Consider the following 57671-nt stretch of genomic DNA (forward strand, 5'->3'; position numbering starts at 1 on the left):
TTCTCTGATAACTTTTCCATAAAGAATTTGTGCCGAGACCATATCTTCAAAAGATTGGGCAGTCTCAGCCACTTCAATGGCCTGCACCAAGACCTGCTCTGCCTCTCTGTTTCGTTTCAACCCATACAGAGAACTTCCTATTTTACGTAGTGTTTCCGAATGGTAGGGTCCGCCTTCTTCTGCCGGCAGCATTTTTTCAAAGATGGCAAGTGCCGCTTCATACTCTTCCTTGTAGAGGGCGAACTCTCCCTGGTAGGCCTGATAATTCAAACTCCAATCTTCCTGCCCTTCAAAACCTGTATCCAGGTACGCTTTTGCCTGTTTAAAATATTCTTCGGCCTTTTCCGGTTGCTTCATTTTATTGAAATAGAAGGCTGCCAGGTTCAGGGTAGCACTCATTATGCGTACCGTATCTTTGAGTTGCTCACTTTTTTGAATGGAAGGAATGATATAATCAATGGCCAAGGCGCTGCCTATGTCTACATAAAACGCTCCGATATTAGATTCCATATTAGCCATACCCAGGGTGTCACCCAGCTTGCGATACAGGTCTAATGCTTGCTTTGAGTAATTAATGGCATTGTAACGATCATCCTGATAGCTTGAAATGATACCCAGTATTTTTAGTGCTTCGGCTTCCCCTGCCGGGTATTCCACCTGTTTAGCAAGCTTCAAGGCTTGATCAACTGTTGCTTTTCCCTGTTCAAGATCTCCTGAGGTAGTATACAGAAATGCAAGGTCATTGTACAGATCAGTTTTTATACTGTCGTTCTTTGCAGTCGCAATATTCTTTTGCAGCTCCTCCACGGACGCTTCCTGAGCAAACCCCATACCCGGCAAAATGCACAGGAGGCAAACCAAAAGAATTTTATAAATTTTATTTTTCAACTGCATTGATTGGAAGTTTAATCCTTTACAATTTTTAAATTCTTTTTCCCGTCAGAAGTAATTATTTCCATAAAATACATTCCCTTCGTAAGGGTTGCCATAGGAATATCGAGAGGTACAGAACCCTCCGTATCGGGAACTACTTTTTGGTACATCAACTTCCCTGTAATATCATACAGGAGGACTGAGCGTAATGCTCCCTTGCCTGGATCAACGTATAGCACATCTTTTACCGGATTCGGAAATGCTCTTATTTCTTCTGATTCAATGATTTCTTCGGTCAGTTCAATACTCTTTCCTGCTAATGTTTTACCCGAATCAGAAAACAGGGAAGTCTCAATATCCTCTATTTGTCTGGCCGTACATCGGTTTGACTCCAATGTAGCATCGGTGGTCACCGAAGAAGGATTACAGCTGCCAAAGGTACAGAGGGTCCAGGTGAGCCTTTGTCCGTCAAAGGGTATTCGAACGAAATGTTCCCCCGGTAAAAACTCCACCGGGAGTGAGTTTAAGAATTGCCCGTCGGCCTCAATAAAATTATTTTCTCCGGTGGCATAAAGGGTAAAATCATTATCGTTCTCATACCTGAAGTTCGCTATAAAAGGATAGCGGTCGCTATCGGCCCCGGTATTGAGCTGCACACAGTCAAAAAAGGCCCGGATCTTTTTACCTTCGGTCGGATTGATATATAATTTACCCGGGGCTGTATTTTCAATGAGATAGTTCTCAGGTGCTTCTATATTGATCTCAAAACAGCCTGTATCTCCTGTTTGAAACGCCATACCGTTTTCATCCAGCAGCGTAAACTGAACCCCTTCAGGAAACACGTCTGTTTCCGTTTCATTATAGACAAAACCGTCTATGGTATAATCAATAGCCGTCTCCCCGATCAGTTGGCCTTGCTCCAGGAAAACATCACCTGTAGTTACCGTAAGTACCGAGGGAAGAATATTTAAGGCACCCTGAGTGTAACTCACATTGAAATTAACCCTGTTAGGGGCCAGCAAGGGTCCGGGTAAGGTAACCTGCGGTCCGGATTCAGGAGTGGTTACGTCTAAACCGGAAATGAAATTGGCGGAAAAGAATTCTGTGACCGCTTCAGTTTCGGCATCTTCTTCATCGAGAATGGCGTATACCTCCGTATAATCTTCTTCATCTTCCTCTCCACCTATGCTGCTCTCATTGACAATGGTCCGGAGTCTGTTTTGAAAATTGATCTCAACCCTTCCTTCAAAGAGATCCTTTGCATTAACGATGGTTCTCAGACGATTTATGATCGTTCTTAACCTATTGGTTTCAGGATCATAATTGTTAAAATAATCCTCAAATAATTCCGGTTCCAGATCGATCACATTAAAGCCGTTCACGATGGTACGGAGTCTGTTTTTAAACACGTTCTCTGAGGCCATCCATGAGGTGTTCTCCAAAAAGTCTTTAATCTCTCCGGTATTCACAATGGTTCTAAGCCTGTTGATCAATATATAATTATTGCCCTCAAAATATCTGGACTCATGTGCCGTACGCAGGGTACTTATAAACAAGTCAAGATCACTTATTCCTGCGGGATCAATCTCATAGGTATTCATCAGCATAGGCACCTCTCCCCTGGTAATGGTAGCGTCTTCAATGCCAATGGTCAGGTCTGTTCGCTCAACGGTTAGCAAACCGGAAACGAAATTCACCTGGTATTTATCTAATTGCTCCTCTGTAGGTACTGTGGCAAAACCGGGAATCACAAGGTATTTATTGGCATCAGGATACGGCAAGAGATCAAGCGCTGCCGAGGTGAAAACGATCTCGGGTAAACCGGTACCCTCGTAAGTTTCATTAGCCGGCAACCCTGTAATAGTTGCTGTAAGATCAATATCCTGTCCGTATGATACTGCCAGGGAATCTGCAGCAATATTGATGGCAAATTTCCCTTCGTCGAGAACAAAAAGTGTATCGGTTACCACCTCTATCCCGGATTGAGATTTGGCGGCATTCTCTACGACAAGCGGCGGATTACCTACAAATTCGGGTATTATGAATGAAAGGGTGTTTTCTGTTCTTTGTAAAATGGGAAGCAGCTGACCGCCAAAACTAACCGTGGTAGAGTCATTAAGGTTTGTAACCACCAGGGTCGCCAGAAATTCTTCTGCACCGGGCTGCTCAGGAAGATCATCCTTTTGTAATTCGGCTACCGGAGCCCTGGCAGCAAGAAAATCAAAAGTACTCAGCGCATCAGGAGGTCCATCTCCAATTTGTAACAAATCTCCTGTTCCGGTTGCAAACTCCTGGTACAGTTCAACAACCCCGGGGTCTTCACCTAAGGGATCGCCATTTTCTAAAGCAGAGACTACGGTATCCCCGGAAGAAGTGGCTGTTAAAGCAGTTAAGAACGGATCTAAAAGCGCTATAAGGCCCGCGATATGTGGAACCGCTGCGGAAGTACCAAAAAAAGGTGAGAAGCCTTCAACAGAGGTGGCCACCCCATCGTAACCGGCCAGATCAGGAATAATATTAAAACTACTGCTGGTTACCCCACCAAAACTGGAGAAAGGCTGTGCTTTAGGACCACCGGCATCTGCCTGGTTCACGGCTCCCACAGTTACCACCGGTTCAATGGCAGCATGGCCTGAAGTGGTAGGCACATTACCCGAAGAAAAATTAAGTCCGGCCGCCCTGAAAGCAATGGCCCTGAAAGGCGTTCCGGCAAAATTTACTCCGTCTTCAACCAGTACCGACATAAAAGCTTCACCACTTTGAATGGCCTGAAATACAAATATCTCTACTGGGTCTTTACCCCCATTTTCAAAACGTGCTACAGCCTCAACAGAGCCACTGCTGTCGGTAATGACCAGGTCGAAATCTGAAATAGCTCCTTGAGCATTATTGAAAGAAGCAAACGATTCGTTCTGCTGAATAACCACCATAAATAAGCCCGGCCCATCTACCGTAAATGGAAGAAAGTAATTTTCAGAACCATCGTCGTTCACTCCAAAAACATGGGGTCGTACCCCTGGATTTACCGGGATCCCAAAATCAGGAAGAGTCACCCCGGGCTGAAAAATTCCCTGAAATCCTTTTCCTCCAAAATTTCCTGCCGACGAGCAATAATAACGTTCTCCTGAAGTAAGCATTAATTCAGAATCGGCCTGCGATTCGTTGCTAAGCGCACTTACTGATGGCTGGGCCAGAAACTCCTCAATAGCCGCTGTAACCACACTGTAAGTCCCCTCAAATGATTCTGTAGGGTAGGTAATATCATCAAATGCTACCGTGATATCAGGAGGTAATTCTTTTATGCCCTGGGCAAAATCTCTTAAAGATCTGGTTCCGGTCCTGAATCCGAGTTTGGCCCCGGGAGCCATGTCGTGAACGATCTCCAGCATAGCCCGTCCTTCATCAGAACCTCCGGGATCTCCTTCTTTAAAGACCACAACTTCTTGTGCGCGTCCGTATGGATTGCCCGACCCCGGAAGGTCTCCGTTAATGACGCTCACCTGGGCCTTTGATAATTCGCCGGTAAATTCTTCACGGTCAAAAGTGTCTGAAAAAGCACAAATACCTATTCCCTTTCCACTTACAAATTCAGCCCTCCCGTTTTGAACCACTCCAAATGAATTCCTTACAATATCCGCCTTATGGGCAGCCACCCCCTCAGAAATGGCGACCCCCGTTGGTTCATTGGTTAAGGTAAAAGGTGTAAGAATGACCTCAGCAAAATTTACCAGTTCAGAATCATTAAGTATAAGTAACTGCTCTCTGGTTAAAAAGCAATCTACCGCCCCGTAACCTTCAGACAGCACTATGCCCGGATCTACTATAAAATCGCCTGCTGAAAAACTTAACCCAAACTGAGACTGGAGAAACTGAATGAGATTGCCCATTTGGCCTGCAACAGGGATTACTTCAACTAATAACCGCCCGTTTTCGATCTGAAAAATAAAATCCAACGGGTCTTCCCCCTCTTCACCAAGTGCATATGCCAGGGCAAAATTACCCAGCTTTTCGGTGTTCTTATCATTCGACCCCACCACATTAAAAATAAACCCTCCATCATCTTCTAGACATTTGGAAGAGTTGGCAGAGGCGATTACTTCTTTCATGTTGCCACTGGGCGTCATGATCGTCCAGGAAACCGACTCCTTTTCACTAAAGGTTACCTTGAAAACCTTTTTATGAAGGCCGGGCTTAAATTTATGGGGGCCCTGAAACTCTCTTTGCTGGTTTTTCAGCTTGACCTTCGAGTTTTGTCTTTCGATCACCTGCTCCTTTTTCGAAGGGTTCTCATAGCTGAAGCTGGCAGAATACATACCATTACCCAGAGGTTGAACGCAGGTGCGAACAATGATCTCATTATTTTTCCCTCCTTTACTCTGACCGTAAAGTGCCGTATTTGAGAAAAAGAAGAGGATGGCTGCAAATAACAAGTAAAAAGAGGAATGGAGGGAACCTGCTCGGGGGATGACACCAAATGAGATGTCAAAGTAATTTTGATTCATAATAGTTGGTGTTTGCAAGGTTGTTAAGCACAGAAAGCAAACCACACAGTTAAGACCCGGGAGTAGTTATGAGGACACCACTAAAAACAACAGTTTATTCAAAAGGGAGAAATAAACCTATACTCACACAAGAGGTAAAGGTCAGATTTTGAGAAAGTTAAATATATAGTATTTAATCTAAAAAATGTACTCCTTAACAAAAAATAAGACCTCCTATCTTTTTTTCACGATAAAGTCAGATAGACATCAACAGATACTGTTATGGTCATCTGCATTTGATTGATTACATTTAAACCATGACCTGGGAAACAGCCTTAAATGATTACACCAACTACCTGCGCCTGGAACGGGGCTTATCTGACAATTCGATTCAGAGCTACCGATCAGACCTGCGTAAGCTGGAGGTATTTCTTTCTGAATCAAAATCTAACGAAACACCTTTAAAAATTAAGCCTGAGACCATTCAGGAATACCTTTACCGGGAGGCCAAAGAACTCAAACCACGCTCCCAGGCCAGGTTGGTCTCATCACTTAAGGGCTTTTTTGCTTACCTGCAGTTCGAGAATTATCGTGATGACAATCCTACATCGCTCCTGGAAAGTCCACGACTGGGGCGTAAATTACCCGACACCCTCAGCCTGGAGGAGATCATAAAAATGATCGATTTCATCAAGCAGAAAAGGCAAGACCTGGAGGTTTCCGGCAGGAGTCACCACCCCAATCATGCCCTTTTGATAAGAAATGAAGCCATCCTGGAAACCTTATACAGTTGCGGACTCCGGGTAAGTGAACTCACTCATTTAAAACTGTCTGATCTTTTCTTCGAAGAGGGCTTTATCAGGGTACACGGAAAGGGTAATAAACAGCGGTTTGTACCCATCACCGAGGTAGCCGTTCACTGCATTGAACTCTATATGACCTCGAGCCGTTCTCTTTTGGATATTGCCTCGGGTCATGAAGACATACTTTTTCTCAACCGCAGAGGCAAACAACTTACAAGGGCCATGATCTTCACCCTTATTCGCCAGGCTGCCTCCCTGGCTTCTGTAAAGAAAAAGATAAGTCCGCACACCTTTCGTCATTCCTTTGCCACCCACCTTTTACAGGGAGGCGCAGATCTGCGGGCGATCCAGCAAATGCTGGGCCATGAAAGCATCACTACCACAGAAGTTTATGTACATCTGGACCGGAGCGACCTTAAAAAAAGCATCCTGAAGCACCACCCCAGAAACTGAGCCCTTTTTTGGGAAGGCCATGTAATTTTAGTAATTTCATCACACCCGATCTTACCTAATTCACCATATCATGAAACACATTACACTCAACAATGGGCTGGACGTTCCGGCCATCGGCCTGGGCACCTGGAAATCGGCCCCGGGAGAAGTAGGCAAAGCCGTAAAAGAAGCGATCAGGATGGGCTACCGGCACATTGATTGTGCGGCTATTTACGGCAATGAAAAAGAAATCGGAGAAGCCTTTAAACAGGTCTTTGATGAAGGAGTGGTGAGCAGAGAAGACCTTTGGATCACTTCCAAGCTTTGGAATAATGCACACCAAAAAGACCGGGTGATCCCCGCCCTCGAACAAACCCTCAGCGATCTGCAATTAAATTACCTTGACCTATACCTTATACATTGGCCGGTAGCCTTTAAACCTGATGTGATCAACGCCACAAAGGCAGAAGACTTTCTTTCGCTGGAGGAAGTTCCCGTAAATGAAACCTGGAAAATGATGGAAACGGCCCAGGAAAAGGGGCTCACAAAAGGTATAGGAGTTTCTAATTTCAGTATTAAAAAATTGAAATCGCTGTTGGATTCCTGCCAAATAAAGCCGGTGATGAACCAGGTAGAAATGCACCCGTACCTCCCTCAAAACGCCTTGGTGAGCTTTTGCTTTGAAAACGAGATAGCCCTTACAGCCTATTCGCCCCTGGGCTCAGGAGACCGGCCGGCAGCCATGAAGAAAGATGATGAACCCGGGTTAATGGCCATTCCGGCCGTTAAAGAGATCGCCGCAAATCACCATTGTACTCCTGCTCAGGTGCTCATCAGCTGGCATGTTCATCGCGATTGTTGCGTTATACCAAAATCAACCAACCCTGAGCGATTAGAGCAAAACATTAAAAGTGCAACCATAGCTCTCAACAAGCATGACATGGAAACCCTTGCTGGCATAGAAAAAAGTTATCGCTTTGTAGATGGTTCCTTTTTTGAACTTGAAGGCAACGGATATACCAACGTATTTGATCTTTAACTAAACTCACCTTCATTCCTATGAAATACAATACCCCTCAAAAATGGTGGAAAGAAAGTGTGGTCTACCAGATCTACCCCAGGAGCTTTAACGACAGTAATGGCGACGGAGTTGGCGACCTCAGGGGAATTATAGAGAAATTAGATTATTTGGAAAGCCTTGGTATTGATGTGGTATGGCTAAACCCTGTATACCGTTCTCCGAATGATGATAATGGATACGACATCAGTGATTACCGAAGCATCATGGAGGAGTTTGGCACTATGACAGATTTCGATGAATTACTGCAAGGACTACATCAAAGAGAGATCAAACTCATTATGGACCTGGTAGTCAATCACAGCAGTGATGAACATCAATGGTTCCGGGAATCCCGCAGTTCCAGAGACAACCCCTTCAGGAATTATTATCACTGGTGGCCGGCAGAAAATGGTACCCCACCAAAGCGATGGAGCTATTTTGACCTGGAAGACAATGCCTGGAAATACGACGGGCAAACCAATGCCTGGTACCTTCATTATTTTTCACCAAAGCAACCCGACCTCAATTGGGAAAACCCAACCCTGAGAAGGGAGGTCTATGACATGATGCATTTCTGGTTTAAAAAGGGCATCGACGGGTTTAGAATGGATGTGATCCCATTTATTTCTAAAGATACTGATTTCCCCGAATTGCCATCTGAATATAAGGGCGATTTCATTGCCTATTATGCCAATGGCCCGCATCTGCACGCATATTTACAGGAAATGAACCGGGAGGTATTGTCAAAGTATGACGTAATGACCGTGGGGGAAGCCCCGGGGGTGACCCTTGACCAGGCTTTGAATTTTGTAGATGAAGACCGGAAAGAACTGGATATGTTCTTTCACTTTGATCTTTTAGCCCTTGACAGAGCGCCGGGAGAAGTATTTAAAATGCGATCAGATCCCTGGAAATTAACCGAATTCAAAGAAATTCACAGTAAATGGGATGCTGTATTTGCTGAAAAAGGATGGGGTAGTATCTTTTTATGCAATCACGACTTTCCGAGAAGTGTGAGTCGCTGGGGCAATGACGATAAGGCCTATTGGAGAAACAGTGCCACTATGCTCCAAACCTTTAGCCTGAGCATGCGGGGTACACCCTATATCTACCAGGGAGAAGAGATCGGAATGACCAATATAAGGTTTGATTCTATAGAAGACTACCGTGATATCAATACGCTGAACGCCTATCATAAGGCAGCCCACAATTGTGACGACCTCCATGCCTTCCTGGAGAATGAGAAAGATGCAAGTCGAGATAATGCCCGAACACCTGTTCAATGGGATAATACCCGGCACGCCGGATTTACCCAGGGTGAACCCTGGATCAAAGTCAATCCAAATTATAAGACCGGATTAAACGTAGCAGCTCAGGAAGCTGATCCTGATTCAGTCTTGAATTATTTTCGGAAAATGATCAAGGTGCGAAAAACCCATAAAACCCTCACTTATGGTAAGTACAAGCTTGTGGAAAAAGATCACGAGCAGGTGTATGCCTACACTCGCAGTCATCAAAACGAACAATATCTTGTGCTGTTGAACTTTTCAACAAATGAGGTGGAATTTCCTGTTTCCTCCCTTGATTTTAAAAAGGGAGTCCTCCTTATAAGCAATGATATAGCTCCCGAGGCCTTACCTTCCGGGTACATCAGGCTACACCCCTATCAGGCATGCATTTACAAACTGAATCGGTGATAGAACTTACTGTTTTTTCAGGAATTCGTGCCAAAAACATGGGACTCCAGTGCTCTCCATACAAAATAGTGAAACGCAGTTCCGGCGCCTAGTAAAAGGATAAAGAAAACAATGTTTACGGGTGCAAAAAAATCGAGATCGTGTTTAAGAAAGAGGTACAAAACGCAGGTAAATGGTACCAGGATCGATTCTAAGATTCTAGACTTCATAGTTAAGTATTTGGTTTTCAGGGCTTGTTGACCTTGTTTCCGCGAGTTTGGGCTTCACAGACTTCTGTTCAACAATAAAATTTGGTTAATTGGGACTACCAATATTAATCCAAAACTCTTATTCTACCAAAAAATAATCTTATACTTTCGACTTAATTCATAAAATTCCGGTTGTAATTACAGAATTTTTTTACTAAATAGCGGGAACTTTTAGGCTCGTTTTGAACGATGTCATCTTGTTCAGGGCTGCAAGGATACAATATTATTTTCATAGTACCATTTAAAAACCAAGGCCTTCCTGATCGTATTTTTTGGTGATAAACCAAGCTACTTTATGAAGAGAACCGTTACGAACAATTCGAAGGGATCACCGGATAAAGACCGTATTAGCAAATCACTGTTTCCCTTTATATATGGGCTCATTGTACTTTTTGATCTGATCGTATTAAGCATACCTGAGTGGATGGAGATCAGAGAGATCTCTAAGCCTCTTATTGTAGGTTCTCTCATGGTATGGCTGGTTTACAAACGTTTTCCATTACCCGGAAAAAGAGATCGCATTTTTTTCCTGGCCCTTTTCTTTTCCTTTTTAGGTGATGGCTTTCTCAATTACGAAGGGTATTTTCTGCCCGGTTTACTATCTTTTTTTATAGCTCACATATGTTATTGCGTGATATTTTTAAAGTGGAACGGGATCTCCACCGCGCTGCATTACAAAAGATCAGCACCACTTCTGCTTTATGCTGTAGGAGTATTTTTATTTATTCAAAACGACCTCGGACCACTAAAAGCCTATGTTATTTTATACATGATCATATTGTTGCTCATGGTGATCAGTGTTTTATCGCGAAAAGGGTTAACAACTAAGACTGCATTTACCCTTGGCGTTAGCGGCGCCTTGCTTTTTTTATTTTCTGACTCCCTCCTGGCAATTAACAAATTCACCTATGCAATACCCTATGCATCTCAAATGATCATGTTCTCTTATGCTTTGGCTCAATTCTTTCTTATCAGGAGCTTTTTTGAGGAGGATGCTGTTCAAGCGTAAAAAGGGCCGGTACGCCTTGTGTATTAAGGATTAGCATAACTCAGCCATTGAAAGACTTTTCTTTAAAAGCATTGATTGTCTTGGATTCAACTTGCTTATTATCAATGTTTTAAGTAATTTCATACTTTACGTCATTGCCGAACGCCTATGGGATCACTTACTTTCTACTTTGTATACTTTGGCCTTTTATTGGCAGATCTTATTTTGATAAACGCCCAACCCTCCCCCTTCCTTCGTCCGGTTATAGAACCCTTAATGATCGTTTTATTACTCCTTCATTTCAGGCAGGAATACAGTAAAGACAACACCTGCGACCCCCGGTTAATACATATTGCCCTGGGTGCCATTTTATTGGGGGGCGTATTTTTGATGTATGAATCGCCGGTCTATAAGTTTTTGGTTGGATTTTGTTTTTTTCTGGTTGCCAACATTGCCTATACCATTTTGTTTTACCGATGCGCCGACCTGCAAGTCAAAAGAGCTTTTCCGTTTATCATTGTTGCATCTGTGGTGGCCATGACCTTACTTTATATTTTCTATGAGTATGTTGGCGATTATTTTATTCCGGCCTCCGTATTTCTTTTTGTTCTCCTGAATTGTGCCCAGGCAGCCTACCTGAGATATACCCTGGTAAATGCCCAGAGCTACTATTTTGTATTTGGAGGCGTTATACTGTTTTTTATCAGCCAGGTTTCAGCCGCCGTCTTTCATTTTATCAACCGGGCAGAATGGCTCGGTATGCTTATCATTACCACCTTTTTTATTTCCCAATTTCTGATCATTAAAGGAGTATTGAAAAATAAAACAGTTATGACCGTTGCCGCCAAAGGCCCTGTACTCACGGATACTGCTGATGAATAGGCAATGAGCAGTATGCAGTTGGCAGTTGACAAACTATCGTCTTCGCGAACCCTGCCTTAAGCAGGGTGTGGCGATCTCCCCATCACATCACTGAAACTCGTTCCTCAAACTGAAACTCGCCCCTGATTCTAGGAGATTGCCACGCTTTATTTCATAAAGCTACCACTGACGGATTTAGATATTCTTTTGAAAAAGTAAAAAATGTGGCTCCCCACCCTAGACAGGGAGGGGTGGCAGCGATAAAATCGCTGACGAGGCGGGTTGATTCAGATTGTCCTCTCCTACAACCCCTTCCGACCCCGCATAAAGCGGAGCCACCTTCCCCTGACCAGGGGAAGGTGCCCACTATTAAGTTTACTATTATTCGTCATTAATCTCGTTCCTGTTTCAGGAGATTGCCACAACCTGCTTTGCAGGTTTCGCAAAGACGATTTAACTCAAACCTCTCCCTCTATTTTTATTCTCTAAACCATTGAATGTCATATCCAATACCGTAGACAGGGGTTGCAAACTCATCTGTTATATAAAAATTTTCTTTCATACATGTAACAATTTGGTATTTTGTGCTACCAACAGGAAACCATCAACCAACATTTTAAGTGAAGAGTGAACTTGAGAAAAAATTTGTGAACGACCTGGAGAAAAACCAGAACATCGTTCACAAAATATGCAGGATTTATACCCATGACCAACATGCGCATAACGACCTGTTTCAGGAGATCACCATACAGTTATGGAAGGCCTACCCGAAGTTTAGAGGGGACGCTAAATTCAGTACCTGGATGTACAGGGTTGGTTTGAATACAGCGATCACACTTTACAGAAAAAAGAAGCGAAGACCGCAAACGACCGATATTGAAGCCATTGCCTTTCGTATACGCTCAGAAGATTACGACGACACAGAAGAACAGCAGTTACGACTTATCTATGAAGCGATCAAACAACTGAATGACATTGAAAAAGCGTTGGTTTTTCTCTATCTGGAAGACAAAAATTATGCGGAGATCTCCGAAACCCTTGGTATTTCAGAAGTAAATGCCCGGGTAAAAATGAACCGCATTAAAACCAAACTACGAACTATTTTGAATCCTTAATATGGACGAACTCGATATTTTCAAAAAGCAATGGAAGGAGGAAGAAAAGAATCTTCCTCACCTGGAGTACGATCAGATCTACCAGATGATCCTCAAAAAATCATCTTCCGCTGTAAAATGGATCTTTATTATCAGCATCCTTGAACTTGTTCTCGGGTTGTTGTTTTCGGTATTCTACCACCCTGCCTTTGAGCAGGACGTAGAGGTACCTGCTTTTGTTGAATGGCTCTCATGGGGAGTATACCCGGTACTTATTTATTTTATATACCAGTTTTTCAGAAACTACAATAAGATCAACACCACCTCTTCTGTCAAAGAGCTGTTGAACAACATCATGAAATCAAGAAGAACGGTTCGTCTTTATATCATGATCAACCTGATCCTTGGCGGATTTATTGCCATGGTCATTTTGGTAAACACCATTATAAATGTTAAAGGAGGGTGGGATAAATTCGTTGGTACCACTGAGCCTATGGAATACCTGATCCTTTTTGGGCTCAGCCTGTTAATGACGGCACTCATCATAGGGGTGTTTCTGATCTTCTATCTGCTTTTATACGGCTTTTTAATGAGACGTCTGAATCGCAATTATAAAGAGCTCAAGAAGATGGAGGTTTGATCAAAACTCAAGACTCATCAAAGCAAACAGTAATAGAAAATAAAGCAAAGAAGGAAACCGGTTTTTAGGTTGCCGTTGAATGAATTTATATAAAATTCAACCCATTATCTCCCGGAACAAGTGTCTTATTAAGGTCTGTTAGACCATCTGCGGGCCTCATTAAGCTCTTCCATTTCGGTAAGTGCATCTTCCGGGATAACCTTTAAGAATGACGGATGTTGTTCTATGGCGTATTCGATCTTTTCAACGATCTCTTCTACAGTCTCATTATCGTAGTCGATCTGCAGGGGTTCTTTGATCACCATAGACTGAAGAATTCCCTTCTTCTTGATCCTAAGACCTTTTTTATCAAATGACCTTCTGAAGCCATCTATCACAATAGGTACCACCACGGGGCGGTATTGCTTAATAATGTGCGCTGTTCCTTTACGAATTGGCTTCCATGGTTTTGTAGTTCCCTGCGGAAAGGTAATCACCCAACCGTCTTCAAGTGCAATTCCAATATTTTCAGTATCGTTGAAATTAACCTCCCGCTGTATATCCTTCCCCTTTTCCCGCCAGGTACGCTCCACGGTAATAGCTCCCGCATAGGCCATGACCTTAGGTAAAAAGCCGCTTTTCATAGTTTCCTTAGCGGCAATATAGTATATATTAAGTTTCGGATTACGCAGATACCCTACATTTTTGATACTGTCTACTCTCCCACTCAGGCTGGCATTGAACACGTGAAACATGGCCACCACATCGGCAAAATAGGTTTGATGGTTAGAAACGAATAATACCCCTGTATCGGGCAGATCATTGAACAACTCAGATCCTTCAATTTGCAATTCGTTAAACCCCCTGTACCGTTGGTGGGTCATCAATCCCGCAAATTGAATGAGCCATTTTTTGAAAATGAGAATATGCCCGAAAGGGTTCTTTTTTAGCAGCCCCATGCCAGTTGTTAATTGAAATGAACTTCAAAATTACAAAATCTGGGAGGAATTCAGATTTTTAATGATCTCTTTAACTTCACTTAATATCATTGCCGTTGCTCCCCAAACCGTATACTGGTTCAATCGAAACGCAGGTACCTCAATATCATTGGCATAAGAGGTATCAAGACGTTGATAAAACATAGACTGATCTGAAAGAAACTCTTCCAGTCTCACCTCGATCAATCGTTCAACCTCACTTTCCTGCCTTACAAACCGCAGTTTTTCTTCTGCATACCCCATATACGGATACACCATAAAATTACTTGGGGGAATATATACCTCAGAAAGCGACCTGATGATAGTAACCTTTTCAGGGGCAACCCCTACCTCTTCATGGGTTTCTCTCAGGGCGGTATCTTCAAGATCTCGATCTTCGACCTCTACCTTACCGCCGGGAAATCCCACCTGGTTAGAATGCACACCCCGGTAGGTTTTACGCAAGATCAAAAGCATTCTGGCATCCTTATCCTCCCCAGGGTAGAAAAGATTGAGAACCGCTGCCTCCCGAGGTGTTTTCGAAGCATTTTCAGGCCTGCGTATGTTTCCAATCCTTTCCGGCGGAATCATTTTATGGTGTGATTCTATACCGGGCAAGGGCAGATTTTTTATTTTTGGGATCAAATTGCGAAATTCTTCAAAATTCATGAGTTACCGATTCTTACGTCCCTCTGCAATATTACTACTAATTCTTCTAACGGCCTGCGGGAATGGTCAAGGCGAAAAAAAAGGCGCTAAGGCTATTGAACAGCAACAGGTGGAAGACAGTCTGGAAACTGCCCGAAAAAAAGCAGAAATGGAAGAAGCCAGGAAAAAAAAGGAGGAAGAACAGTTTCGCCTCACTGAAGAGAATGCCGTTCCTTTTTTCTTTGAATACCAAAAAGAGCATCCTGAAGATAAAGTAAGGGTTTATACCAACAAGGGGAATTTTGATCTGGATCTCTACGAAGAGACCCCTTATCACAGGGCAAATTTTATTTACCTGACAAGAAAGCGCTATTTTGATGGCACCTATTTTCACAGGGTGGTACCCAAATTTATCATACAAGGTGGTAATTCAGACTTACGGTCTACCGCAGTAAAACGCGGTAAGATCGGCTCTTACTTATTGCCTCCTGACACCCGAAAAGGATTTAAACACCACAGAGGCACCATATCAATGCCCAGCAGTGATAATGTAAACAACCCCCATAAACTTGCATCGCCTTTTGAATTCTTCATTGTGGTTACCGATCCCGGGTCCTATCATCTTGACGGGAACTACACAGCCTTCGGAAAGGTCACTTCCGGAATGAACGTGGTAGACAAGATCAATAGTGTTCCTACCGATGACGGAGAATGGCCTATGCAAAATGTAGTTATTGACTCGGTGAGAATTCTTAATTAGGATCCTTCTCAGAACGATACACTGTGGGCAGCGATAATTTGAAGCGCACAGCCAGGAGCCTTATTACAATAACTACCAAAATAGGCAGGGCAAAAACCAGGTCTTTTTCGATCGGAAACGCCTTCAATACAAAATAAAACACTCCTCCCGCTATACAGGCTGTGGCATATACCTCTTTCCTGAAGATAATCGGGATCTCATTACAGAGAATGTCGCGTATAACTCCTCCAAAAGATGCTGTAATGGTACCCAGAGCCACACACATCACCGGGGTTAATCCGGCAGCCACTCCCTTTTCTACACCAACTACGGTATACAGGCCTATACCCAGTGTATCAAACAGGAATAATGATTTTCTAAGGTATTTGATCTTTTCCCGGAAGGCCACAGCAAAAACCACAGAGATCATGATCACATACATATAGGTGGTATCTACCAGCCAGGTTACCGGTCCGACTCCCAGCAACAGATCGCGCAGCGTACCCCCACCAAGCGCAGTTACGAAGGCCACAATAAAGATCCCGAAAGGATCAAGCCGCTTGTTCATGGCAGTAAGTACCCCGGAAATGGCAAAGGAAATGGTTCCTAATATTTCGATGGTAAAATAAAACATGTTCGCTTACCTTAATTGAGCATACTTTTAAGGATGGGTTTCAGACCGCTGAAGAAGAATTCAACGGCGATTACCATCACGATCAGTCCCATAAGTCGCATCATCACGTTAATCCCTGTTTGTCCGAGTATTTTTATGATCCTACTCGAACTGTAAAGAATAAGGTAGGTAATTATCATAACCACTAAAACCCCTATGATAAGTGACACTTTCATGCCCATGGTTTGGGCATCTTCCATAAGTACTATGGCATTGGTCAGGGCACCGGGACCGCAGATCATGGGAATCGCCAGGGGGGTTATAGAGATATCGTCAACATAGGCGTGCACCTCAGAATCTTTAACCTTTACCTTTCCCAGGCGAGCCTGGAGCATATCCATGCCCATCAGGAAAAAGATAACCCCTCCCACCATACGGAAACTATTTACCGAGATCCCGAAAAATTTGAATAACAGCTGTCCGGTAAAGGCAAAAATGACAATAGTAATAAAGGCCACCACGCTCGCCTTTTGAGCGGTACGAGTCCTGTCTTTGTTATTGAGATCGGCCGTCATGGTAAGGAAGATCGGCATTGTTCCCAGCGGATTAATAAGGGTGAAAAATGAGGTAAATGTCAACAACCAAAAACCAAATAGTTCATTCATATTACACAGTTTAGTATGCCATGAGCCCAGGGTATTTCAGGAAATTACTGCCGGGCCGTTATCTTTTTTAAATCCGGATGCAAGGTAAGGTCTTTATCGGGAATTCACTTACATTCTTACCTAATTATCGCTATAAAGTACAGAAACCTGACCTGTCTGCATGCCATTGAAATACCCGGATAATAAGAACTGCTAACCGAATATTTCCTTCTGACTTTCTTGTGTAAACACCATGCTTTTTAAAGGAAGGTATTCTATCTGCTTGGCCCGGTTGAGGCAGCATTTTCATGGTAAAAGTAGCTGACAAAGGGTTTCATTACAGTCCATCATTCAAAATCAACAGTTCAGTAACTATCATTATAAATCATGAGTAAGGCTTCGCATATTTGAACCATTCAATCACAAAAAAACAACATTATGATTCGATTCTTCATCACCGCAACCATCTTACTTTTTACAGGAATAAGCCATGCGCAGTCTGATGGATCTGTCGGAGAAACGGCACAGGTAAAAGTAACCCTGGAAAACATTATGAATGATCAGGGCTCCATTCTGATCGCCTTATACGATAAGACGGGGTTTATGTCAAAACCTGTGCTAAGTGCAAAATCAACCATTACCAATGGCATATCTGAATACACCTTTATGGCTGTACCTCCCGGACACTACGCTATTATAGCCCTTCACGATGCGAACAGTAACGGGAAAATGGATTTTGAACCCTCCGGTATGCCGAAGGAAGGCTGGGCCTGCTCTAATAATGATATGAGTATGGGGCCGCCCGATTTTGAGGCCTCCAAATTCGAAGTGACCGATCAAAACCTTGAGCTCACCCTGAAATTTTAAAACTCAATAGCCACTAGCCATCACTTAAAAACGCCCTTTTCGGGCGTTTTTACATTTCAGGTTCTTTGACATACAATTAGTTACCATTATAGAGTAGGGTTTTGGCATAAGGTTTCATGATAGTTTCTTAAATTTGAGGAACTTTTAACCCGAACCCAAGAAAATGACTATAACCCAATTGCAATATGTTCTCGCTGTGGCTGAGCACAAAAACTTCACCCTTGCTGCAGAAAAGAGTTTTGTCACGCAACCTACCCTGAGCATGCAAATTCAGAAACTGGAAGATGAGCTCGATATTCTGATCTTTGACAGAAGTAAGAAGCCTATTCAACTTACACAGGTAGGAGAAAAGATCGTAGACCAAGCCAGGAATATTGTTAATGAGTCATTCAGGATAAAGGATATCGTAGACCAGGAAAAAGGATATATCGGGGGCGAATACCGCCTGGGAATTATTCCGACCATCATGCCTACCCTGCTGCCACTATTCTTAAAGAACTTTGTAAAAAAATACCCTAAGATCAATCTTAAGGTCGAAGAACGCAATACCGATACCCTCATCGAAATGCTGGAAGAGGGGTACCTGGATGCTGCCATTGCAGCCACTCCCCTGGAAAATAGCAATATTAAAGAACGTCCGCTTTACTACGAACCTTTTGTGGCCTACGTGCCGGAAAGCCACCGGCTGTCTAATACAGCTAATCTCAAGGTGGAGGATCTCAACCTGGATGACATCTTACTGCTGGAAGACGGACATTGTTTTCGGGAAGGGGTTATAAATCTTTGCAAGTCTAACCACGAAGCCGGTGGTAAACCCTTCGAACTTGCCAGCGGGAGTTTTGAGACCATGTTAAAACTGGCTGATGAAGGCATGGGTATGACCCTTCTACCCTACCTGCATACGCTTGACCTCAAAGAAAAACAAAAAGCAAACCTCTACTACTTTGAAGATCCAAAGCCTGCCAGAGAAGTGAGTATCATCTATCATAAGAGCGAATTGAAAATGCACATCACGGAAGCCTTGAAAGAAACTATTTCAGGAATTGTAAGAGGGGCCATTGCATTTCAAAACGTACAGATCATAAGTCCACTCAACAAATAAAAAAGCCGCTATCGCGGCTTTCTTTTATTGAACGTAAATTAAACATTTTGAAAGTTCAGGCTTCCCCTGTATGTATTGGATCAACCAAATTTTAAGTTCGTCCAATTCGTGGGGTAACAGTCTTTTTACGGCCTTCTCCAACTCCTTCTTGAAGAGCTGAACATCAAAACTTACCTTTTGAAGGACCGTTTTGGTGTACTCAAACATAGCTCTCGGCATAATTATTAAGTATTTAGTTAGGTGGCGTGATCATTTCCATTGAAAAAATCACTTTGTAAATTTAATAATATTTTTCATTTAAAATGAGAAATACAAAATTTTGACTATGCTTTTTTGTGATATTCACAACAAGCATATTGCCTTTCATCATTACATTATTAATAACGCAGTTAAGTTCTATCATATTGTAAGAGATTAATTATATTCGATGTTAAATTATCCTTATCACCAACCTACCTTTATGAAATACCTTATAGCCTGCTGCAGTCTTTTATTTCTCCTATCCTGTGGCTCTAATCCACAAAAACAATTTTCCAAACATCTGCCCGTTCAACTCGAAAATGATTTCTTCGACAACCAATTTACCGGAGTCTTCATTTTTGATCCGGAAACGGGAGACACCCTTTTCAGGCATAATGCCGACAAGTATTTTACCCCTGCCAGCAACACAAAGATCTTTACCTTGTATACAGCCATGGAGCTCTTGCCGGAATTACTGCCACAACTGCAATTTCAAAACACGGGCGACACCCTTTATATAAGAGGAACGGGAGACCCCACCCTGCTGCACCCGGTTTTTAAGGAGCAGAAATCCTTAGACCTGATCAAAGGGTTCGACACTATTTACTGGGTAGCAAACAGGATGGACGATACGCCCCTTGGTCCCGGTTGGTCATGGGCCGATTATGATGCCTATTATTCTGCGGAAAGAAGTGAGCTTCCCTTATACGGTAATGTGGCCCTGGCAGGAAGGGTCACCAAGGACTCTGCCTGGATAACCCCCTCGGTATTCTCGACAGAGATCACCGAAGAGGGCCCTGATTATTACCGGGATCAGAACGCAAATCATTTCTACATCCATACCCGAAAAATGGAAGATACCCTTGAAATACCCTTTCATACCGACACCACTACCGTGAAGGCTTTACTTGAGCAAGCCTTAAATAAGAGCATCAGTATTAAAGACACCTTATTACCGGGTAAATGGCAAACCATTTACGGGGCTCCGGCCGATTCTGTTTACAAAAGAATGATGAAAAGAAGCGATAATTTTATCGCAGAACAATTGCTCATACAGGCTTCCGGTATGCTGGGAGACACTCTTGACCCTTCTAAAGCCATCAATTATATCCTGAAAGGCCCTTTAAAGGAATTGAAAACCATGCCGCGTTGGGTTGACGGCTCAGGACTGTCCCGATATAACCTGTTTACCCCTACCGCCATGGTACATGTACTCCATGAACTTTACAAATGTTATGGTACCGAGCGTCTTTTTACATTTTTCCCCGAAGGCGGAGTTTCGGGAACCCTGAAAAATTATTTCCCCGGAGAAGGCGGCCCCTATGTGCATGCCAAAACCGGTACCCTGGCCAATAATTATTGCCTGAGTGGTTACCTGGTCACCAATTCAGGAAAGACCCTCATTTTTAGCTTTATGAACAACCATTATATGGGGTCCAGCATACCTGTTAAACAACAAATGACCCCTATCCTGGAGTGGGTGAGAGATCATTATTAGTGATACCGTTATGCCGTTATGCGGTCTTGCCTAACGGCAGGTAGGAATGCGGTTATGCGGTTATGCGGTTATGCGGGTAAACGGGTAAACGGGTAAACGGGTAAACGGGTAAACGGGTAAACGGGTAAACGGGTAAACGGGTAAACGGGTAAACGGGTAAACGGGTAAACTGTGAAAGTTGTTTATAAAAGAAAGTTAGCAAACATATGAACAAATACGAATCTGAAACATTTGAAGTTTTTTGTTTTTTCTCGAAAACAAACCTTTCCTTGAAAACATCGAGAGACTTTTTCAATGTATTCTTATCGGACTTTATAGCGGAATATGATTTACACTTTAAACAAAAAGGATTTTATAAAAATCCAGACGTTTTGTTAGTCGAACCTGTAAGGCAAGCAAACCTTAAAAAGGAATTATTAAACCATACTTATAAAGAGATTAAGGAAATAAGCGAAAGTCAAACGTTCATATTTGACAAAAATTGGAATAAAGAAAATCCGCCAAAAATATTGATTGTAATTGCCGAATTAGAAGAACGATACAAAAAGCTCGGTCTGAACTCATTTTTCATTTCAGCAATTAATAATCAAATAAAAGGAAAGGAATATGAATTCTACAAGTCGAATTTTGACAAGCTTAACGGAATAAAAGGAGGAATTATAAAACAGACAAAATATAATATTGACAAAACCTATGTAGAATGGTCATATAGGAACTTTCCAATCGAAGTAGAAAGAAATGGAATTGAAAATTGGAATCCTGGATTTGACATAATATTTGAAATAAATACGTTTGCTAACAATGTATAACCGCAATTACGGCGGATTCGACTACGTCCGAATCCACTCGGAATTGCAAACGTCAGTGCCAAACCGAAAATTAACGCATATTAACCCGTAACTGACGGTTATACGAGACCGTTATGCAACATTTTTAAAAGCAAAAGCCCTGAATATTATGAAAAAGAGAATGTTAGTTCTGATCTTTGGAATACTCATATCGTCATGCTATTCTCAAGATAAAGATGAACTTAAAGAAAAACGATTTGAGCAGCAAATAGATACCATTGTCGAAGAACTAAAATTTAACTATGATTATGATCAGGCGTTAAGAGAATACATTGTTTACAAGACATTCAACAAAGCGATTACAGACAGTATTGAAAATCTGGAGAGCGAACAGGATCGCCTGAATTATATCTTTTCAACCAATTTTAAATCAGATATCGCACAAAAAATTTGGGAAGAATTTATTCACCCTTCTGATGACAAGTTTACCGAAAGACTAATTGCCATAACAGATAGTGTTGGTTATCCCAGTTTAAGTCGTATTAAGAAATATTATAAGCCGAACCTTCCGGAGGGATTTAACCCGACCATATTCTTTATTCATTCAAACAAGAAGTACTGGAGCAAAATTAATCAACTGGCAGAAAGAGAGTTTAAAAACGGAAATATGGGGAAGTGCGACTACGGTTATATTAAATGGCATACTTCCGAAAGAAAAGAGAATAAATATCTCGATGAAAATGGGATAGAGTACGCTACAAATTCGGATGGTAGAGCGGTATTTATAAGAACGTGTGAAGATTAAATAAATCTTCCACAACACAGGCTACAACCACCTGTCTGTCGGCAGACATGACTACATTTAATAACTAATGCTTGCTTATAACAGGAAATTGTAAACTACAGTCGAAAACCACCTAATCCCAAATAATTTGGAGAACAAACTCGCTTCTAAAGTTTTGAATGTAATTAAACAACTTGCAATTTGGTATCTATCAATTAAGATGATCTGCTTTGCCATTCCTAAGATCCTCTTTATGCAATTCAGGGTATTACATTATGAATCCTTTATACCCTTAGCTGAGTTAAGTAAATACCAGCATATGTGGTCCTTTTTTGGCCGGTCCTATAATTATAATTTGTTCATCGGTTTAATGGAGCTTCTAATAGGGATTTTAATTATTTTCAAAAGAACCAGATTAATAGCTCTTTTAATTTCTTTAGGAGTCTGTCTAAACATTTTCATTCTAAATATTGAATTTGATATTTATTTTGCAATTCAACACATAACCCTTGATTTACTTATCACCGTAATCCTTCTACTTGAATACAGAAAAGATTTATATAAATTTTTCATTGAATTAGGAGGGCGAATCCAATCTGTTGATATTTCAGAAAAGAATGTTTTAAATAAACTCAAGCTCCTATACATTTTAGTTCTGCCAGTGGGATATTTTATTTATGCCCAAAGTTTAAAAGAAAACTATAATAACCAACTAGTAGGTAGCTATGAGCTGAAAAAGTTTGAATTAAACCATACTAAAATAAACTATTCTAAAGGTAAGTACGGTTCCGATCCAATGCTTTTCCTGGAGCATAATAATCAAATTGGATTATCAATAAATGATAGTATTTACTTAGGCTGGTACAGTATAACAGACGACATTTTTAAAGCAGTATTTAATCCTCCCGCTAACGACTTTATAAGAAATATTACTGGTACAATTAGTAACAAATCAATTAATGGCGTATTTAATGACAGTCTTGAGGTGAAAATTGAATTTGAAAGACTTGATGAAGCTAAAGATTATCTAAACGTACTTTACACTGAATAAAAAGGAAGTAAATTAAAAGACTACAGTTTACAAAAGAATCTGTAAGCAAAATCTTACTTTTCTGCAAGAATTAGACTATTTACTTTATCTTGATCTTCAATACCGATAAAATTGGCGAACAACATCAACCCTGAACAAATATTATCATTCATACTAATAGGAACCTTTCTGATAGCCTGGGTTTGGTTGTTGAAAAGAGGTGCAATAGGTATAGTGTCTTCAGAAGCAGTTGAAGAGGACATAAAAAAGGATTTAATGAAAAAGGGAATGAAGCTGGTTGAAATAAAAACTCCCAAAGCATTTGATACCGGACCCTTTCCTAAATTTGGAATATCCATTGGGATTCAAACGAATATCGCAGGATTCCGCGGTGAAAAAACCCGATATAGAATAGTTAAATACAAAGACGGTAAAGATCAAATAAAAGAGTCTTGGGTTAAGTTAGAATTTGTGGCTTTCTCTTTAGTAAGCATAAAATGGTCTCCGGAAATTTAAAGGATTAAAATAAACCTCACACCCAATAAGCTGTACCCAACTAACTAACTTGAGCCGGGAGAGTATAGCCAGAATACCTCTCAAAATTTAAAAATAAGAGAATGGGATTATTTGACATATTTAAAAGAAGGAAAACTGACGCAACGTTCCCCGAAAATGAGCTGGAAAAAACCTTGATGGATGCAACTACGAATGTATCTGCAAGAACAGCGTTTTACGAAAAGTTACTTTTGAATGATTTCGTTGTTATAACCAATAATCATTACCCTTCTGAGGAAGAAGTCAGAATGTTGGAAAAAGACATGAAAGTTCAATTTGCAACTTTTGAAGATGGTAAAATACCTGTATTTACTTCCACTAACAGAATATTTGACAAAGGCTATATAAGAGAAAAATTGCCGTATTTAGCTCTTAAGGGTCAAAACTTACTTAGTATAACCAAAGGCTCAACACTCATCCTAAACCCGTATTCTGACTTTGGAAAAGAGTTAATTCCAAGTGAAATAGAAAGTTTGTTGAATGGCTCAATCTTTGACAAAACCAATGAAATTATAATTGAGCAAGATACTGAAGTTCAAATTGGACAACCTGCAAAGTATCCACATGAACTAGTCAGGGCTTTATCTGAACTATTTTATAAGAAGCAACATGTAAACGCTGCATATTTAGGTGCTATTAAAATGGATAAAACCGAAAAACTTCCCCATTTAATTATAGCGATCGAAATTGAAGGAAGTTTATCTTCAATTACAAGAGAAGCCGGACCACTAGCTGAAAAAATATTACCAAATGAAATAATCGATTTTATTCAAATTGATCTTGAAAATGGTATTTCTGATTATTTTTTAAATCAAACAGAACCCTTCTACAAAAAAGATTAAACTACGGGGAGGTTTAGGCTGCACGCCCCGGATTTCCTTCAGCGAGGTTTCTAAAACAGTGCATTTGCGAATATTATAAAAGTTACCTTAAGGATCTTGAACTCCTCCTTTATGGCATCATTCCGGTAATCATTAGCATCATCATCATTTTGATCTCATTTAAAACATTAGGAAAACTGCAGAAACCGATCTATTATCTTACAGGATTGAACATTCTGTTATTGAACGGACTAGCAATTTCAATGCAATTATAAATGATAAAGTGAGCCTGTTCAAGCTTTACACCGTCCATACTCACCTTTGTATCACTGATCTTATTATTCCTCTTAGTATTCAAAGAGAAAAAGGAGCAACAAATAAAATAGCACTTATAACCTCGTAACTCCGTAACCTCTTAACTTCGTAACCCGCCGGCTGCGCCGGCTATCAAAACCTGTTATCCCCATCAAGAAGGTCACCCAGGCCGCCAAGAACAGAGCCCTCTCCCCTTTGCTTGCCTCCCGTACGAGGTATGCTGGCCAATACTCTGCCTGCCAATCGGCTGAAGGGTAATGACTGTATGTACACCACACCGGGGCCGCGCAGGGTGGCGTAAAAAAGTCCTTCGCCGCCAAACACCGTATTCCTGATCCCGCCTACAAATTCAATATCGTAGTCAACATGTTGGGTAAAGCCTACAATACATCCGGTATCTACTTTCAGTACCTCTCCGGCCTGAAGTTCTTTTCTTGCCAGGGTACCTCCGGCATGTACAAAGGCCATCCCGTCTCCTTCCAGTTTTTGCATGATGAAACCTTCACCACCAAAAAGCCCTCTCCCGAGACGTTTTGAGAATTCTATACCCACAGAAACCCCCTTGGCTGCACACAAAAAGGCATCTTTCTGACAAATAAACTTCCCCCCGTAATTCGTGAGATCAATGGGAACGATCTTTCCCGGATAAGGAGACGCAAAGCTTACCTTGCGTTTGGCCGCATCATTATTCAGGTAGGCGGTCATGAACAAACTCTCTCCCGTTAGCAAACGTTTACCGGCAGAAAAGATCTTACCCAGTACACTACTGTCCTGATTGGAGCCGTCACCAAAAATAGTGTCCATTTTAAGCCCCTGCTCCATCATCATAAAACTGCCCGCTTCTGCCACTACAGCCTCCTGCGGATCAAGTTCGATCTCCACATATTGCATTTCTTCTCCATAAATTTGATAATCGATCTCGTGTGCATTCATTCTTATTAAAGTTTAAGTTGATTTACTCTATAAGTGAAGATTATGGGAAAATTGTTACACCCCCTCAACGATCTTTTCGCCTCAGGGTCCACTCAAATTCAAAAACAGAGACAACATCTCCGGCTTCATCTTTACCCACGGCACGCATCCAGCAGGTATGCCCCTCACCTGTTTCCAGCACCCGGGTCATTATGGCATCGAGTTTTTCACCGTCATCACAGGTAAAGCGAATGGTTCCTGTAGCCTTCTTAGAGAAGGTAGCCTTATTATTAAGTACCAGCATGCTTACCGGTTTCCCGGCAGCACGGATCTTTGACATGACCAACACCCCTGTTGCCAGCTCTGCCGCCATGCCCTGAACCGCCCAAAACATCGAATTAAACGGATTCTGATTGATCCATCGATGTTTTACCCGGGTAACAGCCTTATTGGCGTCAAACGATTCTACCCGCACCCCACTGATCCAGGCCGAAGGTAATTTAAACAAGGTGAAGGTGTTAAGTTTTGAAGGTGTCAATACGTATGTTTTTTTGGATGAGCTCCCTAAATTATTGATTATAAATCACACCCGAAAATCGATTAATTCTTAAATAAATGTTAAATTACAGTACTTTGTATTGCATAATACCTTCTTTTGGATATATATTTGTATAAGAAATTACATGGTAAAGTAAATTATCTGCCATAACATCAATCAAAAAACGAATCAGTATCATGGACACCACCATCAACAAACATCAAATGAACCTAGCCGCCATCATTCATATTTCGACCTTTTCGAAATATTTTATTCCATTTGGGAATTTTATTCTACCCCTTATTCTTTGGATTTCGAATAAGGACCGGTCTGAATTTATAGATGAGAACGGAAAGAATGCCTTAAATTTTCAGATCAGTATTTTATTATACAGCTTATTCCTGGGTATTATATGTATTCCCTTTGTGCTGTTCACGGCCTTTGATTTTATTCAACTGGCCAATATCCTGGAGCACAACACCCACGACATAGACCTTCCGGTACAAAGCCTGTACGATTTAAGTGTGGGCATGATCCCGGTAGGCATCGCAGGATTGCTCATCTTCGGTCTGTTCGTTCTGGACGTGCTGTGTACCATCATTGCAGGAATAAGAGCCAGCAAAGGCATATCCTATAATTATCCTATCACCATCAATTTCATAAAGTAGCAACCATGTAATCATCAATCAATCAACAATCAATCATCAATCAAAAAGCGAACAGTTTAACTTAAAGTATTATGTAACCATGAATATAGAAAACACAAAGGCGCAAATGAGGAAAGGGGTTTTGGAATACTGTATACTTTCTATCCTTGAAAGTGAAGACCAGTATGCATCTGAGATCCTTGACACCCTCAAAGACGCCAAGATGCTTGTGGTAGAGGGTACAATTTACCCTTTACTTACCAGGCTGAAAAATGCAGGGCTCCTCACCTACCGGTGGGAGGAATCGACTTCCGGGCCACCGCGTAAGTATTACGCCCTGACCGACGACGGCACCAATTTTCTCAAGGAGCTGGACGCTACCTGGGACGAACTGAGAAACGCAGTAAACCTAGTAACCCGATCTAAAAGCACTAACAATGAATAAGACAATCAACATAAATCTTGCAAACATCTTCTTTCACGTAGATGAAGATGCATACAGAAAGCTGCAGGGGTATCTTGAAGCGATCAAAAGATCATTTTCCGGCACCCCCGGCGGCGACGAGATCATGGCCGATATCGAGGCCAGGATCGCCGAACTCTTTAAAGAAAGGCAAAAAGACGACCGCCAGGTGATCACCGTTAAAGAGGTCGATGAGATCATTGCCATCATGGGACAACCCGAAGATTATATGGTAGATGAGGAAATTTTTTCTGATGAAGAGCCTGCCAAAGGAGCTTCCGAAGGGTATAAACAACCCAAGAAACTTTACCGTGATACCGAGAACCAATATGTTTCTGGGGTAAGTGCCGGACTGGGCCACTACCTGGGTATCGATGTGATCTGGATACGACTGCTTTTCATTGTGACCACCGTATTTTCCGGGTTTGGAATCGTGGCCTATGTGCTATTATGGATTCTGGTTCCTGAGGCTAAGACCACAGCAGAAAAGATCGCCATGACCGGCGAACCGGTAAATATTACCAATATTGAAAAAAAGATCAAAGAAGGCTTTGATACTGTTACCGAAAAGGTAAAAAACGTAGACTACGAAAAGGTGGGAAAGTCGGTAAAGGATGGTTCCAGAGGGTTTTTCGATACTCTTGGTAGTATATTTACCGCCCTGTTCAGAGTGGTGGGTAAATTTATAGGGATCATCCTGATCATCGTTGCAGCCGTGACCCTTATCGGGTTACTGGTAGCCCTATTTACTGCAGGTTCTGTAAATCTTTTTGGAGGACCACACTGGCAGGAACTGGTTATGATGAATGTCGATGCGCCGCTTTGGCTGATCAGTCTGATGACCTTCTTTGTCGTAGGAATACCATTCTTTATCCTGTTTTATTTAGGGTTAAAGATCCTTATTAACAACCTGAACTCATTAGGCAGGGTAGCACAATTCTCCCTGTTAGCCATATGGATCTTATCGCTTGCAGGGTTGATCTCACTGGGTATTCAGCAAACCTCCCTGAGGGCTATTTCAGGGAAGGCTTCTGAGACCATAACACTTGACGTGAAGCCAACAGACACCTTGTCTATCCATGTAAAATCTGATCCGAACTTTACCGGAAGGTTTTTTAACGACAGTGATTTCGATATAGTTTCTGTTGACGACGAGAAATATATCTACTCTGATGAAGTGGAATTTTGGATCAAAAGCTCTGATGAGAACAATTCGTATGTAGAGATACAGAAACGAGCCAAAGGTGCCACCTATGACGATGCGTTCGACCGGGCACAAAAGGTGGTGTACAACCTGGAGACTGAAGGTGATATGGTAAAAGTTGATGACTTCTGGACTACCGGGGTCGGTAACAAGTATCGCGAACAGGAAGTTATCGTAACGTTTTATTTAACACCCGGGACAAGGATAAAATTTAACGCTACCTCCAGCCTGTATTTCAGAGTAAAGGGCGACAAGGGGTATACCGATTATCTGCAGGGACGTACCCAGCATATATACGAGGTAACAGAACAAGACACGGTAAAATGCCTGGATTGCGAAAGCACCCTTTCATCTGAAGAAAATTCAGAAAGTGAAGCAACAGAGGTTCCGGAAGAGGTTAATGACTCTACCGACACTGAAAACATTGAACCTGAAACCATATAAATAAACAAACCATATCATCAATCAACCGGGCAACCGGAATCAAAATCAACAGTTATGAGTACGTTAGTAAAAGTTTTAACCGCCCTGATCCTTTCTTTAACCCTCTGTTCCTGCCAAATGGACTTTATTACCGGTGGGGAAAGAGGTAACGGGAACGTGGTTACTGCCGACCGGGTACTGGAAGGTAATTTTGACAGTGTAGAAGCCTCTGAAGGACTCGACATTATCATCAACCAAAGCAATGACCAAACCATTACGGTAGAAGCCGATGAGAACCTTCATGACCTCATTCTTACTGAAATTAAAGGCAATACCCTTAAGATTCATTGTAAGAAAAATATCGGAAGAGCCACCTCGAAAAAAGTTTTTGTCAACCTTCCCGATATTAAAAAGCTGGAGAGTAACAGTGGTGCCGATCTATGGAGCATGGGCGTGATCAAGGCCAACACCCTGCATTTAAAAACCTCGAGCGGGGCCGATATTGAAGTGGAGGTTGAAACCACCGACCTTTACCTGGAAACCTCCAGCGGTTCAGACATTGAGGTGACCGGAAAAACCACCAATGTAACGGCCCACGCCAGCAGTGGCAGCGATATTGATGCTGCGCAACTGGATGCTCAGAATGCCAGTGCTGAAGCCACCAGCGGAGCTGACATTACGGTATATTCCAGTGAAAAGATCGATATCCGATCAAATTCAGGAGGTGATGTAAGTTACCGTGGCAATCCGGCCATCGTACAAAAGCAGGGCAAGAACCTGAATTTAAACCTTGATTTCAAGGATTAACTTCCCCATCTAACCAACCAACCATTCCATGATAGAAAAAGCCGCCGGGTACGCCCGGGGGCTTTTTCATTTTATTGAATTCTAAGTGCATCCGATGTGTAACAGACGAACCACCCCGTGCACTGCGATAGCAGTGCACACCCCTCCTTACAAAGGAGGGGATTAATTCGAATACATGGTTGATTCTGTGGTGGACGTTTTCGAGCAGGATTGCGCTTAGTAGTACTTTCCTCTTCCCCCTTTTAAGGGGAAGGTGTCTTCAGCTTTGCTGAAGACGGAAGGGGTGCTCCCATTCACCTATCCAACTACCCACCTACCTGCTTACCCGTAAACCCCGTCCGACCACAAAAAAAGCCCCTTCATAAGAAGAGGCTTTTTCCTGCTGTTTAAAACACAGCTATATAAAAGGGTTGGTTAGTTCGCATCCCAAAATAATTTATCGGTCAGGGTAACCGTAGGTTGTTGTCCCGGGTTTCTCAGATATTCTGTATCCGGATAATCGAAACGGGCAATATACTCACTTCCTAACTCATTGTTGGTCGGTGGCGTAAAGTCAGCATAAGCGTGATTATATCTACGGGCATCTACCCATGCTTCAGGATGCAGGAACATAGCCACATACTTTTCCTTGAAAACCAGGTCAAGTGTCAGGCTTCCTGAACCAACACCTACAACCGGATCCGCCAGGTATGCATCACGATCTGCAGGGTCTACCCCGATCTTATCCATACTGGCAGTAATTCCTTCAATATAGGCGTCATAAGCTCTTGCGGCATCGCCGGCTCTTAAAGCCGCTTCAGCCTCAATAAACTTAACTTCAGCATAGGTTACCACAAAGAGAGGCGAATCACTTGATGAGAAGAAACCATCAGTAGTCAGAACAGATTCTTCAGGGGTGGTTCCATCTCCTATACGTCCTTCTCCGTTTACGGTACCTCTGTAGGTTACTCCGTCAGGAAGCGGGTCGGTAATGAGTGGTAATCTTGGATCGAATACTCCGAAGGTGGTACCATTCATGGCATCAACCACCTGCTCAGACAACCATCCACCAAGAACAAGTCCGGCATTGTTTACAGCCACCTGCCCCCATGGGTTACGCACCTGAAATTCTGAAATTTGAGCATCGTCATCATTGCTGGTATAGGCACCGTCTACGGCTGCAAGTACAGCGTTAGCATCATAACTTCCTAAACCGGATAAATGGTTCAGGTAACGCGCTTTTAAAGCATTAGCAGTTTTGGTCCAGGCCGCAATATCTCCTCCATGCAGAAAGTCGCTGTCGCCATCAACCGGCAAACCAAGGTTTTCGGTATTAAAATCAGCAATAGCCGCATCTAAAAGCGTTACGATCTCCTGGTACAAAGCTTCCTGCCCGTCATATGCCGGAGTTAAGCTCTGAAAGTTCAGGGCCTCAGAGTAAGGAATATCTCCCCAAACATCAACGGCCATACCCAGATTAAAAGCTGTGAGAGTCTTAGCGATCCCGGTATAGTGTACAGAGGATGTCTCCTCGGCAAACATTTGCAGATCAGAAATATTTGCAAGCATTCTGTAAATATTACTCCAGGCACCATCGGTATTTACACGCTCATAAATATCAATGGCACTGGCCTCGTTCGGAGAAGCCAGGTACTGGGTATAGAAAGACGTCGTAGCACCGATCCTGTAAACATTAAGACCGGAGTTATAGGTCGTATTGGCCAATAGTCCCTCCAGGGGTGGCTCAAGTGCAGCATTAGGATTTTCATTGATATCCAGGTAGTCATCACATCCTGTGAAGATCAATGCCGCAACAAAAAGGTAAAATATATTTTTCATCATAGTTCTCATATTAGAATGATAGTTTAAGAGTTGCTGCATAGGTCTTTAACCCGGGGTGAGCGGCCAAACCATTAAATCCGTTCGCATTGCCCGGATTGATCGAACTTTCAGGATCCCATCCGTTATACTCTGTCCATAAGAACAGGTTGGTTCCTGAGAGGGTGAAACTCGCACGGGTTAATCCCATTCTGTCAACAAAAGACGTTGGCAGGGCATACGAGAGGCTCAGATTCTGTAAACGCACCCATGAGGCATCCTGAACAAAGTTCTCAGTTACCGTACGGTAATTGGCCCGGTAATAACCTCCGTTAAGCGCTTCGAATTCAGGAGTGTCTGCCTGACCTAAATAAACTTCCTGGGTATTTGGCTGCCCGTCGGCAGTTACCCCTTCAAAAACAACCACATCATTCCTGTTCACCGTATAGTCAGCAATACCAAATGCCGCCATAAAGTTATCCAGGTTGTTGAACTTTTCGAAACCTTGACGAATATCGAACTGGAAGCCAAGGGTAAAGTTCTTATAGCTGATAGAATTAGAAATATTCATCATCCAATCAGGAGTAGCATTTCCAAGGATCTTCTGATCTCCGTTTCTGATCGGGAAACCATCGTCTCCGATCAACAGCGGACGATCAGCATCTAACACTAAAGGATCTTCATCCTCAGGATTTTCATAATATCTTGCATAGGAAGAACCTAAGATAGCTCCTACAGGCTGTCCTACATAGATTCCCTGAGAGGCAGAACTTCCGGCGTATCCGAAATCACTTCCTAAGAAAATCCCGTCAGCATCATTGAAGATCTCGATCACCTCATTGTTATTGGTAGAGAAATTCACCAGGAAATTCCAGTTGAAGTCCTGTGTCTGAATCGGCGTAGCATTCAGGATCATTTCAATACCCCGGTTACGAAGCGTACCCACGTTGGTGGTATAATTGCTGTAACCTGTTGATAATGGCACGGGTAAACTAAGCAGCGACTGCTCTGCATCGGTAGTATACCAGGCAAGATCAAGTCCTAAACGATTGTCAAAGAACTTAAACTCTGTACCGATCTCAAAATCTTTAGAGATCTCAGCCTGAAGGTTCGGATCTGCTCTCAACCCGTTTCTTTGCCAACCGGTAACCTCCCCGATAGGGAACCCGGGAGCATTAGGACGGTACACATTAGAGGTTTCATAAGGTCTTGGATCCTGCCCACGTTCTGCATACGAAATACGGAACTTACCAAAGTCCATCCACTCAGGAGCATCGAACATTTCGGTAAATACTGCAGAACCACTCACTGAGTAATAGTTAAATGACCTGTTCTCCTTTGGCAAGGTAGAAGTCCAGTCATTACGATCGGTGATTGTTAAGAACAGGTAATCGTTGTAGTCTAAACTCACCTCCCCGTATAAACCGATCAACCTTCTGTTCAATTCAGCCTGGCTGGCAGTAATAATAGAGGCATTGCTAAGGTTAAAGAAGTCGTATACATCCAACTCTGAACCTCTGGTAGATACACGCTTGTAACTTTCCTGGAAAACATCAAGTCCTCCACGAACGGTTAATCCGAAACTGTCAGAAAGATCAGTTTGATAGGTCGTGATAAGGTTAGAGTTAAGATCCATGCTGTTGATGTTATTCTCTTCTACATACCCCAGACCATTGTTACTAAAGGTAAGTTCACCTTCAATTCCTGTTGGACCCGGCGCCGTACCTACACGGTTGTCGTTGTAATAGTCAATACCAAAGCGATACTGAACATCCATCCCGTTAAAAGGCTGCCAGTTAAAGCCCATATTACCGATGATACGATTTACGTCATCTTCCAATTTATTGGTCTTTGCACCATAAATAGGGTTATTACCCGAAGTAAAATTATTGTAGTAGCCCTTCATGGTTCCTGCTAACGGACCTTCGGTAAACTCGTAATCATTTACATCCTTCGCCGGTGCCCAATAGATCAATCGCGTATTGAACAGGTCAACATCAACACGGTTACCTCCGGAGTTGATATAGTTGGCAGAAGCACTGATCTGAAAATTATCAGCTACATTGATCTTACCATTGATCTTTGCTGAAATTCTTCCGAAATCTGCAAATGGCACAACCCCTTGCTGATAGAAGTGTCCGAGAGAAGCATAGAAATAAGCCTTCTCATTTCCTCCTGAAGCATCAAAGTGAAGATTGGTATTGTACCCGGTCTGGTAAGCATTTCTGAAGTTATTGAAAATGGTTTCAGGGTGTTCCGGATCTATAGCACGGGCCTCTTCAATGGTAGGACCCCATGTAGGCCAGAACCCGTCTGAATATTCTCCCGCGAATCCCTGGGTATACTCTTGTTGAACCTTCGGAAACTTATTTACGTAATCAAGTCCGCTGGTGGCTACAAGGTTGAACTGAGTTCTCCCTGATTTCCCCGAACGGGTAGTAATAATGATCGCACCATTCTTTGCCCGAACTCCGTAAAGCGCAGTAGCCGCACCACCTTTAAGTACCGATACACTTTCTACATCGGTCAGGTTAAGATCTGAAGCACGGTTAGACATCCCTCTGAATCCGCCCCCACCTATGGTAAAGGTATCGTTACTGATCTGTACCCCATCTACAACAAACAGTGGTTGGTTCTCAGCATTCGGGTCGAGAGAATTCACTCCTCGAATCACGATCCTTGAAGCCTGCCCGGGAGCTCCACCCCCTCGGGTTACCACCGCACCTGCTACCTTACCCTGTAAGGCGCTCACCACATTGGTTTCAGGAACATTTAGAATTTGCTCGGCATCAAGCTGCTGTGAAGCATACCCCAGGGCTTTTTTATCCCTTTGAATACCAAGAGCAGTAACCACTACTTCATCAAGCGCCTGGGCGTCTGTTTGCATGGCTACATTTAAGGTTGTTCTCCCGTTTACGGCAACCTCCTGGGTTTGCATCCCTACATAAGTGAATACAAGAACATCATTGGCTGATGCATTGATGGAAAATTCACCATCAAAATTGGATGAGGTACCACTACTGGTCCCCTTGATCATAATAGACACTCCCGCAAGTGGAATACCTTCCTGGTCTGTAACAGTTCCTGTAACGGACTGCGCAATACCAAAGGCAAAGCACCACAACGACAGCATCGTTAGAAACAGTCTTTTCATATGAATTGATTTAGTTTGTGGGAAAAAGATACGTATAATCTTACCAAAACAGCAAAAAACTGCAAATTAATACGTTTAATCTTGCTAATAACTTGTATTACATTGCTGTTTCACAGCAGGTTAAGGTGTTGATAATTTCAAGAGATACATAGATATATTCTTACAACCGTGAGGATCGTAAAGATTACGGTCGACCTCTGAACACAAGTAAAAGCTGTTAGGACTACAGGAAACCGCCGTAAAAAACGGCATAAAGCAAAAAATCCCGGCAAATGCCGGGATTCCTATAATGATAAAAACAGTAATTCTTAATCCTTGTTGTCAGCCTCTTTTTTAACCACCAACCGGAATCCTTCGCCATGGATATTCAGGATCTCAACAAGGTCATCCATTTTGAGATATTTACGAAGCTTAGCGATATAAACATCCATACTCCTAGAAGTGAAGTAGTTGTCATCTCTCCATATTTTGGTCAGGGCAAGCTCCCTTGGCATGAGGTCATTTTCGTGTAGTGCCAGTAAACGCAATAGTTCATTTTCTTTAGGAGACAATTTAATAGGGTCTTCTTCTTTATACGTAAGGAAACGAAGCTTTGAATTCAGATGAAAATTACCGATCTGAAATTCAAATTGCTTACTGTCTGCCAACGACTCGGTGGATTTACGCTGCAGAATAGCCTTTATTTTAAAAAGCAGTACCTCAGAATCAAAAGGTTTGTTAAGATAATCATCGGCTCCTACCTTATACCCTTTCAAAACATCCTCCTTCATGGTCTTTGCTGTCAGAAAAATGATCGGAATGTTCTCATCTTTATCCCTGATCTCTTTAGCCAGGGTAAAGCCATCCTTATACGGCATCATGACATCGAGAATACAGAGATCGAAATTATCTTTGCGAAACTTCTCAAAGCCTTCCATTCCGTTTTTGGCGAGGGTGACATCAAAATCATTCATTGCCAGGTAATCTTTAAGAACCACCCCAAAATTAGGGTCGTCTTCAACCAATAAGATCTTTTTATTTACTGTTTCCATATACGTTTATATTAAAGGTAACTTTATAAAAAAGGTACTTCCTTTATCTTTTTCACTTTCGGCATAAACTTCGCCCTGGTGGTCATCCACAATACTTTTTACATAGGCCAGACCCAGCCCGTGTCCTTTAATATTATGGATATTACCGGTAGACTCCCGGTAGAATTTTTCAAAGATTCGTTTTAATACCGCCTTACTCATTCCTGCTCCCTTATCTGAGATACGCACTACGATGTTGTTTTTTACATTTTCGGTGTGCACCTCGATCTCAGGACGCACAGGAGAGTATTTATTCGCATTATCGAGTACATTCACCAGAATATTGGTCAGGTGAAATTCATTACCGAGAATTTCTTTCCTGTCGGCATCGAGATTCAGTTTGATCTGCCCTCCCCTGTTCTCTACGATCAGTTCTACATGGGCCACTGCCTCTTCGATAAGGTCGTGAAGGTCTACTTTGTCCTTACTGATATCGAGCTGATTTTTTTCAAGCTTCGATATTCTCAGCACATTTTCAACCTGGGCGTGCATCCGTTTATTTTCATCCCTGATCATTTGCAGGTACCTTTTCACCTTAGAAGGGTCATCCAGGGTTTTTGGGTTCTTAATTGCATCTAACGCCAGGTTAATGGTCGCAATAGGCGTTTTAAACTCATGCGTCATATTATTAATGAAATCCGTTTTTATCTCAGAGATCTGCTTTTGACGAATCAGTTGATACAGGGCACTGGAATAGGCCACTATGATGATCAGGGTAAACACCACAGAAAGCATGGCCATACCCAGGATGGAAGATATCAGGAAGGTTTTCTTTTCAGGAAACCCGATGAGGAGGTTGTAATCACTTGCTCCTTCACTATCTCTAAAGACCGGAGTCTTGTAGGAAGAGCTTCTTAATCCTTTGAACCCATCTGTTTTAACCCGTGTAGGCAGGCCGCGGCTATAGATACCAAACTCATAATCGAGATCGATACCGTGGTTGCGCATTTCCTGCTGTAATAACAGGTCTATATCTTTTACTTTTACCCTGGAATGAATAGGAAGCCTTTTACCACGCTCCCTGAAAATATCTTCCATGGCTATTCGCTCGATACGAGGTAGGTTGCCTATTTTTTCTATATACTCCATAGGGCTCAACACCTTGCCATCAATGCCCATTTCTTCCCGAACCACTTCTGCAGTTCTCCTGGATGTGAAATTTCTAACGGTCAGCGAATCATTGCTGTTTTCAATGAACGAAGGCGGAATCTGGTAATCTTCTTCCAGAATTCCATGCCTGTATATAAAGGTTTCATTATTACGATCATCCGGAATGATCACCATGAACTCTTTAAAATTACTTACCTGAGACAGGTCGAGGCTGTCATATAATCTGAGGTAGTATCCATAAGTCTCCCGGAATTCCTTTTCTTCTATCTTGGTGGAGACCTCCTGGAGCACCTGTGAGATCGTATTCGAAAATTGTTCCTCCTTATCTTCTACCGCCATCTTGATCCAGTACCCTTGTACGAAGATTATACCGATCAAAGACAGGCTCATCAGGACCACCAGAAGGACAAATAAGCGTCTACTCATTGCATCAAAATTAAGTGTTTGGAATCACCCTTGTTAACGTTTTAACCTAAGGTTAACAAAAATGTTAAAATTTTTGAGGTTTTTCAATTTTTAACATAAAGTTGGTGGATTTTTTCCACTATTCTCAATGTTTCATCCAAATCAATGTTTTCTACCACGATATCAGCCAGAGGAATTTTCTTCTCTTCCGGCCATTGATTGTCCATTCTTTGTAGTACTTCTTCCCGTTTTACACGGTCTCTTTGCACTACTCTTGATATTCGCATTTCTTTAGGGGCTGTTACCATGATCACGGCATCACAATTCTTGTGTCCGCCATGCTCAAAAAGAATAGCGGCTTCGTAGATCACGTAAGGAGCATGCTTTCGGGAAAGCCATTCTTTAAACCTGGCCGCTACAGCCGGATGAATAACGGCGTTCAGCTGCCTGAGTTTCTCAGGGTCGCTGAACACTACAGAAGCTATATAGGGTCGGTTTGGCTTTCCGTCTTCATAGGCTGAGGGGCCAAACAGATCTTTTACCGCTTTGATCACTGCCTCATCTTCCTCCAGGAGTTTTCTGCCTTCCAGATCGGCTATAAAAACAGGCACGCCAAGATCTGCAAACATCTTAGCCACTGTTGACTTTCCACTACCTATACCCCCTGTAAGACCTATGATCATGATCGCTTTAATAAATATTCAACTTTGGTATCGAGCAAGGTCACCGATTTTACAAACGATGGTTTTTCTTCTACCCTGGGCAGCAAAAAGGCAGGGTTTTTCGAAATTTCATTATAGTCGCAACTAATCCTGAATCCTGAAGGAACCACCCGCTTCAAATCATCAATATCAGCCTTACACAATATTCTTATGTTTGCCGGAAAGGTTTTTACCGACACCCCCTCGGGTACATTTTCAACCACCAGGGGCACTTCAAGGATCTTCTCTGAATATCGGGCTACCTTGCCGGAGATCACCACCGACTCCCGGCTCAGTTGCAATCCGTTTAACGAATCCGGTATCACAACCTGTACCTCTTTCTCAAAATCATCTTTAAGATTTCTAAGCACAAGGGAAGCTGTGGTAAGACTGTCAATTTTTCGAACAAGGTCTTCGGGGCCTCTTACTTCAATACTATCAGGTATAATCTTCAAAGGTTCACTAAACTCATGATCTTCCTGGAACCCTATGGTTAGATTCGGACTTACCTTGATCTTTCTAAAAGTATTCTCTCCCAGGGTAAGCCACAAAGTATCTTTAAATACCCTGCGCACTTCAAGGCCTTCCATCTGATCTTTCATACTATTTTCCATCTCTGCCCTGGTAATAAAAAAACGCTGACTTCCTTCGTTAAAAGAAGCTACATCCAATGACAATGACTCCCTGAATATTTTATAATTGAGCAACCGATACCCGCTGGCATACACACTGGCGTCCAGATAGGAATCAGGGTCTCCAAGCAACAGCTTTTCTTCCGGTACATTCTCATAGGCCAGCTGCATTCTGATATCAGACACGTAGCTGCCGGAAAGGGTGATCATTAGCCAGATAATAAATGAGACCAACAAAAATCCCAGAAAGGCCAAGGCCTTAGGTTTAATGAATCGCTTTTTTATGTTTTGCACCATATTCTGTTTAATTAAAGAATAAGCCCGGGAAGGTCTTTTCCGGATCCTTTCGCATTAAATTAATTAAAAAATGAGAGTAGGCAAAAGCGAGTCCATATCCTGTAAACTGCAGCGACACTGCAATAACGCTCATAAAGCCTACACGCAGTGATCTTTCAGCCAATGATGCTCCCAGAAACACCAGAACAAAATACACAGCGTACCCATAAAGCCAATAGGGCCAGCCCCATAAAGCCAGGAGTACAGCCATCAACAAACCTGCTATAAAAAAGGTAGGGAACCAGTAGGTGATCTTTTTGGTATGGGGGTGCCAGGAATTAAGTATCGGGCGTGTTTTTCCAAACTTTTTCACCTGATTGTAGAAACTCTTCCAGGAGATCCTTCTTTTATGATATACATAGGCCCCTGAGATTAACCGGGTAGTAAACCCGGCCTTCCAGATCCGGATGGTAAGATCAGGATCTTCTCCCGGATGTATGATACCGAAGCCCCCGGTAGCCTCAAAGGCTTTTTTAGAGATGCCCATATTAAAACTACGGGGTTGAAACTTATCCACCGCTTTTTTACCGCCCCGAATACCTCCTGTTGTCAAAAAAGAGGTCATGGTAAAGTTAATTGCTTTTTGAAGGTCAGTGAACGAAGGGTGTGCTGCATCCGGACCCCCAAAGCAATCGGTATATTCCCCTTGAAGTTCCCGATGAACGGTCTCCATGTAGGAAGCCGGAAGTAAACAATCGGAGTCAAGGATAATGAAATAATTACCCCCGGCTCTTTTCATTCCATAATTTCTGGAATCACCGGGTCCGGTGTTTGGTTTTTTATAATAGGAAATATTAAGAAGGTCAGAGAAACCTGTTATGACGGCCTCCGAATCAAGGGTTGAACCGTCTTCTACGATCACCACTTCAAATGGGATCTCACCTTCAAGGGCGGTCATGCTTTCCAGCAGCTCTTTTATTTCCTGTGGCCGGTTATACACAGGAACGACAAACGAATAAGACAGATCCATAGTCTCAGAAAGATCGAAAGGTTATTTTCTTTTAACAGCGTTCTGTAAAAGTAGCTATTATCCCATAAAAAAAGCCACCTGTATCCAGGTGGCCTTATATAATGAGTTATTCTTTTATTGAATGAACTTATCCATCACCTCATTACTTACTCCGGTGTTTGAGAAACCTCCGTCGTGGAAAAGGTTTTGCATGGTTACCTTTTTAGTAAGGTCAGAGAATAAACTCACCGTATAATCGGCACAGTCATCGGCGGTAGCATTACCCAGGGGCGACATTTGCTCTGCATAGGCAATAAATCCGTCAAATCCTTTAACACCCTGGCCTGCAGTAGTTGGGGTGGGCGACTGTGAAATGGTATTTACTCTTACTTTTTTATCCTTACCGAAGAAATATCCAAAACTTCTCGCGATAGATTCCAAATAGGCTTTATTATCGGCCATATCATTGTAGTCAGGAAACGTACGCTGAGCCGCCATATAAGTCAGGGCTACGATACTCCCCCATTCATTCATGGCATCTTTTTGATACAATGTCTGGCAAACTTTGTGAAAAGAAAGCGCCGAAACATCCCAACCTTTTTCAGTAAATCCATAATTCTGATCCGTATAGGCACGACCTTTTCGAACGTTTACAGACATTCCGATAGAATGCAGAACAAAATCGATCTTACCGCCAAGGATCTCCATAGACTTCTCTACAAGGTTTTCAAGGTCTTCCATATTGGTTGCATCAGCAGGAATGATCTCTGAACCGGTTTGTTCAGCCAGGCTCTTGATCTGTCCCATTCTCATAGCGATAGGTGCATTGGTAAGCACGAACTCTGCCCCTTCTTCATGTGCTCTAACAGCGGTTTTCCAGGCAATCGAATTTTCATCAAGAGCACCAAAGATGATCCCTTTCTTTCCTTTTAATAAGTTGTATGACATTTGCTTTTAAAATTTAATTATCAGTTGAGTATTGCGGCTCAAAAATATTGAAATTATTCTGAAAACATTGCGGTATTCTTAAAATGCAGGCCCGGCAAGGCTATTTTTTCATTTATGAGCCGTAAGTAACTCCCTTGCATGAGCCAGGGCAGAATCAGTAAGTTGCTTCCCGCCCAGCATCTCTGCCAGCTCGTTTATTCGTTCTGTATCTTCAAGAACCCTGATATCAGAATAGGTCTTGCCGTCTTTTTCGGTTTTATATACCTTGTATTGCCGGTTGCCTTTGGCAGCCACCTGGGGTAAATGCGTAATGGTAAACACCTGCATGCCCTGGCTCATTTGCTGCATGATCGCTGCCATCTTATTAGACACCTCACCTGAGACCCCTGTATCGATCTCATCAAACATGATGGTAGGCAGGGCCATATACTGGGCCAGCATGGCTTTTATAACCAGCATGATTCGCGACAATTCTCCTCCTGAAGCCACTTTTCGAAGTTCATTAAAGCTTCCTCCTGTATTGGCAGAGAACAAAAACAGTAAGTCATCCTTCCCGTTCACTCCGAATTCACCGGTGGGGGTAAGCTCTATGCTGAAACGGGCATTAGGCATACCAAGGGGAGCCAACGCTTTTTCCAGATCTTCCTTCAATTGAGGGATCACCTTTAACCGATTTGCCCTGATTCGATCGGCGAGTTCATTTAAAGCCCCGGTCTTCTCCCTGATCAATTCCTCCTGTTCCGAAATGCGCTCATCAATACCTTCTGCAGAGATCACCTTGTTCTCAAGCTCTTCCTGAATGCTCAACAGCTCTTCTATTTCCATTACCCCATGCTTTTTTTGAAGGGCATAGATCTGCTGGAGCTTTGTATTGGTTTCTTCCAGTTGAGCAGGGTCTGCTTCTATATCAGCTTCCAGGTCTCTTAATTCATTACCGGCGTCGTCCAGTTCGATAAAAACAGATTCTATTCTTTTAGCCAACTCCTGATATACTTCCCCAAAACCGGAGAGCTTTTTCAGGGTGTTCTTAAGATCGGTCACCAGGGTGTTCACCCCCATTTGCTCATCTTCCAGGATCTGGAGTCCGTACCCCAATTGCTCCTTGATCAACTCCACATTGTTAAGCTTTTCGTAGGTTTCTTCAAGCTCTTCAAGCATTCCGGGCTGCAGCCTTGCTTCCTGCAATTCTTTCAGCAGAAATTGGTTGTAATCATATTCTTTTACCGCTTCCTGCTTATGTGAGACCATCTCTCTGAGATCTTTCTCCAGGCGCCTCAGTTCCTTGAGTTCCTTCCCATAGGTTGCCAACGAGGAAACGTTCTGAGCTACGGCATCAATAAACCTGAATTGAAAATCATTCTCTGTAAGCTTCAGGGTTTGATGCTGTGAATGAATATCTACCAGTTGCTCTCCAAGGGCCGATAACACCCCTAAAGTAACAGGGGTATCATTAATGAAGGCTCTGGACTTCCCGCTGGGAAGTATTTCTCGGCGAATAATGGTTTGATCTTCATAGTCCAGGTCTTCGGCCTCGAAAAACGACTGAAGCCCATAGCGTTTAATATTAAACACTGCTTCAAGCACACATTTTTCTGAAGGGTCCCGTAAACTGTTCAGATCGGCTCTTTTTCCGAGTATCAGAGAGAGCCCGCCCAGAAGGATGGATTTCCCGGCTCCGGTTTCTCCGGTAATAGTGGTAAACCCCTGATCAAATTGCACTTGCATTTGGTCGATCAGGGCGTAATTCTTGATGTTGAGAGATGCTAACAACGTTTGAGGTTTTAACCCCAAATATAAAGGTATTTTACTGCTTAAAAAACGGGGTGTCTAGTTAATTCTTGACCAGGTTTCACTATAGAGCGGCGCCACTCTTGACAAGATACTTACCAGATCATTGGTATCCGTTTGCGGACCTCCACTGAAAATACTGGCAATCTCTTCTGATTTGGCATCAAAAAAGGTCTGCAGCACAAACGAGTTTGGACGATTCTGGTTGAGGCGCTCAAAAAGATTCATAGAAGCGGCCATGGATTTTTTAGCAAGGAGTTGATTATCGGCCAGGTTATCCATACCCAGACGATGATAATTATACAACGCAAGGCGGTACTCTCTGAAGGTATTAGAGAGTAAGTTATCTACCAGTTCCCAGCGAGTCCGGTTTCCATCGGTTTGCTGCCACCCCAGGTAACCACTCCCCTGAGCCAATCCAACTATATTCTGAGCCTGTTTAAAGAACGGCGTTCCTCCTTCTCTGGAAAAAGTATCTGCATCGATACCAAGAATGATATAGACATAATACGTGATCACCGCAGAGAGGTTGGAGTCAAACACGTTTGGGTTAAAGAACAACGGCTGAAACTCTACGTAATTAAAATTAAATTGTTTGTCCTGGTGGTTAAATACGGGAGATTGATAGTTACTGTTATAAACAGGTCGGTTGGATTGTATTTGTATCGTTCCTGTAAAGCTGCTGTTCTCAAAATCAGTGATCGTAAGCAGCATGCTGCATTCTATTCTTTTCTCCGGATCTACCTGCCGGCCGGTCCACCGGGTTTTATTCACAAAATCATTGAGGGAACGCTCAAGGGTTCTGAAGATCTGTTGATTGGTTTGCTCAACCTGATCAGAATTAACGATCACCGTGCAGTTCAGTTCTTGTCCGAAAACAAAAACGCTCATAAGCAAGCTGAGACACAGACTAATTTTCTTTAACATCAAAACGAAGAAGGATTTCATTAAAAATATCCGCTGCCACCTCGGTTTTGGATTTAAGGGAAAAAGATACTTCCTCCCCTTGCTTGTCTATAAATGTAATTTTATTTGTCGGTTTTCCAAAACCGGCACCTTCATCTCTGAGGGAATTCAACACAATAGCATCCAGGTTCTTTTTAGAAAGTTTCTTCCTGGCATTCTCCAGCTCGTTATTCGTTTCCAGGGCAAATCCCACCAGGAACTGATTTTTCTTTTGTTCTCCCAGCGAAGCGAGGATATCTCTGGTAGGCTCCAGGTTGATAGTCATGGCTGCGGTATGCTTCTTGATCTTTTCTCCGGCAACCTGTGCAGGCCGGTAATCAGCCACTGCAGCAGCCAGAATAGCTATATCTGCATCGCTATAATACTCATGAACTGCTTCATACATGTCCTGGGCCGTAACCACAGGAACAAGACTGATTTGAGCATTAGAAACTTTTAAATGAGTGGGACCGGAAACCAGGATCACCTCAGCACCCAGATCGGCTGCCCTCAAGGCGAGTTCGAAGCCCATTTTACCCGAAGAGTGATTCCCTATAAAGCGAACGGGATCTATGGGTTCATGAGTAGGCCCTGCGGTAATAAGCACCTTTTTTCCATACAAAGGGGCCTTCTCTTTTAAGACCTTATCAACAAAGTCAACAATATCATCAGGTTCGGCCATACGGCCTTCGCCTACCAATCCGCTGGCTAATTCGCCATGTGCAGCCGGAATAACAACATTGCCAAATTGAGTAAGTTTCTCGAGAGACGTCCTGGTAGATGGGTGCTTATACATATCCAGATCCATAGCCGGGGCTACAAACACAGGACATTTGGCAGAAAGGTAGGTGGCCAGCAAAAGGTTATCACAAACTCCGTTGGCCATTTTAGAAAGGGTATTGGCGGTTGCAGGTGCCACCACCATAAGGTGGGCCCACAACCCTAACTCTACGTGATTATTCCAAACATCATTTTCATCCTCTTCATTGGTAAACGATGAAAGCACAGGATGCTTAGACAATGTAGAAAGCGTTAAAGGGGTAACGAAGTCTTTAGCACTCTCGGTCATTACCACTTTAACGCTTGCTCCGGCCTTGATAAAACTTCTTACCAACAGGGCCGATTTATATGCGGCAATGCCACCTGATATGCCAAGCAGAACATTTTTGCCGCTTAAGATAGACATAACTTAGCCTTCTTTTTCGGTATTTCTGTAATAGATCTTATCGTTCAACCATTCTTCAATAGCAATGGCATGAGGCTTCGGAAGCTTTTCATAAAATTTTGACACCTCGATCTGCTCTTTATTCTCGAAGATCTCTTCAAGACTGTCAGTGTAGGTAGCAAACTCCTCGAGCTTTTCGATAAGTTCCTTTTTTATCTCTGCGTTGATCTGGTTAGCACGCTTGGCAATCACAGAAATTGCTTCGTAAATGTTCTCTGTAGGCTTATCGATCTCGTTACGGTTATAGGTAACGGTAGAAACCGGCGCTTCAGAATTTCTAACTTCACTCATGGTCTATAGTTATTTACTAAATTGTTCTAATTCTTTATTAATATCGGTCAACATATCTTCTGCATCTTCACGGTATTGACCTTCTGCATAATCTTCAAGCAGCACGTTATACGTCTCGATGGCATTATTTAAACGCTCTTCACGTTTGCTGTATATACTGTTCATGGCCAGGTTATATTCTGCCGTAAACTTGTAAAATAAAGCATCTTCACGGTACTCCGATCCGGGATTATCTTTTAAAAATAGTTCAAAAGATTTAATTGACGCAAAATAATCAGATATGGTGTTGTATTGTTTGGCTATCTCAAAAGACTTTTTGTCCAGCTTCCTTCTCAGATCCTGCACCATTGCATTGGCCTCTTCCAGCTTCTCAGACTCCGGGTATGAGTTGATGTACACCTGTAAACGCTCTATGGCCTCCTTGGTTTCTGCCTGATCAAGACTGTATTTGGGAGAGGTCAGGTACTCGCTTTTTGCTCCAAGAAAAGCAGCTTGCTCTACTTTTTCACTCCTTGGATACGATTTTGCAAATCTCTCGAATTGATAGGCCGATTGGTAATACTGTTCTTTTTGGTAATAACTGTCGGCATAAAAGTAAATAATACGCTCTCCCTGGGGTTTTCCAATATAATTAGGAACGATCTGATCAAAAAGCCTGATAGCACGGGTATAATCCCCTTCACTATAAAGCTTTTCTGCCATTTCATATTTTTTCTTCACATCGTCTTCCTTGAGCACCTTTTGATACTCACTGCAGGAAGATAGCAGAACAGTGGCTAATACACCGGTAAGCAGGGTTCTGTATTTTTTAATCATCGGGCAAAATTAGATAAATATCTTAAATATTAAAAACTATTTCAATCACGCTAAAAATAAAGGGCTTCAACCTCTAAAGAAATGATTTATTAAAACTTTAACGGTTATGCGCCGGCCTGCAATTTACCATAAAAAAAGGCTTTGACAACAAGAATGTCAAAACCTTTATAGGTATCATAGTTTTTACAAAATTTACATCAGGGCAGCTCCGATTTGAAGATACTTTGAGATCTTACTTCTCAAACCTTCTGAGGCTTCTACCAACGGAAGTCGTACCGCCGGTGATTCGATCACATCCAACTGATGTAATAATGACTTAATACCCGCAGGATTACCCTCCTCGAAGATATAATCGATCACATCCATCAACTCAAAATGAAGGGCGTTGGCTTTTTTCAAATGAGCCTCCCCGGCAGCAACCACCATCGATGAGAACTTCTCGGGCAAGCCCTGACCGATCACCGAAATTACTCCGGCACCTCCTGCTGCCACCATGGGCAGGGTAAGCATATCATCTCCGGAAATAACCATAAAATTATCAGGAACATCCTTTAATAGCCTCATGGCCTGAACCATATCTCCCGCTGCCTCCTTGATACCAATAATGTTTTCAAAATCGTTGGCCAATCGAACCACCGTCTCCGGAAGCATATTTGATGCTGTTCTTCCCGGAACATTGTAAAGGATCACAGGAAGAGACGAATTCAAAGCCACCTGTTCAAAATGCCTGTAAATACCTTCCTGTGTTGGCTTGTTGTAGTAGGGAGACACCGAAAGCACGGCATCATATCCTTGCAGGTTATCCGGTGTTAAAGCTTCAACCACCTCCGAGGTATTATTACTTCCCACTCCTAAAACCAATGGCAAACGCCCTTTGTTGGCCGCCACCACCGTTTCTTTCACTAATTTCTTCTCCTCAGAATTTAACGTGGCAGCTTCTGCCGTGGTACCTAAAACCACCAGGTAATCAACACCTCCCGCTATCACATATTCTACCAATCGTTCCAAAGACCGGGTATCCACACTCAAATCCTCCCTGAAAGGAGTTATTAAAGCCACCCCTGTTCCCTTAAATGCCTTCATTATTTATTGCTTAAGATCTTTAAATACTTTACTAATTCATCGCGGAAATTCTCAAAATCACCGGGCTCTGTCAGCAACGTTAAGTCATTGAAATCAGAGAGATCTGCCGACAAGCCTACTTTAAAGGAAGCACGGGTAAGTACTGTCATCAACTTCATGACCGGAGTTGCCTGCCCGTAGTAATTGATCAGCAGATCATAGTTCCTGGATAAAAAATCCTGTACCTCGTTTGATCTGACCAATCCATTACCCTTGACCGTTGCTTCAGAAAAAACGGGAATCAGGTAGTTAACAGACTTATGCACCTTCTCTACGTATCCCAAAATAAACACCTTTTCATTTGCAACGTTTAAAGCAGTGGCTAATTGTAACAAGGGCCTTATATCGGCCAGCTTATCATAATCAATGATGATAGCCAGTGAGCGTATGTCACCGGGGGCCGATAAGTACCTTTCACCTTCTCTTTGAAGTTCACGGCGAATACGCTTATCAATAGCTTTGTCTTTTAAGCTTTTTAAGATCATCTATTCTTGCATTAAACCGCAAAGATAAAGTTTACATTATTTCCATCACAAAATTAAGAAAGCAGCTTGTATGAATATAAAACATTTTGTTACAAATACAACAATGTGTTTCATCAGGGGTTTTGCTCTGTTTTTGCAGAGGTGATTTCCCTGTAATCAAATTCATTAAAAAATCGCAACATAAAAAAGTACTGCACTGTAGTAGCAAAAGCATGAGAGAATAGAAAAATGAAAAGAGGAGACACGAAGGTGTAGAAACCATGCATAATATCTCCGAAAGTCAGTGCAAGAGCCATGATCACCGTAAAGAGGTAGACTTTACGCTCATCATTAAAAAACTTAACGAGGGCAAGAAAGAAAAACAGTATCACCAGGGAAGCATAGATCATTATTACAGGATAAAGGGTGCCCATTTTCGCTCCAAAAATATCCTTGATACTAAACAGAAAATAAACGAACCACAGTGCAATAAAGGGTAAAAAGGAAAACAATATTTTTTTCAGGCTAACATCCTTAATACATTTATAGGCTATATAAATGAACACCAAATGCCCCATCCCGAAGAAAAATAACATAAAAGGGTACAATTGCTCGGTTTTAATGGGCCAAATAATATCTCCTATGTAATAGCAAATGAAAATGATCCAGGAAATTCTGTGAACTTTTCTCCGGGCCCTGTAATGCTGCCAAAATACCATTGGCAGCAATTGCAGTTTAAGGATCTCTGCCAACACCTCAAATTTAAGGATGACAACGATCAGATAAGCTGCCGCTACAACCAGATACCATTTCCATTGCAAAAGTTTTATCATCAGATCATATTCAAGAATTCATCTTCTGTTATAATAGGTACGTTTAATTTTTCTGCTTTTTCTCTCTTGCTGGGACCCATCTTATCTCCTGCCACCACATAACTCGTCTTGGAAGAGATCGATGAAGACACCTTACCGCCGTTATCCTCTATAGTCTTCTTAAGCTCATTCCTGCTCATTTTTTCAAATACTCCAGACACCACAAAGCTGAGCCCTTCAAAAGCCGTACCCATCTGTTGCAACTCCTCTTCAGGAATAGATAAGCGAACGCCATAGCTGCGTAAACGTTCTATAATTTCGAGATTTTTCTCATTATTAAAAAATTCTACGACACTTTCTGCGATCTTTACCCCGATCTCATCTACTGCAATAAGCTGTTCAACCGAAGCTTCAGCAAGGGCATCTATTGATTTGAAGGACCTGGCCAGCTTTTTCGCAACGGTCTCTCCTACAAAGCGGATACCCAATGCAAACAACACCTTTTCAAAGGGTATGTTCTTAGACTGCTCCACACCCTCCACCAGGTTTTCGGCAGATTTCTCAGCCATCCGCTCCAGCGGCACAACCTGCTCTTTGGTAAGCACATAAAGGTCTGCATAGTTCTTTATAAGTCCCTCTTTAAAAAGCAACTCTACCGTTTCTGCTCCTAAACCTTCAATATCCATGGCTTTACGGGAGATGTAATGTTGAATTCGCCCAGTGATCTGAGGCGGACACCCATAGGTATTCGGACAATAATGCTGGGCTTCTCCTTCTTTTCTGATCAGGGGCGTGCCACACTCCGGGCATTCCTTGATATACTCGGTAGGAGTCGAATCGATAGCTCTTTTTGTAAAATCGACCTTGGTGATCTTCGGAATGATCTCCCCTCCTTTTTCCACAAAAACCTCATCGCCCACCCTGATATCCAGTTTTTCGATCTGATCGGCATTATGAAGAGAGGCTCTTTTCACCGTAGTACCGGCCAACAATACCGGTTTCAGATTCGCCACAGGGGTAATGGCCCCGGTACGCCCCACCTGATAGATAATACTCTCCAGGGTGGTGGTTGCCTCTTCGGCTTTGAATTTATAAGCAATGGCCCATCTTGGTGATTTGGCCGTATATCCCAGTTCATCCTGATGTGAGAACTCATTTACCTTTACCACCACTCCATCGATCTCGTAAGGAAGATCATGGCGATGAGCATCCCAATAGTCTGCATAGGCCAACACGTCATTCAGAGACTTACAATAGGCCGCCGTATCAGGCACCTTAAAACCCCAGGACTTTGCTTTTTCAAGCGCTTCCATCTGGGTATTCACCCCAAGGTCATTCCCGGTCAGGCTGTAGAGATAACATTCAAGCGGTCGCTTGGCAACTTCTGCACTATCCTGCAGCTTCAGACTTCCGCTTGCAGTATTTCTGGGATTCATATAGGGGTCTTCTCCTGCCTCAATACGCTCCTGATTCATTTTTGCAAAACCATCAAGAGGCAGCATGATCTCTCCGCGAATATCAAAACGCTTCGGATAATCCTCCCCGCTGAGTTTAAGCGGCACCGATCTGATCGTTTTTATATTATTGGTTACCTCATCCCCCTGAAAGCCATCCCCTCGTGTAACAGCCCTTAAGAGTTCACCGTTTTCATAGGTGAGGCTGATTGACGCCCCATCATATTTGAGCTCACAGGTAAATGACAGTTCATTAGTTCCCAACATGCGCTCGATGCGCTTTTCCCATTCTTCCAGCTCTTCTTTAGAATAAGAGTTTTCAAGGGAATACATTCGGTGTTCATGAACAACGGTTTCAAATTTCTTGGTAACCGCTCCCCCTACTCTCACTGTGGGTGAATTTGGGTCGTAAAATTCAGGATGAGCAGCTTCTAAGGCCTGAAGTTCTTTTAACTTCATGTCAAACTCATAGTCGCTGATCTCCGGGGCATCCAGCACATAGTACAAATGGTTGTGCCTGCTTAACTCTTTTCTAAGTTCAATTATCTTTTTTTGGATCTCCTCCATGTTACAATTGATCTTCATGAATGCGGGACTGGAAATCACCTGACGGCCACTCCTGCATTGTTATTATTAATTCGTTAATATCGTTATGTTTCAGTAATCTTTTCCGGTTATCGGGCTTCAGTAATTCATTTAACACCATATGATCAAGTAAGGCGAAAAGATGATCGTAATAACCTTTGGTGTTTAAAACCCCTACCGGCTTATTATGCAGCCCTAACTGCAACCAGGTTATGATCTCAAACAATTCTTCCAGGGTACCAAACCCACCCGGCATTGCAATAAAGCCATCAGCCTTTTCATTCAAAATAAGCTTTCTTTCATGCATGTTTTGGGTCACTATCAATTCGGTAAGTCCGTGATGTGTCTCCTCTTTTTCCATCAGAAATTCCGGAATCACCCCAACAACCTCTCCCCCGGCATCCAGGGCACCAGCTGCTGCCGCTCCCATAAGTCCTGATTTGCCTCCACCGTAAACCAGTCTGATTCCTTTGCCGGCCAATGTCTGACCCAAGGCATAGGCTTCCTGTTTAAATACCGGATCATTACCCATTGTACTGCCGCAAAATACAGATATGCTTTTCATTTTATTGCTTTTATCATACGGTCGTTTCCTGAAAGGTCTTTTCTGAGAACCACCTCAGAAAACCCAAAAGATGCAACCAGATCTTTCGTTTCCTGCCCAAGATACTGATTGATCTCAAAAAATAACTTTCCGCCCGGTGATAAATTCTGATAGGCTAATTCAGAAATCTTCCGATAAAATATTAGTGGATCCCTGTCAGAAACAAATAGGGCCTGTGAGGGTTCATGCTTTAGTACATTGTTTTTTATTTCCTGTTTTTCCAGGTCTCTTACGTAAGGTGGGTTGGAAACGATCACATCAAAGCGTTGATCCTTAGATGCCTTAAAAAGATCATTCAAGGAGGTTGTTTTAAGGATATCTCTTTGCATGAACCGGACATCAACATGGTTGGAAGATGCATTTTTCTGAGCTATTTCCAGGGTTTTTGAGCTTATATCGATCGCATACACCTCGGCCCTGGTTAGGGCGGCTGCCAGAGAAATGGCAATGCATCCGGTACCGGTACCTATATCGAGGATGTTTAATTCAGCATCCGGAGTTTCCTCGGTGATCCACGCTACCAGCTCTTCGGTTTCCTGCCTGGGAATCAACGTATTTTCATCAACCTCAAATACTCTCCCCATAAATGTAGCATGACCGAAAATGTACTGAACAGGTTCTTCAGCTTTTAAACGGGCGGTGATCTTCAGTAATTCATCAAGGGTTCCATCAGAAAGAACCTCATCGCGTCTAAGGGTTATCTCATAGGCTTTATAACCCGGTACTTCTTCCATCACAACCCTGAAGAGTGCCAGTATCTCCTCTTCCGGATACACCCCCTCCAGCCGATCAAAAAAAAAGTTTCGAAATTCGAAAAGCTTCATATCAGAGATCTTTCAACAACCAAACCGGGCAGGCAGAATGTCCGGTATCGCCCATAGGGGCATCAATATATTTAAAGCCATTTTTTACATAGAGCTTTTGAGCCTGCTTCATATAAGGCATGGTTTCTATATACATTTGCTCATACTGAAATTCCCTGGCCTTTTCAATACAGGCTTCTATCATTCGCTGCCCTAAACCCAGAGCTCTTACTTCTTTGAGAAAGTACATTTTTTGGAGTTCGCACACCGGGCCTTCGTAATTATCCAATTGAGCCACTCCTGCCCCTCCGAGTATCTCTCCATCCTGCTCCAGAACAAAGTAAACTGCCCTATCCTGTTGGTAAGCCTCATACATTTGATCTACCGAAGGGTCTGCATAAGCCGTCCCTACTTTTGGCACTCCCATTTCCACTAAAACGGTTCGTAACACCTTTGCCATCTGCTCGTTATCGTCCGGTTGGATTTCTCTGATCCGAATACTGCTCATAGCTGAATTAAAATAGTAATTTTGCGAGTGTGAAGATACATGAAATCTACATAAAACGATGTCTTGAAATTGCCAAAAACGGACTGGGAAATACCTTTCCAAATCCATCTGTTGGCTGTGTGATCGTTCATAATGGGAGTATTATTGGCGAAGGATATACCAGTAAGGCAGGAGGCCCTCATGCCGAGGTTAATGCGATCAGCGCTGTTAAGGATGCATCACTTTTAAGGAAGGCTACCTTGTATGTTACCCTGGAACCGTGTTCGCATCACGGCAAAACCCCTCCCTGTGCAGACCTGATCACCGCCATGGAGATACCCCGTGTCGTTATTGGTACTTTAGATTCTAATAAGGAAGTTAGCGGCAGAGGGGTGAAACAACTTATAGAGCACGGATGCGATGTAACTATTGGGGTGCTTGAAGAGGAATGCCGTTGGCTCAACAGAAGGTTTTTTTGTTTTCATGAAAAAAAGCGTCCATACATCATCCTGAAATGGGCAGAAAGTGTTGATGGTTATATAGCCCCCCAGCCGGACACACGAAATTCAGAAAACCCCAAACCGGTATGGTTAAGCGGAAAGACTTCCCGTCAACTGGTGCATAAGTGGAGAAGCGAGGAGCAAGCAATTCTTGTGGGTACAGGGACCGCCATGGCAGACAACCCTGCATTGAATACGAGAGATTGGTTCGGAAACAGTCCTGTCAGAATCGTTATTGACAAAACAGGAAACATTCCGTTGAATTATCGGTTATTTGACGGAAAGGCACCCACCCTGGTATTTACAGAAGATGTCAAAAGGCATTCCCAAAGCCTACCTTCCAATGTTGAATTTATTCCTCTTAACAAAAACATCACCTTTCCGCAGCAAGTATGCGCAACGCTCTTTGAAAGAAACATTCAAAGCATCATTATTGAAGGAGGCGCGGTAACACTGAGCAGCTTTATCAAGGAGGGTCTTTGGGACGAAGCTCGTGTATTCAGATCTGACGTTATGCTGGAAGCAGGCATAAAAGCCCCTTCCCTGCAACCACAGGCTTACGCCTCTCAACACTCAGGGAACGACCGTTTATTATTTTTTAGGAACGAACATTAATTTTATCCGCAGAATATGCACGGAAAAATAAAGAACATCATATTTGACTTTGGCGACATTTTCATCAACCTTGATAAGGAGGCACCCCTAAGAGGGATACATGCACTCGATCCGGGGTTTGTTTTAGATGACAACACCCTTCAGACCAATGAACAGTATGAAAAAGGTGAGATCACTACCTCCGACTTTGTAGCGCATTACCTGAGAAAGCTTTCCTGTGAGGATGAAAACCGGCTAATTGACATATGGAATTCAATTATACTGGATCTCCCGGAATACAGGGTTGAATTTCTTGAAGCATTACGATCAGAACATCCGTATCGGTTATTTCTGTTGAGCAACACCAATGCCCTGCATATGGAACAGGTGATTGCCAATACCGAGGCGTCGCTGTATAATAGATTTCGAAGATCATTTGAAAAATTTTATCTCTCTCACGAGATCGGTTACAGAAAACCCAACACAGACATCTACAAGTTCGTCCTGGAAGAAAACAGATTGTCGGCCGGTGAGACACTATTTATTGACGATCTTCCTGAAAACACCCGGGCAGCTGCCTCTTTAGGAATACATACCTGGAATTTGATCCCGGGAACTGAAGATGTAACAGAGCTGTTCAACAAAAACCTCCCCCTGTGATCTATCTTTTTCTAAGTGTTCTTGTTTCCAGTTCACTATTTGTGATCTTTAAATTGTTTAATAAATACCAGGTTAACACTTTCAATGCGATCGTGATAAATTACCTGGTTGCCAGTATCACCGGGTTATTGCTTTACCCCTCTCCGTGGAATATTGCACAGGTTACCGGCAGCGCCTGGTTTCCGGGCACGGTATTTCTGGGATTCATGTTTATTTTTATTTTCATGGTCATGGCACGAACGGCCCAGGAAATAGGGCTTTCGGTAGCTTCGGTTGCAGGTAAGATGTCGTTGGTCATTCCTGTTATATTTGGGATCGCCGTTTACGGAGAATCAATGAATATCATAAAATCAGCCGGGATCATCCTGGCCCTGGCTGCCGTATACCTGGTTTCTTTAAAGGCCGATGAACCTAACAGACTAAACAGAAACAAATGGTTCTTACCGGCCATTCTGTTCGCAGGCTCGGGGATCATAGACACCACCCTGAAATATTTGGAGTCAAAATATGTTGCCCAGGAAGCGTTTCCCTTATACTCTTCCAGCATTTTTGCCATTGCTGCATTGGCCGGATCTACCGTACTCATTTACCGCCTGTCGACCGGCAAATTATCATTCAGACCCAAGGACATTCTTGGAGGAATTTTTCTTGGGATCCCCAATTATTTTTCCATCTATTTTATCTTGAAAGCCCTGAAGCAAGATGCCATGGAGAGTTCGGTGGTTTTTTCAGTAAACAATGTAGCTATCGTACTCCTGACAACGATTTTCGGAATTGTACTCTTTCGGGAAAAGTTACAACCGAAAAACTGGATCGGAGTTGTCCTGGCCATGATAAGTATATTACTGATCACTTTTTCTAAATTGTAACGATGCAAAACGACACCTACAAAACACTTGACCATCCGGGAGAAGAAACCTTATTCAAAGAGAAAGGCAGTAAGTTTTACGGATACGCATACCCGGTGAAGAACGAAGAAGAGGTAAAGGTTATTCTGGAAGAGCTGAAAAGTAAGCACCATAGCGCCAGGCACTGGTGCTATGCCTGGCAAATAGGCACAGAAAATCCCGGATTCAGAGCTAACGACGACGGGGAACCATCAAACTCTGCAGGAATGCCCATTTATGGCCAGATCCAAAGCTTTGAACTCACCAATGTCCTGGTAGTGGTTGTTCGATATTTTGGAGGTACAAAATTAGGTGTTGGCGGTTTGATCCAGGCCTATAAGGCCTCAGCACAATTTGCACTGGAAGCATCGACCCTTGTAGAAAAGACGATCGATCAGCATTTCATACTGGAATTTGAATACAAAGACATGAGTCATGTTATGCGGGTCATTAAAGAAAAGCAACTCAACCTGATCGAACAGGAAATGGGTCTCACCTGTAAGATCGAGATCAGTGTGAGAAAAGGTCTTGCAGAACAGGTCATCCCGGCCTTTGAACCCTTATACCAGGTAAAGGTGTCTCCCGTCTAGCTTATTCAAGCCTTCGAATTCTTTCAGACATGTAACTCATCGATCCTGACGAATTCATAGCCCTTATCTTTTAGATCGTTTATTAGCTCTTCCAGCCGGTTATAGAACTTTTCTTTTCGAGCAGGATCGGTTCCAAAATGCAACAACAGCTGGAACCCATGCAACCCCTTTTCCTTCTCGTAGGTCATAATTTGATCCCAGATCTTATCGTTGGAAAAATAGCCCTCCCCCATTTCAGGTACCGTCCAGTCCTGATTGCTATGGGTTCCCGGGGTATGATTGATCAACTTCAAACCCAGATCTGATGTCCATTGGGAAATTTTATCATTATACCATTCGTAGGGTGGCAGGTAATAATAGGCATCTTCCTTCTTGATGCCATGGGTCGCCATGATCTTGTAATTTTCGCGAAGGTCCTTCTCGAAGTTTTCCCGATCAACCAGTAAAGAATCGCGATCTTCCCAACTGCAATACAAAAGATGTTTATTTGAATGACCACCGAGATAGTGACCCTGCTCCCTCAAACTCCCTATCATTTCCCGAAAATCCGGATTTCGGTAAAAATCACCGGTCAGAAAAAATGAGGCCTTCACCTTATTCGTAGCGAGTACAGTATTTACCTTCTCATAACCTTCGGCACGGTCATGCCCTGTGAATATAAGCGCGATCTTCTTTTTTGAAGTATCACCTCTTGTAATTGCTCCCCTGGTAATTTCACCTTTTATTTCGGGCAATGATGCCGATACCAGAGACGACAAATAATAGGTAAGACTGGCAGTACCATCCATGGTAGGCTCATTGGTAGAATAATCGGCCCAGTCGTCGTGGTAAACCACCCGACTGGTTTGAAAACCGGCATACTCATCATTTTCAGAGAGCTTTACACCTTTAAGGCTGCTAAATATCGTTCCATATACAGGGCCGTCTACCAAACCTCCCCACGGCTCTGCATCACTGTAATGAGAAATGGCTGCATGGGTATCTTCAGGATAATCTCCATTTTCGGGTAACCCTACCACCATGGAAGTGCCCCATGGGTTTTTCCCGAACAACCAGTCACGCAGTGAAGCCTCGGTAGTATTCAACCCGGGTAAAGGGCTCTGATTATTACTGTACAACTTCATTTGAGTCAACATGGCAGCAGCAAGGTTGTTGGAACACCACACAAACGGAATTCCATTATTGAATATGTTCTCACGCCCCCTTTCGAGGTGTTCGAGCAATCCTTCCTTATAGTACGCACCTGCTGATTTACCCCCGGTTTCTTTTGACAAGTAATAATGCCCCAGATTAACAAAGGGATAGTATTGATAGTGACTCACACTATCTTTGGCCATCCAGGGTGTAACGGGTTCTTCTGCCGCATATCGCAGGGATTTTTCCAGATACTCCTCATTAGCGGTTCTTTGATACAACTGAATGGCTGCGAGCTCCATATCATCTACCCAATTATCTTCTTCATAGAAATAGGGCGCCCTGCACGGGGCTGTCTGGCACACCCCGGGAAAAGCCTCCCCTTCTTTGAAGGCCGCTACTGCCTTTGGCAACAGGCTTGCTGCGAATTCAGGATAAAAGGGTTTTAAAACTTCGGATCCCAGCGCAAAACAGGATGCAAATTTACCTGCAATATTTGCCTTCCCATCAGACCTGTTCTTGTAATGCATTAACCCCTGTGGTTCTCCGGTAACAAAATATACCGGGCGCTCCTTTCCCTTTCCATATCCATAATCCAGGGTATCGGCATATGGAAAATCGAAACTGCGATGGTCCCTGTCATCAGCGATCTGGTGAAACATCACCCCAGGCTCCGGATTCATTTTAACCAACCAGTCTAAGCCCCATTTGGCCTCATCAATTATATCCGGTATCCCATTACTCCCTGCATCTCCCCTTGCATCATAAGCGTCGGCAAAGGCATGAGGATTCTGCTCGTAGGCAAACAACAACTGGTACGTAGCATTGGCCGAAGTAGTAACATACTGAAGGTAGTCAGACGCATCATGCCACCCACCGGTCACATCGATCTTCTCTCCACTCCTCTCCGGATGATAGATAATTATACCATCATCGGTATGACAACTTTTGCCAAAATACGGGTTATAACCGCACCGGCGAGATCTCAGGTACTGCAACAGATAATCTGCAGCTCCCACATAAACATTATCTTCAAT

At 42.8% G+C, this 57671-nt stretch carries 55 protein-coding genes (2 of these 55 running past the window's edge); 24 read left to right on the forward strand and 31 right to left on the reverse strand.

The features are described from left to right. Together E7Z59_RS10210 and E7Z59_RS10215 are read right to left on the reverse strand one after the other, a co-directional pair. A protein-coding gene (locus tag E7Z59_RS10210; protein WP_168731284.1) for an adenylate/guanylate cyclase domain-containing protein crosses the window boundary here: on the reverse strand, positions 1-831 show its start. It extends 1104 nt beyond the left edge of the window; only the first 831 of its 1935 coding nucleotides appear in the window; its start codon is at positions 829-831; the stop codon falls past the left edge of the window. 74 nt (positions 832-905) lie between these two features. Then, positions 906-5375 carry a T9SS type A sorting domain-containing protein gene (locus tag E7Z59_RS10215; RefSeq protein WP_136336216.1) on the reverse strand — a complete coding sequence of 1490 codons (4470 nt, stop codon included), beginning with the start codon at positions 5373-5375 and terminating at the stop codon, positions 906-908. A 296-nt stretch (positions 5376-5671) separates the two neighbouring features. Between E7Z59_RS10215 and E7Z59_RS10220 the strand changes: the two genes are divergently transcribed. From E7Z59_RS10220 to E7Z59_RS10230, 3 genes are all read left to right on the forward strand, one after another. Beyond that, entirely contained in the window at positions 5672-6610 is a 939-nt protein-coding gene (locus tag E7Z59_RS10220) for a site-specific tyrosine recombinase (RefSeq protein WP_136336217.1), read from the forward strand. A 70-nt stretch (positions 6611-6680) separates the two neighbouring features. After that, positions 6681-7628: an aldo/keto reductase gene (locus tag E7Z59_RS10225; protein ID WP_136336218.1), complete on the forward strand. Its 948-nt coding sequence runs from the start codon at positions 6681-6683 to the stop codon at positions 7626-7628. 20 nt (positions 7629-7648) lie between these two features. Then, a complete protein-coding gene (locus E7Z59_RS10230) occupies positions 7649-9346 on the forward strand; it encodes a glycoside hydrolase family 13 protein (RefSeq protein WP_136336219.1) in 1698 nt (565 codons plus the stop codon). A gap of 17 nt (positions 9347-9363) precedes the next feature. Here the strand turns inward: E7Z59_RS10230 and E7Z59_RS10235 are convergent, their stop codons facing one another. Further along, positions 9364-9555, reverse strand: coding sequence for a hypothetical protein (locus tag E7Z59_RS10235; protein ID WP_136336220.1), 192 nt, complete (start codon positions 9553-9555; stop codon positions 9364-9366). Positions 9556-9889: 334 nt separating this feature from the next. On the opposite strand from E7Z59_RS10235, the gene E7Z59_RS10240 reads away from it, so the two are divergent. From E7Z59_RS10240 to E7Z59_RS10255, 4 genes are all read left to right on the forward strand, one after another. Beyond that, complete coding sequence (locus tag E7Z59_RS10240) at positions 9890-10603, forward strand: lysoplasmalogenase (RefSeq protein WP_136336221.1); 714 nt, start codon at positions 9890-9892, stop codon at positions 10601-10603. 147 nt (positions 10604-10750) lie between these two features. Then, positions 10751-11464 carry a lysoplasmalogenase gene (locus E7Z59_RS10245; RefSeq protein ID WP_136336222.1) on the forward strand — a complete coding sequence of 238 codons (714 nt, stop codon included), beginning with the start codon at positions 10751-10753 and terminating at the stop codon, positions 11462-11464. Between the two features lie 599 nt (positions 11465-12063). Continuing rightward, positions 12064-12558 (forward strand): RNA polymerase sigma factor, encoded by a 495-nt coding sequence (locus E7Z59_RS10250; RefSeq protein ID WP_136336223.1) that lies wholly within the window; start codon positions 12064-12066, stop codon positions 12556-12558. Between the two features lies 1 nt (position 12559). Continuing rightward, positions 12560-13177 carry a hypothetical protein gene (locus E7Z59_RS10255; protein WP_136336224.1) on the forward strand — a complete coding sequence of 206 codons (618 nt, stop codon included), beginning with the start codon at positions 12560-12562 and terminating at the stop codon, positions 13175-13177. A gap of 128 nt (positions 13178-13305) precedes the next feature. Here E7Z59_RS10255 and E7Z59_RS10260 read toward each other — a convergent pair whose 3' ends face one another. Together E7Z59_RS10260 and E7Z59_RS10265 are read right to left on the reverse strand one after the other, a co-directional pair. Then, positions 13306-14115, reverse strand: coding sequence for a lysophospholipid acyltransferase family protein (locus tag E7Z59_RS10260; RefSeq protein ID WP_136336225.1), 810 nt, complete (start codon positions 14113-14115; stop codon positions 13306-13308). Positions 14116-14145: 30 nt separating this feature from the next. Then, a complete protein-coding gene (locus E7Z59_RS10265; RefSeq protein WP_136336226.1) occupies positions 14146-14802 on the reverse strand; it encodes an NUDIX hydrolase in 657 nt (218 codons plus the stop codon). Here E7Z59_RS10265 and E7Z59_RS10270 point away from each other — a divergent pair. Beyond that, a complete protein-coding gene (locus tag E7Z59_RS10270) occupies positions 14801-15541 on the forward strand; it encodes a peptidylprolyl isomerase (protein ID WP_136336227.1) in 741 nt (246 codons plus the stop codon). The two genes, E7Z59_RS10265 and E7Z59_RS10270, sit on opposite strands and share 2 nt — an antisense overlap. Here E7Z59_RS10270 and E7Z59_RS10275 read toward each other — a convergent pair. Both E7Z59_RS10275 and E7Z59_RS10280 read right to left on the reverse strand, forming a co-directional pair. After that, positions 15534-16154, reverse strand: a complete 621-nt coding sequence (locus E7Z59_RS10275; RefSeq protein ID WP_136336228.1) for a trimeric intracellular cation channel family protein — start codon at positions 16152-16154, stop codon at positions 15534-15536. The two genes, E7Z59_RS10270 and E7Z59_RS10275, sit on opposite strands and share 8 nt — an antisense overlap. A gap of 11 nt (positions 16155-16165) precedes the next feature. Next, a complete protein-coding gene (locus E7Z59_RS10280; RefSeq protein ID WP_136336229.1) occupies positions 16166-16798 on the reverse strand; it encodes a MarC family protein in 633 nt (210 codons plus the stop codon). 417 nt (positions 16799-17215) lie between these two features. Here E7Z59_RS10280 and E7Z59_RS10285 point away from each other — a divergent pair, with 417 nt between their 5' ends. Together E7Z59_RS10285 and E7Z59_RS10290 are read left to right on the forward strand one after the other, a co-directional pair. Then, entirely contained in the window at positions 17216-17644 is a 429-nt protein-coding gene (locus tag E7Z59_RS10285; protein ID WP_136336230.1) for a DUF2141 domain-containing protein, read from the forward strand. A 163-nt stretch (positions 17645-17807) separates the two neighbouring features. Continuing rightward, positions 17808-18746 carry a LysR family transcriptional regulator gene (locus tag E7Z59_RS10290; RefSeq protein ID WP_136336231.1) on the forward strand — a complete coding sequence of 313 codons (939 nt, stop codon included), beginning with the start codon at positions 17808-17810 and terminating at the stop codon, positions 18744-18746. 24 nt (positions 18747-18770) lie between these two features. Here E7Z59_RS10290 and E7Z59_RS15435 read toward each other — a convergent pair whose 3' ends face one another. Continuing rightward, complete coding sequence (locus tag E7Z59_RS15435) at positions 18771-18965, reverse strand: hypothetical protein (protein ID WP_136336232.1); 195 nt, start codon at positions 18963-18965, stop codon at positions 18771-18773. Positions 18966-19206: 241 nt separating this feature from the next. Here E7Z59_RS15435 and E7Z59_RS10300 point away from each other — a divergent pair, with 241 nt between their 5' ends. The 6 genes from E7Z59_RS10300 to E7Z59_RS10325 all read left to right on the forward strand — a co-directional run bounded on the left by E7Z59_RS10300 (position 19207) and on the right by E7Z59_RS10325 (position 24483). After that, positions 19207-20484, forward strand: a complete 1278-nt coding sequence (locus E7Z59_RS10300; RefSeq protein ID WP_136336233.1) for a D-alanyl-D-alanine carboxypeptidase/D-alanyl-D-alanine-endopeptidase — start codon at positions 19207-19209, stop codon at positions 20482-20484. Between the two features lie 206 nt (positions 20485-20690). After that, a complete protein-coding gene (locus E7Z59_RS10305; protein ID WP_136336234.1) occupies positions 20691-21293 on the forward strand; it encodes a hypothetical protein in 603 nt (200 codons plus the stop codon). A gap of 160 nt (positions 21294-21453) precedes the next feature. Next, the gene (locus E7Z59_RS10310) at positions 21454-22077 is read left to right on the forward strand and encodes a hypothetical protein (RefSeq protein WP_170226045.1); all 624 of its coding nucleotides are present in this window, start codon (positions 21454-21456) and stop codon (positions 22075-22077) included. A 127-nt stretch (positions 22078-22204) separates the two neighbouring features. Then, positions 22205-23107 (forward strand): hypothetical protein, encoded by a 903-nt coding sequence (locus E7Z59_RS10315; RefSeq protein ID WP_136336236.1) that lies wholly within the window; start codon positions 22205-22207, stop codon positions 23105-23107. A 111-nt stretch (positions 23108-23218) separates the two neighbouring features. Further along, a complete protein-coding gene (locus E7Z59_RS10320; RefSeq protein WP_136336237.1) occupies positions 23219-23602 on the forward strand; it encodes a hypothetical protein in 384 nt (127 codons plus the stop codon). A gap of 101 nt (positions 23603-23703) precedes the next feature. Beyond that, the gene (locus E7Z59_RS10325) at positions 23704-24483 is read left to right on the forward strand and encodes an enhanced serine sensitivity protein SseB C-terminal domain-containing protein (RefSeq protein WP_136336238.1); all 780 of its coding nucleotides are present in this window, start codon (positions 23704-23706) and stop codon (positions 24481-24483) included. A gap of 426 nt (positions 24484-24909) precedes the next feature. On the opposite strand, the gene E7Z59_RS10330 is transcribed toward E7Z59_RS10325, so the two are convergent. Beyond that, positions 24910-25710, reverse strand: a complete 801-nt coding sequence (locus E7Z59_RS10330; RefSeq protein WP_136336239.1) for a TIGR00266 family protein — start codon at positions 25708-25710, stop codon at positions 24910-24912. Between the two features lie 64 nt (positions 25711-25774). Further along, positions 25775-26227, reverse strand: coding sequence for a DUF4442 domain-containing protein (locus tag E7Z59_RS10335; protein WP_136336240.1), 453 nt, complete (start codon positions 26225-26227; stop codon positions 25775-25777). 197 nt (positions 26228-26424) lie between these two features. Here E7Z59_RS10335 and E7Z59_RS10340 point away from each other — a divergent pair, with 197 nt between their 5' ends. From E7Z59_RS10340 to E7Z59_RS10355, 4 genes are all read left to right on the forward strand, one after another. After that, complete coding sequence (locus tag E7Z59_RS10340) at positions 26425-26895, forward strand: DUF4870 domain-containing protein (RefSeq protein ID WP_136336241.1); 471 nt, start codon at positions 26425-26427, stop codon at positions 26893-26895. A gap of 79 nt (positions 26896-26974) precedes the next feature. Further along, positions 26975-27319 (forward strand): PadR family transcriptional regulator, encoded by a 345-nt coding sequence (locus tag E7Z59_RS10345; protein WP_136336242.1) that lies wholly within the window; start codon positions 26975-26977, stop codon positions 27317-27319. Continuing rightward, the gene (locus E7Z59_RS10350) at positions 27312-28985 is read left to right on the forward strand and encodes a PspC domain-containing protein (RefSeq protein WP_136336243.1); all 1674 of its coding nucleotides are present in this window, start codon (positions 27312-27314) and stop codon (positions 28983-28985) included. The genes E7Z59_RS10345 and E7Z59_RS10350 overlap by 8 nt, the downstream gene beginning before the upstream one ends. A 54-nt stretch (positions 28986-29039) precedes the next feature. After that, the gene (locus E7Z59_RS10355; RefSeq protein WP_136336244.1) at positions 29040-29771 is read left to right on the forward strand and encodes a head GIN domain-containing protein; all 732 of its coding nucleotides are present in this window, start codon (positions 29040-29042) and stop codon (positions 29769-29771) included. Positions 29772-30185: 414 nt separating this feature from the next. Here E7Z59_RS10355 and E7Z59_RS10360 read toward each other — a convergent pair whose 3' ends face one another. The 20 genes from E7Z59_RS10360 to E7Z59_RS10455 form a co-directional block, all read right to left on the reverse strand. Next, on the reverse strand, positions 30186-31592 hold the full coding sequence (locus E7Z59_RS10360; RefSeq protein ID WP_168731285.1) for a SusD/RagB family nutrient-binding outer membrane lipoprotein: 1407 nt from the start codon (positions 31590-31592) through the stop codon (positions 30186-30188). A 10-nt stretch (positions 31593-31602) separates the two neighbouring features. After that, on the reverse strand, positions 31603-34722 hold the full coding sequence (locus E7Z59_RS10365; protein ID WP_136336246.1) for a SusC/RagA family TonB-linked outer membrane protein: 3120 nt from the start codon (positions 34720-34722) through the stop codon (positions 31603-31605). Positions 34723-35030: 308 nt separating this feature from the next. Next, positions 35031-35753, reverse strand: coding sequence for a response regulator transcription factor (locus E7Z59_RS10370; RefSeq protein WP_136336247.1), 723 nt, complete (start codon positions 35751-35753; stop codon positions 35031-35033). A 6-nt stretch (positions 35754-35759) separates the two neighbouring features. Continuing rightward, positions 35760-37328: a sensor histidine kinase gene (locus E7Z59_RS10375; protein WP_136336248.1), complete on the reverse strand. Its 1569-nt coding sequence runs from the start codon at positions 37326-37328 to the stop codon at positions 35760-35762. An 83-nt stretch (positions 37329-37411) separates the two neighbouring features. Next, entirely contained in the window at positions 37412-37990 is a 579-nt protein-coding gene (gene coaE / locus E7Z59_RS10380) for a dephospho-CoA kinase (protein ID WP_136336249.1), read from the reverse strand. Beyond that, positions 37987-38937, reverse strand: coding sequence for a CdaR family protein (locus E7Z59_RS10385; protein ID WP_136336250.1), 951 nt, complete (start codon positions 38935-38937; stop codon positions 37987-37989). Before E7Z59_RS10385 ends, coaE begins: the two co-directional genes overlap by 4 nt. Before the next feature lie 7 nt (positions 38938-38944). Beyond that, on the reverse strand, positions 38945-39946 hold the full coding sequence (locus E7Z59_RS10390; protein WP_136336251.1) for a glycosyltransferase: 1002 nt from the start codon (positions 39944-39946) through the stop codon (positions 38945-38947). Positions 39947-40060: 114 nt separating this feature from the next. Further along, entirely contained in the window at positions 40061-40873 is an 813-nt protein-coding gene (locus E7Z59_RS10395; protein ID WP_136336252.1) for an enoyl-ACP reductase FabI, read from the reverse strand. Positions 40874-40981: 108 nt separating this feature from the next. Further along, positions 40982-42643, reverse strand: coding sequence for a DNA repair protein RecN (recN, locus tag E7Z59_RS10400; protein WP_136336253.1), 1662 nt, complete (start codon positions 42641-42643; stop codon positions 40982-40984). A gap of 57 nt (positions 42644-42700) precedes the next feature. Beyond that, the gene (gene porD / locus E7Z59_RS10405; RefSeq protein WP_136336254.1) at positions 42701-43588 is read right to left on the reverse strand and encodes a type IX secretion system protein PorD; all 888 of its coding nucleotides are present in this window, start codon (positions 43586-43588) and stop codon (positions 42701-42703) included. Continuing rightward, a complete protein-coding gene (gene coaBC, locus E7Z59_RS10410) occupies positions 43572-44792 on the reverse strand; it encodes a bifunctional phosphopantothenoylcysteine decarboxylase/phosphopantothenate--cysteine ligase CoaBC (protein WP_136336255.1) in 1221 nt (406 codons plus the stop codon). Before coaBC ends, porD begins: the two co-directional genes overlap by 17 nt. A 3-nt stretch (positions 44793-44795) precedes the next feature. Continuing rightward, positions 44796-45122, reverse strand: a complete 327-nt coding sequence (locus E7Z59_RS10415) for a DNA-directed RNA polymerase subunit omega (protein WP_136336256.1) — start codon at positions 45120-45122, stop codon at positions 44796-44798. Positions 45123-45131: 9 nt separating this feature from the next. Then, positions 45132-45938: an outer membrane protein assembly factor BamD gene (locus E7Z59_RS10420; protein WP_136336257.1), complete on the reverse strand. Its 807-nt coding sequence runs from the start codon at positions 45936-45938 to the stop codon at positions 45132-45134. A 192-nt stretch (positions 45939-46130) separates the two neighbouring features. After that, positions 46131-47021 carry a 4-hydroxy-tetrahydrodipicolinate synthase gene (dapA, locus tag E7Z59_RS10425; protein WP_136336258.1) on the reverse strand — a complete coding sequence of 297 codons (891 nt, stop codon included), beginning with the start codon at positions 47019-47021 and terminating at the stop codon, positions 46131-46133. Next, positions 47021-47545, reverse strand: a complete 525-nt coding sequence (locus E7Z59_RS10430) for a DUF6913 domain-containing protein (RefSeq protein WP_136336259.1) — start codon at positions 47543-47545, stop codon at positions 47021-47023. Before E7Z59_RS10430 ends, dapA begins: the two co-directional genes overlap by 1 nt. 113 nt (positions 47546-47658) lie before the next feature. Continuing rightward, positions 47659-48357, reverse strand: a complete 699-nt coding sequence (locus E7Z59_RS10435) for a hypothetical protein (protein ID WP_136336260.1) — start codon at positions 48355-48357, stop codon at positions 47659-47661. Next, positions 48357-50375 (reverse strand): NAD-dependent DNA ligase LigA, encoded by a 2019-nt coding sequence (gene ligA / locus E7Z59_RS10440; RefSeq protein WP_242015671.1) that lies wholly within the window; start codon positions 50373-50375, stop codon positions 48357-48359. The genes E7Z59_RS10435 and ligA overlap by 1 nt, the downstream gene beginning before the upstream one ends. Then, positions 50359-50940, reverse strand: coding sequence for an LOG family protein (locus E7Z59_RS10445; protein WP_136336261.1), 582 nt, complete (start codon positions 50938-50940; stop codon positions 50359-50361). The genes ligA and E7Z59_RS10445 overlap by 17 nt, the downstream gene beginning before the upstream one ends. Beyond that, entirely contained in the window at positions 50937-51803 is an 867-nt protein-coding gene (prmC, locus tag E7Z59_RS10450) for a peptide chain release factor N(5)-glutamine methyltransferase (RefSeq protein WP_136336262.1), read from the reverse strand. Before prmC ends, E7Z59_RS10445 begins: the two co-directional genes overlap by 4 nt. Before the next feature lies 1 nt (position 51804). Next, positions 51805-52290: a GNAT family N-acetyltransferase gene (locus E7Z59_RS10455; protein WP_136336263.1), complete on the reverse strand. Its 486-nt coding sequence runs from the start codon at positions 52288-52290 to the stop codon at positions 51805-51807. Between the two features lie 29 nt (positions 52291-52319). On the opposite strand from E7Z59_RS10455, the gene ribD reads away from it, so the two are divergent. Genes ribD through E7Z59_RS10475 form a run of 4 tightly spaced genes read left to right on the forward strand, consistent with a single transcriptional unit; the run spans position 52320 to position 55500 of the window. After that, complete coding sequence (ribD, locus tag E7Z59_RS10460) at positions 52320-53384, forward strand: bifunctional diaminohydroxyphosphoribosylaminopyrimidine deaminase/5-amino-6-(5-phosphoribosylamino)uracil reductase RibD (protein ID WP_242015670.1); 1065 nt, start codon at positions 52320-52322, stop codon at positions 53382-53384. 15 nt (positions 53385-53399) lie between these two features. Continuing rightward, positions 53400-54023 carry an HAD family hydrolase gene (locus tag E7Z59_RS10465; RefSeq protein WP_136336264.1) on the forward strand — a complete coding sequence of 208 codons (624 nt, stop codon included), beginning with the start codon at positions 53400-53402 and terminating at the stop codon, positions 54021-54023. Next, positions 54020-54892 carry a DMT family transporter gene (locus E7Z59_RS10470; RefSeq protein ID WP_136336265.1) on the forward strand — a complete coding sequence of 291 codons (873 nt, stop codon included), beginning with the start codon at positions 54020-54022 and terminating at the stop codon, positions 54890-54892. Before E7Z59_RS10465 ends, E7Z59_RS10470 begins: the two co-directional genes overlap by 4 nt. 2 nt (positions 54893-54894) lie before the next feature. Next, positions 54895-55500 (forward strand): IMPACT family protein, encoded by a 606-nt coding sequence (locus E7Z59_RS10475; RefSeq protein ID WP_136336266.1) that lies wholly within the window; start codon positions 54895-54897, stop codon positions 55498-55500. Positions 55501-55523: 23 nt separating this feature from the next. Here E7Z59_RS10475 and E7Z59_RS10480 read toward each other — a convergent pair whose 3' ends face one another. After that, a protein-coding gene (locus E7Z59_RS10480; RefSeq protein WP_136336267.1) for a glycoside hydrolase family 9 protein crosses the window boundary here: on the reverse strand, positions 55524-57671 show its 3' portion. The gene runs 333 nt beyond the window's last position; the window shows 2148 of its 2481 coding nt (coding positions 334-2481); its start codon lies off the right edge, out of view — the gene reads right to left on this strand; the stop codon is at positions 55524-55526.

The organism is Robertkochia marina (assembly GCF_004799345.1).
Lineage (GTDB): Bacteria > Bacteroidota > Bacteroidia > Flavobacteriales > Flavobacteriaceae > Robertkochia > Robertkochia marina.

Bases quoted from the DNA above. Each gene is read 5' to 3' on its own strand.
- E7Z59_RS10215 (WP_136336216.1), bottom strand. From the start codon at position 5,375: ATGAATCAAAATTACTTTGACATCTCATTTGGTGTCATCCCCCGAGCA.
- E7Z59_RS10220 (WP_136336217.1), top strand. From the start codon at position 5,672: ATGACCTGGGAAACAGCCTTAAATGATTACACCAACTACCTGCGCCTG.
- E7Z59_RS10225 (WP_136336218.1), top strand. From the start codon at position 6,681: ATGAAACACATTACACTCAACAATGGGCTGGACGTTCCGGCCATCGGC.
- E7Z59_RS10230 (WP_136336219.1), top strand. From the start codon at position 7,649: ATGAAATACAATACCCCTCAAAAATGGTGGAAAGAAAGTGTGGTCTAC.
- E7Z59_RS10235 (WP_136336220.1), bottom strand. From the start codon at position 9,555: ATGAAGTCTAGAATCTTAGAATCGATCCTGGTACCATTTACCTGCGTT.
- E7Z59_RS10240 (WP_136336221.1), top strand. From the start codon at position 9,890: ATGAAGAGAACCGTTACGAACAATTCGAAGGGATCACCGGATAAAGAC.
- E7Z59_RS10245 (WP_136336222.1), top strand. From the start codon at position 10,751: ATGGGATCACTTACTTTCTACTTTGTATACTTTGGCCTTTTATTGGCA.
- E7Z59_RS10255 (WP_136336224.1), top strand. From the start codon at position 12,560: ATGGACGAACTCGATATTTTCAAAAAGCAATGGAAGGAGGAAGAAAAG.
- E7Z59_RS10260 (WP_136336225.1), bottom strand. From the start codon at position 14,115: ATGGGGCTGCTAAAAAAGAACCCTTTCGGGCATATTCTCATTTTCAAA.
- E7Z59_RS10270 (WP_136336227.1), top strand. From the start codon at position 14,801: ATGAGTTACCGATTCTTACGTCCCTCTGCAATATTACTACTAATTCTT.
- E7Z59_RS10265 (WP_136336226.1), bottom strand. From the start codon at position 14,802: ATGAATTTTGAAGAATTTCGCAATTTGATCCCAAAAATAAAAAATCTG.
- E7Z59_RS10275 (WP_136336228.1), bottom strand. From the start codon at position 16,154: ATGTTTTATTTTACCATCGAAATATTAGGAACCATTTCCTTTGCCATT.
- E7Z59_RS10280 (WP_136336229.1), bottom strand. From the start codon at position 16,798: ATGAATGAACTATTTGGTTTTTGGTTGTTGACATTTACCTCATTTTTC.
- E7Z59_RS10285 (WP_136336230.1), top strand. From the start codon at position 17,216: ATGATTCGATTCTTCATCACCGCAACCATCTTACTTTTTACAGGAATA.
- E7Z59_RS10290 (WP_136336231.1), top strand. From the start codon at position 17,808: ATGACTATAACCCAATTGCAATATGTTCTCGCTGTGGCTGAGCACAAA.
- E7Z59_RS15435 (WP_136336232.1), bottom strand. From the start codon at position 18,965: ATGCCGAGAGCTATGTTTGAGTACACCAAAACGGTCCTTCAAAAGGTA.
- E7Z59_RS10300 (WP_136336233.1), top strand. From the start codon at position 19,207: ATGAAATACCTTATAGCCTGCTGCAGTCTTTTATTTCTCCTATCCTGT.
- E7Z59_RS10305 (WP_136336234.1), top strand. From the start codon at position 20,691: ATGAACAAATACGAATCTGAAACATTTGAAGTTTTTTGTTTTTTCTCG.
- E7Z59_RS10310 (WP_170226045.1), top strand. From the start codon at position 21,454: ATGTTAGTTCTGATCTTTGGAATACTCATATCGTCATGCTATTCTCAA.
- E7Z59_RS10325 (WP_136336238.1), top strand. From the start codon at position 23,704: ATGGGATTATTTGACATATTTAAAAGAAGGAAAACTGACGCAACGTTC.
- E7Z59_RS10330 (WP_136336239.1), bottom strand. From the start codon at position 25,710: ATGAATGCACACGAGATCGATTATCAAATTTATGGAGAAGAAATGCAA.
- E7Z59_RS10340 (WP_136336241.1), top strand. From the start codon at position 26,425: ATGGACACCACCATCAACAAACATCAAATGAACCTAGCCGCCATCATT.
- E7Z59_RS10345 (WP_136336242.1), top strand. From the start codon at position 26,975: ATGAATATAGAAAACACAAAGGCGCAAATGAGGAAAGGGGTTTTGGAA.
- E7Z59_RS10350 (WP_136336243.1), top strand. From the start codon at position 27,312: ATGAATAAGACAATCAACATAAATCTTGCAAACATCTTCTTTCACGTA.
- E7Z59_RS10355 (WP_136336244.1), top strand. From the start codon at position 29,040: ATGAGTACGTTAGTAAAAGTTTTAACCGCCCTGATCCTTTCTTTAACC.
- E7Z59_RS10360 (WP_168731285.1), bottom strand. From the start codon at position 31,592: ATGATGAAAAATATATTTTACCTTTTTGTTGCGGCATTGATCTTCACA.
- E7Z59_RS10365 (WP_136336246.1), bottom strand. From the start codon at position 34,722: ATGAAAAGACTGTTTCTAACGATGCTGTCGTTGTGGTGCTTTGCCTTT.
- E7Z59_RS10370 (WP_136336247.1), bottom strand. From the start codon at position 35,753: ATGGAAACAGTAAATAAAAAGATCTTATTGGTTGAAGACGACCCTAAT.
- E7Z59_RS10375 (WP_136336248.1), bottom strand. From the start codon at position 37,328: ATGAGTAGACGCTTATTTGTCCTTCTGGTGGTCCTGATGAGCCTGTCT.
- coaE (WP_136336249.1), bottom strand. From the start codon at position 37,990: ATGATCATAGGTCTTACAGGGGGTATAGGTAGTGGAAAGTCAACAGTG.
- E7Z59_RS10385 (WP_136336250.1), bottom strand. From the start codon at position 38,937: ATGGTGCAAAACATAAAAAAGCGATTCATTAAACCTAAGGCCTTGGCC.
- E7Z59_RS10390 (WP_136336251.1), bottom strand. From the start codon at position 39,946: ATGGATCTGTCTTATTCGTTTGTCGTTCCTGTGTATAACCGGCCACAG.
- E7Z59_RS10395 (WP_136336252.1), bottom strand. From the start codon at position 40,873: ATGTCATACAACTTATTAAAAGGAAAGAAAGGGATCATCTTTGGTGCT.
- porD (WP_136336254.1), bottom strand. From the start codon at position 43,588: ATGTTAAAGAAAATTAGTCTGTGTCTCAGCTTGCTTATGAGCGTTTTT.
- coaBC (WP_136336255.1), bottom strand. From the start codon at position 44,792: ATGTCTATCTTAAGCGGCAAAAATGTTCTGCTTGGCATATCAGGTGGC.
- E7Z59_RS10415 (WP_136336256.1), bottom strand. From the start codon at position 45,122: ATGAGTGAAGTTAGAAATTCTGAAGCGCCGGTTTCTACCGTTACCTAT.
- E7Z59_RS10420 (WP_136336257.1), bottom strand. From the start codon at position 45,938: ATGATTAAAAAATACAGAACCCTGCTTACCGGTGTATTAGCCACTGTT.
- dapA (WP_136336258.1), bottom strand. From the start codon at position 47,021: ATGAAGGCATTTAAGGGAACAGGGGTGGCTTTAATAACTCCTTTCAGG.
- E7Z59_RS10430 (WP_136336259.1), bottom strand. From the start codon at position 47,545: ATGATCTTAAAAAGCTTAAAAGACAAAGCTATTGATAAGCGTATTCGC.
- E7Z59_RS10435 (WP_136336260.1), bottom strand. From the start codon at position 48,357: ATGATAAAACTTTTGCAATGGAAATGGTATCTGGTTGTAGCGGCAGCT.
- ligA (WP_242015671.1), bottom strand. From the start codon at position 50,375: ATGAAGATCAATTGTAACATGGAGGAGATCCAAAAAAAGATAATTGAA.
- E7Z59_RS10445 (WP_136336261.1), bottom strand. From the start codon at position 50,940: ATGAAAAGCATATCTGTATTTTGCGGCAGTACAATGGGTAATGATCCG.
- prmC (WP_136336262.1), bottom strand. From the start codon at position 51,803: ATGAAGCTTTTCGAATTTCGAAACTTTTTTTTTGATCGGCTGGAGGGG.
- E7Z59_RS10455 (WP_136336263.1), bottom strand. From the start codon at position 52,290: ATGAGCAGTATTCGGATCAGAGAAATCCAACCGGACGATAACGAGCAG.
- E7Z59_RS10465 (WP_136336264.1), top strand. From the start codon at position 53,400: ATGCACGGAAAAATAAAGAACATCATATTTGACTTTGGCGACATTTTC.
- E7Z59_RS10475 (WP_136336266.1), top strand. From the start codon at position 54,895: ATGCAAAACGACACCTACAAAACACTTGACCATCCGGGAGAAGAAACC.